We start from the raw sequence: 56856 nt of genomic DNA, 5'->3' as shown, positions 1-56856 counted from the left end.
CCGGGACAGTCTTACCCGGTGCCTGATTCTGCGGCGGCGCACCGCCTGGCATCCCGGGCGAACCGGGAGTCCCGGTAGGTGCTCCGGGCGAACCGGGCGCAGTGGTCGAGGAGGTTGTCCGCTGCGGATCGCCGGTCGGGGTGCCGGTAGTGGTACCCGGCTGTTGTGTGGTGGGATTCTCGGTGCTGCTCGCCGTAGTCGTCTGGGGCTCTTCCGCCGAACCGGGGGTCTCCTGCGGCTGCTCGCCGGTTTCGTTCTCTCCCGGATTCTCACCGTTCGGCGCCTGCGAACCGGGTCCGGAGGTAGTGCCACCGGGTCCGCTGGTAGTCGTCCCGCCTGGTCCTGCTGGACCGGGCTGATCCCCCGGCATCTGCACAGGGACGAATGTCGGCACCCCCTCACCCGCAGGCTGGTAGGTGGGCTTATAAGCCGTGTTCATCACCTCGACGGCGGCCAGCCGCTGATCTTCCTTGTATGCGTCGAACGCGGCTTGGGTCGCCGGATCGGTCGCGTTGACCACGGTCTGCGCAACCTGGGCAGGGTCGTTCACGGTTGTGGTCACGGCGGTACCCCCGGGGGCCGCCCCCGGGGTAGGCGGTGGCGGTACGGACTTCTTCACCACCTCCGCACCGTAGGCGGCCGCATGGATTCGCATACCAACGGCGTTGATGACCTCTTGCACGTCGGTTGCCTGGTCGAAGAAGGTTCGCGAAGCTTGGTTCGCCGCGTCCGCGAATTCGCCTGCCATACCGTCCGAGAGCTCACGCTGGATGGACAGCAAAGAGCCGAACAGTGCACCGCCCAGAGAATTCGCGATGGATTTATAGGCATCTGCGACACCGTGCATGACGCCGGGGGTCATCTCGCTGACCTTCGCATAGATCTCTTCGTGCTCGAGCCCTTCGAAAAGCTCCATCTGAGTGATATACGCGGGGTCCTGCCCATCATGGGACAGCTGCGAACCGAAATGTTGTGCACCGGAAAGACTTGTCTGGCTCGCGAGCCGATCCTCCACAGATCCGGGGTCGATACCCAGCCCCGGCCCGGTCGCCCCGATCCCGCCGGGGTAGTCTTCATCGCTCATCGATCAGTTCTCCTGCCCGATTTCGGGTTCCAGGGCTGTCGCGATCTCCAGAACGCCGTCGCAAAGCTGAAGTCCGGCCTCGGTCCCTTCGAAGGTTCGCGTCGAGCTGAACATGACCAGACCGACCTTGGTCCGCACGTGGATGCTGCAAACTCTGACCAGCTGCGGATCTTGCACCAGTCGTGCTTCCCGGCCGTTTACCGTCAGCGGTTCACTGTGTGCGCCGTTCTTCTGCTGATCCTCTTCCCAGGTCACATTGCCGGAACTGATCGAGAGATCGCGAAGTTCGCCATCGAAGTCGCAACTCAGAAAGGTGTACTCCGCCACGATGTCTACACCTCGGCGGCGGGTTGCCGGATCAAATCCTGCTCCGCTGACGGCCTCATCACTGACCCATGTGCACGGATCGAACACCACTTCGGGACGGCCCTGCGTCGTGTACTCGTTCTCCAACGGCGGAGGCTGCAATCGGGACTCGGTCAGCGTCGGCCGCGTCGAGCTCGTTTGCGAAGCCACAGGTGATGAAGACGTATCCGAAGCAGTTTCGTTCGGCTCATCTGGTGCCGAGCAAGCCACCAAACCTGCGAGAGCCCCTGCGGCGACAACAATTGCCAACAAGCTTCGAGAGTTCATTCCACAACCTCTCCTATGACACTCAGCGCACGACTATTCATCGCGTCCGCCTCTTCGAATGCGCCGCCGGCGTACAAGTAGGCTGCGGCCATTCGCAATGCGGCTTCTTTCATGCTCAGAAGCGCATCGGTCACCGATGCCCCTTTGGTCGCGAACCCTGTCTGAAGTTGCTGCGCCGACACGAATCCGCCGAATCCCGATAGCTGGTGAAGGCTTTCGGAGTCCGCGAGCTGCTGGTCCAGGCATGTATCCACCAACCTGGTGTACACCGCCGCGCATCGCTCCGCAGCTCCCCGCTCCATCCGGAAAGTCCCCGACACAGCCTGCTGATACAGCCCGTTCGCGGTCCCCTGCCCCACATCCATAGCGTTCAGCCCACCCTTCGTAAAACTTCACTCACCCTACTGGACGCACTCCATCCCGCCGGGGTTCCCTCGTCTGCCCTTCTGGACTCGATAGAACCCCGGTAAGTCGGCCATACCCGGCGCTTCGAACCGATCCGGGAGCCACGAGCCGAACGAGCCTCGTACCCCGCAGACGGTGTCCCGAGCACCCCGGTGGCGCGAGCGGGCGCGTCGATACGGCAGCGTTCGGCTCGCGGGCAAGCCCGGGTTCCGACCACCCACCGGCGACCGTTCGCGCCGCCGAACTTCCGACCTCCCATTCCACAGGAACCCCGTGCACCCCGTCCCCAAGCGCGGCATAGTGAGTTACATCACCACAGCAACCCGGCGCGTATCACTGCGTCCGAGTCGAACGAGGAGCTCCTCATGACCTACGCCAAGCCCGGTGCCGACGGCAGCATCGTCAGCTATGCGAATCGATACGACAATTTCATCGGTGGTGAATGGACCGCGCCTGTCGAAGGGAAATATTTCGACAATCCGTCGCCGGTCGACGGTGAAACCTTTTGTGAGGTAGCGCGTTCCACCGCGCCCGATGTCGAGTTGGCGCTGGATGCCGCGCATGCCGCCACCGACGGCTGGGGTGCGACGTCCACGACCGAGCGCGCGAATATCCTGAACAAGATCGCCGACCGGATCGAAGAGAATCTCGAGGCCCTCGCCGTCGCGGAGACCTGGGAGAACGGGAAACCGGTCCGTGAGACCAAGGCGGCCGATCTGCCGCTGGCGGTCGATCATTTCCGCTATTTCGCCGGGGTGATCCGGGCGCAGGAGGGCGGGATCAGCGAGATCGATGCCGATACGGTGGCGTATCACTTCCAGGAACCGCTCGGGGTGGTCGGGCAGATCATTCCGTGGAATTTCCCGATTCTGATGGCCACTTGGAAGCTGGCGCCCGCATTGGCGGCGGGGAACGCGGTGGTGCTGAAGCCGGCGGAGCAGACGCCTGCGTCGATTCTGAAGGTTGTCGAATTGATCGCCGATCTGCTGCCGCCGGGTGTGCTGAATGTGGTGAACGGGTTCGGCGTGGAGACCGGTAAGCCCCTGGCGTCGAGCCCGCGGGTGGCGAAGGTGGCGTTCACCGGGGAGACCACCACCGGCCGGTTGATCATGCAGTACGCCAGCGAGAACATCATTCCGGTGACCCTGGAACTCGGCGGTAAGAGCCCGAATATCTTCCTGCCGGATGTGATGGCCGCCGATGACGATTTCCTGGACAAGGCGGTCGAGGGGTTCGTGATGTTCGCGTTGAACCAGGGTGAGGTGTGCACTTGCCCGTCGCGTGCGCTCATCCATTCGTCGATCTACGACGAGTTCATGGCCCGGTGTGTGGAACGGACGAAGGCCATTGTGGGCGGCGATCCGCTCGACGACGCCACCATGATCGGCGCGCAGGCCAGTAACGATCAGTTCGAGAAGATCATGTCCTATATCGATATCGGCCGGAAGGAAGGCGCCGAGGTGCTGACCGGCGGTAACGCGCGCACGGTCGAGGGCTACCCGAACGGCTTCTACGTGGAGCCGACCATTTTCAAAGGCAGCAACGATATGCGGATCTTCCAGGAGGAGATCTTCGGCCCGGTCGTCTCGGTCACCACCTTCGATTCCACCGAGGAAGCCCTGAAACTCGCCAACGACACCCTGTACGGACTGGGTGCCGGGGTGTGGACCCGCGACGCCAACACCGCCTACCGTCTCGGCCGCGGTATCAAGGCGGGCAGGGTGTGGACGAACTGCTACCACGCGTATCCGGCGCACGCGGCGTTCGGCGGCTACAAGAAGTCCGGGATCGGCAGGGAGAACCACGCCCAGATGCTGGACCACTACCAGCAGACGAAGAACCTGCTGGTGAGCTACGCACCACAGAAGCTCGGATTCTTCTGATGCCGGAGCCGAACCGGGTGGAACTCACCGCGGCCGCGGCCCGCCTGCTGCACGAGTTGATCGAGCGGCACGGCCCGGTGATGTTCCACCAGTCCGGCGGCTGCTGCGACGGCAGTTCGCCCATGTGCTACCCGCGGGGCGAGTTCCGGGTCGGCGGGCAGGATGTGCTGCTCGGGGAGGTCGACGCGGATACGCCGTTCTGGATGAGCGCCGACCAGTACGAATATTGGAAACACACCCATCTGACCGTGGACGTGGTGCCCGGGCGCGGCAGCGGGTTCTCGCTGGAGGCGCCGGAAGGTGTGCGTTTCCTGATCCGCTCCCGGCTGCTCACCGACGCGGAATTCCTGCAATTGGAATCCGCGCCACCGCCGAGGACGGGCGCCGAGTAGAACGATGGGGTGCATGCACATGCACCCCATCGGAAAGTGCGTCGCCATCCAGATCGACGACGTACGGAAAGAAGTCCCCGATGCGATCACACGCCGAGCGGCATCGCGAGACCGATCGACTCGAGCCTGTTTACGGGCGCTGCTGGAGCGGGAGTTCCGAGCCGAACGCAACAGGCACCTGATCGAAAGCTCGGTGGGGCGCCGTAACCCGGTCATGGATGCCGAAGAAGCCTCCCGACCGGTTCAGGAATGTGCGCGCAGGTACTCCAGGTAGAACTCGCGCAGCGCCTCGGCGAGGTCGCCGTCACCGGCATGGATGTAATCGTCGAGCATGGGAACCACCCATTTGATATCGGCCTCGCTCTCCCCGGCCCGTCCCGCCGTGGCCTCCGCGGCGGGTATACGGGTGAGCAGCTGCCAGAGGAAACGGATATCGCCGTGCCGCACCGCGAGCTTGACCGCCCGGTCGTGCAGTTCCTTCGACGACAGGCCTTCCAACTCCTCGTTCGTGCCCATACGCCGACTCTAATCCCGCCCGTGGCCTCCGGTCGCGTTTCCGCCCGGGAGCTTCACCCCCGCGTGGCGCTACCGGGCCGGCCGGCACACGTGATGCGATGGCGTGATGACCGACGAGACCTTCGCCATCCCCAGCGGCTTCCAGGTCAAACGGGCCTACGAGGCCCCGGAACCGGATGACGGTTACCGGGTGCTGGTCGATCGGCTGTGGCCCCGCGGGGTGACCAAATCTGCCGCCCGTATCGACGAATGGGCCAAGGACCTCACGCCGTCGACCGAGCTGCGCCGCTGGTTCCACGAAGACCCGCAGAGCCGCCGCGACGATTTCGCGGACCGGTACCGGGAGGAACTCGCGGGCCGGGCGGCCCGGGAAAGCCTCATCCGGTTGCGCGGTCTGGCGCGGACCAATCCCCCGGTCACCCTCGTCACCGCGGTCAAAGACCCGGGTAACAGCCATATTCCCGTACTGATGCAGTCGCTGGGCGAATAGCCGGCAAGAGCGGCGAACACACAGAACGCATCGCCCGAGGCGAACACGGAGCGAACCCGGCCACCGGGCTCCCGGTGACGGCGATACCGCGACGACCTCCGAACGAACCCCCGAATACCCTGTCTGAACTGGGAGGATAGCCCGATTCCGGACCGCGTTCACACCGAATTCATCAAACCCTCCCGCATTTCTTCGAGCGCAAGAGGGCTGGTACGGGGTAGCTTCGGAGTGGCGGGTCACGCGTTGTGGCTCGCTCGGGAGGTCCTGACCGTGACTGAGCAACTCAGTACGAGGGGGCCGGCACCCGGCCCTCGTGGCCGCTGACGCACCCCGTCAGCCGCCATCCGGACCGACCGGCCCAGCGAGACTGTCTGTGTGGGTGCCGCGCAGATCTAGGAGCCTACCGTGACTGATAATCGCTCCGTATCCGCCCCCTCGGCGAATTCTCGCTTCATTGAGAAAGGTTTGAAGACCTTCGTCATCGACACCTCCGTGTTGCTGTCCGATCCCTGGGCGGTGACCCGGTTCGGTGAACATCAGGTGGTGTTACCGCTGGTCGTGATCAGCGAACTCGAAGGTAAACGGCACCACCACGAACTCGGCTGGTTCGCCCGCGAAGCCCTGCGCATGCTCGACGACCTGCGGGTGGCACACGACCGGCTGGACGAACCGTTGCCGATCGGCACCGAAGGCGGCACATTGCAGGTGGAACTGAACCACACCGACCCCACGGTGCTACCGGTCGGTTTCCGTACCGAGAGCAATGATTCCCGCATCCTGGCCTGCGCGTTGAACCTCGCCGCGGACGGCCGCCAGGTAGTGCTGGTATCCAAGGACATCCCGATGCGGGTGAAGGCCAGCGCGGTAGGTCTACGCGCGGAGGGATATCACGCTCAGGACGTGGTGACTTCCGGTTGGTCGGGCATGGTCGAAATCGACACCGCCTCCGAAATCGTCGACCAGCTCTACAGCGAATCGGTCGTCGATCTCGACGAGGCGCGCGAACTGCCCTGCCATACCGGAATCCGGCTGCTGGGCAGTAGTTCCAGTGCACTCGGCCGGGTCACCGCGGACAAACGCGTACAGCTGGTGCGGGAACGGGAGGCATTCGGGCTGCACGGCCGCTCCGCGGAACAGCGGGTGGCGCTGGATCTGCTGCTGGACGAAAGCGTCGGGATCGTCTCGCTGGGCGGCCGTGCGGGCACCGGCAAATCGGCGCTGGCACTCACCGCGGGCCTGGAAGCGGTGCTGGAGCGGCGCACTCAACGCAAGGTCGTGGTGTTCCGGCCCTTGTACGCGGTAGGCGGACAGGAACTCGGCTATCTCCCCGGTACCGAGAACGAGAAGATGGGCCCGTGGGCGCAGGCTGTTTTCGACACGCTCGACGGCCTGGCCAGCCGCGAGGTGATGGAGGAGGTCCTCAGTCGCGATATGCTCGAAGTTCTTCCGCTGACCCATATTCGCGGCAGGTCGCTGCACGATTCGTTCGTGATCGTGGACGAAGCCCAATCACTGGAACGTAATGTGCTGCTGACCGTTTTGAGCCGGTTGGGCAGCGGTTCCCGGGTGATACTCACCCACGATGTGGCGCAGCGCGACAACCTGCGGGTGGGCCGGCACGACGGCGTCGCGGCGGTGATCGAAAAACTCAAGGGCCACCCCTTGTTCGCGCATATCACCCTGACCCGCAGCGAGCGGTCGCCCATCGCCGCGCTGGTCACCGAGATGCTGGAGGAGTACGCGCCGAGCGCCTGATGCGCCGTAGAGAAACCAACTGACCAGGCCGTTCGAGGGTTGCCGGAGCGGGCGCCCTCGAACGGCCGCCATCAGCGGCCGAGTACGGCCCTGACGAGACCCACGGCGGTTCCGCGCAGGAAGTTCTCCCAGCTGAAGTGGTCGTGCCAGAGAATGATCCGGCCGTCCACCAGTTCGAAGGTGCCCATCACCCAGAACTCGATACCTATCGGTCCGAAGCGGAGGATATCGGTGCGGTCGGTGAGCACGATGGCGCCGTCGGCGGCGATATGGTGCATCCGCGCGGAGAACCCGAACTGCTCCCGGTCCAGTCCGCGCAGCAGTTTGCCGACCCGCCGCGCACCCCGGACATCCGGGAGTGAGGTGTTCTTCCAGACGATATCGGGATGTACCAGTTCCAGCGCTTCGCCGACCGCGCCGATTTCCAGCGCAGCAAAGAATTCGCGGACAGTGGTGACCGCGTCCTGGTTCAACTCGGTGTCCATCTCACGAGCCTAGAGCAGCACCGCCCCGCCCGCCGGTTCCACGACGCGGGCTGTCAGCCCAGCAGGTTCCAGTCCTCCAGGTCCTGGTACAGCGGGAAGTCCTGTGCCAGTTTCGTCACCCGGGCGCGCAGCGCATCCAGATCGGCGCCACCGGCGAGGGCGGTGCCGATGATATCGGCGACCTCGGCGAACTCGGTATCGCCGAAACCACGGGTGGCCAGGGCGGCGGTGCCGATGCGCAGGCCGGAGGTCACCATCGGGGGGCGCGGATCGAACGGGACCGCGTTCCGGTTCACCGTGATACCGATTTCGTGCAGCAGGTCTTCACCCTGCTGGCCGTCGATATCGGAGTTACGCAGGTCCACCAGCACCAGGTGCACATCCGTACCACCGGTGAGCACGCTGACCCCGTTGTTCGCGACATCGGCCGCGGTGAGCCGTTCGGCGAGGATCTTGGCGCCGGCGATCGTGCGCTGCTGCCGCTCCGCGAACTCCGACGTGCCCGCGATCTTGAAGGCCACGGCCTTGGCCGCGATCACGTGCATGAGCGGGCCGCCCTGCTGGCCGGGGAACACCGAACTGTTCAGCTTCTTGGCGTAATCCTGCTTCGCCAGGATCAGACCGGACCGCGGGCCACCGAGCGTCTTGTGCACGGTGGAGGAGACGACATCGGCGTAGGGCACCGGCGACGGATGCAGCCCGGCCGCGACCAGCCCGGCGAAATGCGCCATATCGACCCACAGGTAGGCGCCGACCTCATCGGCGATCTCCCGGAACGCCGCGAAATCCTGGTGCCGCGGATACGCCGACCAGCCGGCCACGATCACCTTCGGCCGCGATTCCCGGGCGATCTCCCGGACATTGTCCATATCCACGCGGTGGTCCTCTTTGGACACACCGTAGGAGTGGACCTCGTACAGCTTGCCGGAAAAGTTCAGCCGCATACCGTGCGTGAGATGACCGCCGTGCGCCAGGTCCAGGCCGAGCAACCGGTCGCCCGGATCCATCAGCGACATCAGCACCGCGGCATTGGCCTGCGCACCCGAATGCGGCTGCACATTCGCGAAATCCGCGCCGAACAGCGCCTTCGCACGCTCCCGGGCCAGGTTCTCCACCACATCGACATGCTCGCAACCGCCGTAGTAGCGGCGGCCGGGGTAACCCTCGGCGTACTTGTTGGTGAGCACACTGCCCTGCGCCTGCAGCACCGCGCGCGGCACGAAATTCTCCGACGCGATCATCTCCAGGGTGTCGCGCTCACGGGCGAGCTCACCTGCCATCGCGGCGGCGAGCTCCGGATCGAGCTCACCGAGAGACTGGGTATTGACAGAGGCGGTCGTCTGCGTCACGGCGCCAGTCTATGTTCATGGCGGGGCCTCCGGAGGCGCGGGGTCTGGGGGGTGTTGCCTCCTGCGCTCGCAGGTTGACACCGGCCTCTCGGTTGACAGCCGCTCTCGCAGGTCGGCGTTGGACTCGCAAGTTGACGTTGATCTCGCGGTAGACCGTCCGTGAAGGGGCGGGCTGTAATTTTGGAGCCGCTCCGCGGCTCGAGGGTGGGGCCCTATTAACCCCTGGTCTTCCCTCCTCCGCTCCTCCGCTTCGCTCCCCCGCTCCGTCAGTCCAGACCAGGGGCGGGCCCCACCCTGGGAAGGCAGACAGTTCGGGAGGCAGTGACGCACAGACTCGGTTCCCGCGATAGCTGACCGAGCCACAGATCGGATCAGCGCAGGGAGGACGGGATGAGGGGTTCGTCCAGTAGGCGACGGAACCTGTCGGCGCGGTCGTCCGCATCCGTAGCGCGGTCCAGCCAGCCGCCGAGCAGTTTGTAGCCCTCGACGTAGGTGCTGATGTAGGCGCGCCACAGGGGGGAGGACAGGAAACGCAGCGACTGGCGGGCGCGGTCGGGTGTCGTCAGCGACCAGCGCTCCAGGAACCCGGCCACCTCGTCGGCGTCCTTGCCTCGGTCGTGCAGCATGAGCGCCGCGTCCTGGCGGACACCGAGCAACTGCGCCGACGCCTCCGACAGCCGTTCGGCGCGTTCACCGTCGAACCGCAGACCCAGATCCGCGTAGATCTCCTGCGCCCATTTCCCCCAGCCGTGGCCGATGATCGAGTGCAGCGCCAGATCGGCGAGCCCCTCGGCCATCAGGCACTGTGGCGTGTTCACCAGAAAGATCGTCTGCTCGCCGTGCCCGGCGGCCACCAGCCCGGCTTCTTTGCGGCAGTGCTCCGTGTGATGCCCCGGGTACGCCTCGTGCGCGATGAGTTTGGGGAGTACCGCCATGTGCTGGGGCAGATCGGAGTTGATCGCGACCTTCGAGCGGTAGTTACCCAGGTAGTAGTTGAACCCGGACCACGGCTTGTCCCCCACCACCTCGTAGGTGACATGTTCGTGGTCGGGCAGCGGATACCGCGCACGCACGAGCTCGCGCAGCGCTCCGGAGAATGCGTGTACGCAGTCTTCGAGCCGGCCCGGTGGGATCTCGTCGGCCTTGCGGTGGGCGGCCATCCGTTCGGCTAGTGGCCCCTCACCATCCAGCACCTCATCGATCTTCTGGTGCGCCTCCCGGTATTCGGCCGGGTCGCCGAGTGCGATGTCCACATCGAAGTACCTGCCGACCTCGTCCACGAAGCCGATCTCGTCGCCCGCGAACTTGCGCGCGGAGCATTCCAGTGCCCGCAGGTGCGCGTCGAGGAACGCGGTGCGCCGCGGCCCGAGTCCGGCGGCCAACAATTCGGCGCGTAACCGCGTAGCGGTACGGGCCAGCTCACGGGGTTCTGGCCGGGGCCCGTTCTCGACATCGCGGCGCAACTGCGGGGCGCCGGTGTAGGCGTCGACGAATCCCTCTTCGAGCCGGTCGAATGCCAATCCGAGCCGCAGGTATTCCGTTACCACAGGATGGGCTTGCATCCATCCGACGATAGCCGCGAACGCGATCTCTCGCGGCCCGTCCCGGCGCGCACCTCGTCATCGGCTCGAATATCCCGGTGCGCTGTGGTTATACCGACTCGTAATGGACCCCCTCGTCGGTCCACTCGTACCCGAGGGGCAGAATTCAGCCATGAGGGCACAGCCAGAGCGCCGGACCGACCACATCAGAGGTCACCGAGAGCACGGCATCTCACAGGTACGGCACCGGGAATACGAGTGTCCGGCAGAGTGGAGCGCTGAGTAGATGGCCAAGGCGAGCGAGCCCAGTCCCTATGTGGAATTCGACCGGAAGCAGTGGCGCGAACTGCGCAAATCGACTCCGCTGGTACTCACCGAAGAAGAATTGATCGGGCTGCGGGGCCTGGGCGAGCAAATCGACCTGGAAGAGGTCGCGGAGGTCTACCTGCCGCTCGCGCGACTCATCCACCTGCAGGTCGCCGCGAAACAACGGCTGTTCGCCGCTACCGCCACCTTCCTCGGCGAAGCACACCCCGATAAACAGGTGCCGTTCGTAATCGGGGTAGCCGGCAGTGTCGCGGTCGGTAAATCCACCACCGCTCGTGTTCTCCAGGCGTTGCTGGCCCGATGGGATCACCATCCGCGGGTCGATCTGGTGACCACCGACGGTTTCCTCTATCCCACGGCCGAACTCACCCGCCGCGGCATCATGCACCGCAAAGGTTTTCCCGAGAGCTACGACCGGCGCAAACTGCTGCGCTTCGTCACCGAGGTGAAATCGGGCGCCGAAGAAGTATGCGCGCCGGTGTATTCACATATTTCCTACGATATCGTCCCCGGCGAATTCCACTGTGTACGCCAGCCGGACATCCTGATCGTCGAAGGCCTGAACGTCCTGCAAACGGGGCCGCGCCTGATGGTTTCGGATCTGTTCGATTTCTCGATCTATGTGGACGCCCGAATCGAGGATATCGAGAGCTGGTACGTGCGCCGGTTCCTGAGCCTGCGCGCCACCGGATTCGCCGATCCCAAGGCCCATTTCCACCACTACGCGAAATTCACCGATTCCGAGGCGACCGCCGCCGCCAAGGACATCTGGAATTCCACCAACCGCCCGAACCTGGTGGACAACATCCTGCCCACTCGTCCCCGCGCAACGCTGGTTCTGCGCAAGGATTCCGACCACAGCATCAACCGCCTCCGCCTCCGGAAGCTCTAGCTCGCCTCAGGTTCCATAACGGCGGTGGCGGGCGGCGTAATCACGGAGGGCACGCAGGAAATCCACGCGGCGGAATTCGGGCCAGTAGACCTCGGTGAACCAGATTTCGGAGTAGGCGCTCTGCCAGAGCAGGAAACCGGAGAGGCGCTGTTCGCCGGAGGTGCGGATCACCAGATCCGGGTCGGGTTGCCCGGAGGTGTAGAGGTGCTGACCGATGGCGTTGACCGTGATCGACTGGACCAGGTCCTCCCCGGTTTCCCCGGCAGCGATCTCCTGGCGGACCAGCTGACGTACCGCATCGGCGATCTCTTGGCGGCCGCCGTAGCCGATGGCGACGTTGACGTGGGTGCCGGTGCGTTCGCGGGTGCGTTCGGTGGCGGTGCGCATCCGTTTGGCGACCAGATCGGGCAGTCCGTCGAGGGAGCCGACGATTCGCACTCGCCAGTTCTGCTCGGGGGCGGCCAGTTCCTCGACCACATCGGTGATCACTTCGAACAGTGTTTCCAGTTCTTCTTGTCCGCGGCGCAGGTTCTCGGTGGAGAGCAGGTAGACGGTGACCAGCTCGATCCCCTCGGCCTCACACCAGCTGACCAGTTCGGCGACCTTGAGAGCCCCGACCCGGTGCCCGTGGGTGATATCGGTGAACCCGTTCTCCCGGGCCCAGCGGCGGTTGCCGTCGCACACCACGGCGACGTGGCGCGGATGCTGTTTATCCGCAAGCTTCTTGGCCAGACGGGCCTCGTAGATGCGATAGGGAAAGCCCCGCAGCCGACTCGGAAATTCCACGACGACCTACAGTACGCCTTTCCCGGGTTTCATCCGCATTCGCCGCCGAACGTGGGGTAGGACACAGTGGCCCGTGTTCGCGGCGAACCCGGTACAGTAACGATCGAAGCAACTTACGCTGCCGTAGGTTACTGGCGAGTCAAGGATTGACCGGTGGGCCGTAACGGCGAATCATCCGGGTCACCCGGACAGTCCGAGCCGTCGCCGCCACGCCCAGCCGCTCAGGAGGTTCCGTGTTCGACCCGGCAGACCCGAGATCCGGCACCGGCGAGCCGCCGGAAGATCCCGGCAACCGGCGGCGGTATACCCGCGCCGGCGAGAGCCGTGCTCCCGGCCTCGACACCGCGCGAAGCCCCGATGACGACGATCCGGTACCCAACCCCGCCGAATCCCTGGTCGCGCTTGTCAAACCCCGGATGCGTGGCTGGATCCACACCTGGGCCACCGGGATCGCAGCCGTCGCGGTGATCGCTCTGGTCGCCGCCGCCACGACCGTATCGACCACCGCTGTCGTCGCGACCGCTGTCTACGGGCTCACGATCTGCGCACTGTTCGGGATAAGTGCCACCTACCACCGGATCACCTGGACCACTGTGCGGGCCCGGGTCCGGATGAAACGCGCCGATCATTCGATGATCTTTCTCTTCATCGCCGGTACCTACACCCCGTTCGCTCTGCTCGGGCTGCCTGCCTCGACCGGCCGGATCTTGCTGGCGGTGGTGTGGGCCGGGGCCCTGGCCGGGGTCGCGCTGAAGATGCTGTGGCCGCATGCCCCGCCCTGGGTAGGAGTGCCCCTGTACCTGCTGCTCGGCTGGGCGGTCGTGCCGGTGGGCGGGGAACTCTACCGATCGGTGGGTCCGGTGGCGGTGCTGCTGCTCGTGGCCGGCGGTTTGGCCTACAGCATCGGCGCGGTGCTCTACGCGACCAAATGGCCGAACCCGTGGCCCACCACCTTCGGCCACCACGAGTTCTTCCACGCCGCCACCGTGTTCGCCGCACTGTGCCATTACGTGGCGATCTGGCTGGTTCTGCTGGATTGACCGGCCGCCGCACAATGGGCCGGATCGCATGCCGATAGTGGGCATATGCCCAGCTGTGTCGATTAGGCTGCTGACTCGTGTCCTTCGATACCGGCCGCTCCGGCGACCGCGGCCGCCGCGGGTAGTCCGGCGATGAGCGACGGCGGTACGGTCCGGCGCCGGCCCGGCGCGATCTCCCGGCTGATGCTGTGGAGCGTCCGTGCCCGCTGGGGCCTGTCGCTGATGGTGATCGCCGCGCATTTCGCCGGTCTGGCCGTGATCGTCACCGAACTCTGGCTCATCGGATTCCCGAGCCGGGTCGGCGCCGATCAATTGGGCGCGCTCGCCGCCGTCACCGTCTATCCGGCGCTGGCGATCCTGGCGGGGATCGGTTTGGCCGTCCGCGACCGGATGGCTTACTTCGGCTGGCTCGACCAGTCCCGCAAACCGACCCCGAACGAGGCGCGCCGCCTGCTCCACCTGCCCATCGCGGTATCTCTCCGGGCGATCGCCATGTGGACACCGGGGGTGGTGATCTCGGCGGGGCTGCTGGCCCGGCTCACCGCGGAGAACGATTTCGTCGTCCTGCTCGCCATGTTCACCATCGGCGGCCTGGAATCGGCCGGTCTGACCTATCTCGTCGTCGACCGGGTGATCCGGCCCGTGGTGCCGATCGTCGCCGGTGTCCTCGGCGCGACCATGCACTGGAGTTCCTCGGTGTTCGTGCGGGTCGGGCTGGCCTGGGCGGTATCCGGTGCGATGCCGCTGAGCGCGTTGATCGTGGTGCTGGCCGATCCGGCCGCCACCCAGGAGCACCGGATCCGCACCGGAATCTATCTCGCGGCGATCAGTCTGGTGGTCGGGGCGGCGGCCACCTGGGCTCTGGCCCGGGCAGTGGCCACCCCGTTACGCACCCTGCGGATCGCGGTGGACCGGATCACCCGGGGCGATCTGGACGTGCGAGTACCGGTGGGCAGTGCCAGCGAGATCGGCCGGCTGGAACATTCGGTGAACGAGATGTCGGCGAATCTGCGGGAGCGGCTACGGCTGCGCGATGTGTTCGGCCGGCATGTCGGCGAGGAGGTCGCCGAACGCGCCCTCGCGGGCGGGGTCGACCTGACCGGTGATGTGCGGGAAGTGACGGCCCTGTTCGTGGATGTCACCGGGTCGGTGGCGATATCCACCGGACTGCCGCCGCAGGAATTCGTCGCCAAACTCAACCGGCTGATGGCGACCGTGGTCGCGGCCACCGAGGACAACGACGGCCTGGTCAACAAGTTCGAAGGCGACGCGGCGCTGTGTATATTCGGCGCGCCGATCGCCCTGGCGGACAATGCGACCCCCGCACTGCGCGCGGCCCGCCGGATCCGGGACGAGATCGCGGCGGCCGGGGAGCTGGATATCGGTATCGGGGTGGCCCGGGGCCGGGTGTTCGCCGGCGATCTCGGGACCGACACCCGGCGCGAGTACACCGTGATCGGCGATGCGGTGAATGCCGCCGCCCGGCTCACCACCCGTGCCAAGGAGGTCCCGCGGCGCATCCTGGTGTCGCAGAGCGTTGTCGACGCGGCCGCGGCGGACGAGCGGGCGAACTGGGTGAAGTACGGCGCCGTAGCGCTACGCGGGATCAGCGAGCCCACGTCGTCGTGGACCGACTGGGAACCCGGGCCGACAGCGTAGGAAATCGGCACCCGGGCGGCTCCTCATCGTTTCACCGCGCCTCACCCCGATGCGGACTCCCTGGTCAGGGCAGCACGTAAATCATCCGGTGTGGTCACCGGGAGATCGCAGACTGTTCCGCGGCACACGTAGGCCGCGGCGGTGCCCTCGATCGCGGGGCGATCGGCGAGCAGCGGGACGGTATCCGCGGTCGCCCGCACGACGATCGCGCCGCCGGGCGCGTGGGTACGCGTGACCTCCAGCAACTCCACATCACCCACCGGCACGTAGCCGGTGGTGGAAATCGCGATCTGCAAGGGGCCCTGTAGCGCGGCCTCGGCGACCGTGAGCCACTGCCCGGCCGAACGCGGCGCCTTGGCGAGCACCACCGCACCTCGGGCCAGCGTCTGATCGGCCAGTTCGCGATAGCGGCCGGCGTGCTCGGGTTCCACCACGGCGGAGGCCGTCAGCAGCGCCTCGGCCAGCACGGACGCACCAGCCGGGGTGGCGCCGTCGATCGGGTCACGAGGTCGCGCGATCAACGTTTCCGCATCATCGGCGGTATCGAACCAGCTACCGGGTTCGTCCGGGTCGGCGAAATGGGTGATCGCCGAATCCAGGATCCGCTGGATATCGGGCAGCCATCCGGCCGACCCGGAGTACTGGTGCAATGCCAGCAGCGCGGTCGCCAGCCACGCATAGTCCTCGAGCACACCGGCCGAGGTTCCGGCGACTCCGCCCAGCGAGGCGCGCAGCACGCGGTCGCCGACCACGTGGATATCGAGTATCACCCTGGACAACTCGTAGGCGGCGTCGAACCAGTCGCGCCGGTCGAGTGCGTGGGCCGCCTCGCACAGCGCGGTGATCGCCATACAGTTCCAGGCGGTGACCATCTTGTCGTCGCGCTCGGGTTGCGGGCGGCGGTCCCGGGCGGCCCGCAAGGCGGTGCGTACCCGCTCGAATCGTTCGGTGTCCTCGGGGTCGTGGAGACGGGTGAGTACCGAGCTACCCTGCTCGAAGTTGCCGGCCGTGGTGACCCCGAAAACCTCGCCCGCCCAGGCCCCGTCGACCGGGCCGAGTTCGCCGGCCAGTTCGGCGGGGTTCCACACGTAGGTGGCGCCCTCGATCCCGGGCGCGCCCGGTTCGACCTGGGTGTCGGCGTCGAGGCCCGAGGCGAAACCGTTCGCGGTCGACAGATCGTCGAACAGGAAGCCGACCAGTTCCTCGGTGATCCGCCGGGGCAGCGGATCGTCCGGCGTACGCCGGGCCAGATGCGCGTAGAACCGCAGCAGCTGCGCGTTGTCGTAGAGCATTTTCTCGAAATGCGGGACCACCCACGCGGCGTCCACCGAATAGCGGGCGAACCCGCCACGCAACTGGTCGTAGATACCGCCGCGGGCCATGGCCTCGGCGGTACGGTCCACCACCTCGCGCACTTCGGGATCGCCGGTGCGTTCCCAGCTGCGCAGCAGCCCTTCCAACAGCGCGGCCGGCGGAAATTTCGGGGCGCCGCCGAAACCGCCGTGCACCTCGTCGAAATCGCGGACCGCCGCCGCGACGGCATGATCCAGTAGTTCCGGGGTTATCCGGAATTCGCTCTCCGGGAGCCCGCTCGCCTGCGCGCGCAGCGCATCGGCCACCTGGTCGGCCGCGGTATCGACGTCGGCGCGCCGGTTGCGCCAGGTATCGGTGATGGCGGTGAGCAGCTGCGTGAACGACGGCATCCCGCCGCGCGGCACCTTCGGGTAGTACGTCCCACAGTAGAACGGCTCGCCCGCCGGGGTCAGGAAACAGGTCATCGGCCACCCGCCCTGACCGGTCATGGCGACGGTGGCGTTCATGTACACCGCGTCGAGGTCGGGACGTTCCTCCCGGTCGACCTTGATACAGACGAACTCCGCGTTCATCTGCGCCGCCGTGCGCTCGTCCTCGAACGATTCGTGCGCCATCACATGGCACCAGTGGCAGGACGCGTACCCGATCGACAGGAGAATCGGCACGTCTCGGGCAGCAGCCTCCGCCAGCGCTTCGGAACCCCATTCCCGCCAGTCGACGGGGTTGTCGGCATGCTGACGCAGATAGGGCGAGGTCGCACCGGCCAGACGGTTCATACCTCCAGCCTTCCACAACCGTGCGAAACCGGCCCGAACCGCCGCTCGCCCGAATCCCGTGATCGGTTCACCGGCCGGCGCAGCCAGACCTTACAAGTGTTTGAGTCGTTTCGGCGGGTGGTCGATCACGAATCGCAACTACTGTTCGTCGGGTGAGTGAAGCACCGGGCTGGGCCGCTATCGATGCGGGCCTTCGACAGCTGTACGGGAATGCCGAGCCGTTTCATCTCGGGACGAAACAGCCTTGGGCGCTGGGGGGACCTGATCCGCTCGACGGAATAAGCATCTACCAGCACGACGGCCCGCTGCCACATTGGCATTACATCGGTTTCGGCATGTCCGAACTGTATGAAAAGAGTTCACCCGATCCCGAGATCTCCGGCTGGGGATTCGAATTCACCTTCCGACTGGTTCGTCGGCCGGATGAGTCGCAGCCACCTATGTGGCCCGCCGTACTTCTGCAAAAGCTCGGGCGCTACGTGTTCGACTCCGGCAATCGGTTCGAACCCGGCCACACCATGCGGGCCAGTGGTGCGCTGGCGGCCGACCGGCCCGACAGCGCGATCCGCGCCATGGCCTTCACCATCGACCCCGAACTCGGTGAAATGGCCACGCCGCACGGCATCCTGCGATTCCTTCAGATCGTCGGTCTCACCGAGGAGGAATATCGAACAGCCCGCGGCGGAAACAGTCCCGCGGTACTGAACCATCTCGCCGGTTACCTTCCCCTCCACGTCACCGACATCGATCGTGGACCGCTGATCGCCGGCTGAACCGATTTCGGCGAGTTGACAGGCGGGACCGGCGGCACCCGGCAATACTCCCGGTATCGCGGAAAACCCAGACGACACGAGAACAGATGGCCAATATCGTAGCGGCGGCACGTGACTTGATACAGGTCGTCGATGGAACCGATTGGGAGCCGGCGCGAGTTCGCGCGGCCCAGGACACCATGTATGCGGCTCTCGACGCACGGGACGGCGATATGGACGAGGCTTTCACAGTGTTGCTCGGCCGGCTGTCCCGTTCCCGGGTCGAAGACGGTGACGGCGTTGCCCATGTGGCGATCACCGCCGGCGCGCTGGTCGAGGCCGGCGCATCTGCCCACATGCTCGTCGATGCACTCCTGCCGAAGCTGGTGCCCGTGCTCCGGGCGGCTCGCCGTTACGCCGATCGGTGCCTGGACCAGCTCGAACCGCCTGTCGCCGGCGACAACGAGCAGGACAGGGAAGACCTCGGGGAGACGATGGCCGACGCCGCGCTGCGTGTGGACGGCCGACCCATCCCTCGTGATCTTTTCCGGGCGGGGATGGCGGACGACCGGCCGGGCGCGACGAGCCTCTACTGGCTCGGCCAGTGGGTACGTCCTGCCGTGGCGGCACTGACCCGTGATCGGGATTCGCTCCGGCGGGCAATCGCCGATCGGGAACTCGTCGCCACTACCCGTTCCGTCGCCGACGCCGGTGCGCACTGGCTGGATGTTCTGCTCGGCGTGGAGCTCGACCAGACGTGGTTGGTCCTGTGCCCGCTGGAGGGCCGGGGTTTTCGCGTCCAGGTCGATGGCATCGCCGACAACTTCACTCTCCATGTCCTGCTGGCCGATGCTCTGGGCCGGTGCGGCATCCCGACGGAGCACAACCCTCCTGAGCTCTTCGACCATCTGCGCGGCATCGTGGACGACTGTCCACGCAACCACATCGTGGGATCGTTCAACCTGTACGACTTCCGTGCGGCCGTATACGACGTCGCAGAGCCGAGTAACGTCGCGCAGGAGTGCTGGGTATGGGGCGAAGGGAATCCCCGCGACGTACCCCTTTTCGAGGGAGTCCGAACGCTGGTGGTCGGCCCGCCCTGGGCCAGGCGCATCATCGGCTCGGACCGCACATTCTGGTCTCTGCCCGCAGACGTGCAGGTCATGGACGAACTCGCGCCGGAAGAACTCCAAGCGGTCCTTGCCCGAGCCGCCGCCGGTTCGGATGTTGAGCAACTTCCCGGGTGAATGTTCCAGGTGCATCTACAGCACAACAGCTTTCACGCGAGCGAACGTGACCGTACGGCGTCGTCGCGAACAAATTGCCGGGTCGGGTGAAGAAGTCCTCGGACGTTGAGAGCCGCCCGAAAGGGCGGCCCGGTTCAACCGATCAACCGCATTCGTCGGGAGCGGGTTCTCCGCGCAGCCTGGCGTCGAGCCAGGCGAAGGAACCGGGGAAGCCGGTGCCGAGCCCGCTCACGTGTTCACCGGGTTCGCTGCGGAACACGGCGGGAACACCGCGTGCGCACTGCTGCCGGTAGAGTTCGCGCGCTCCTTCGATGGGGATCCACAGGTCGTGTGCCGCGTGGTAGATGTACAGCGGCGCCCCGGCGGTGCGGTCGCTCAGGTCCGTACGCGCGAAGATCTTTTCGGCGACATCGCTGTCGAGCGGATCGGCGACGTTCGCGGTGACATCGATCGGTATGCCGATCACGCCCATCGGGCCGGCGAGCTCCCCGCAGGCGTTCTTGAGGGGAGAGGTCGCGGCCCACTGCGCCAGGTTGTTCAGGTGCCCGAGGATTTCGGGGTGTTCACGCGCCATCGCGAGGACGACCACCAGCAGGACCCCGGAGGCGAAATTTCCGTTGAACCGGTCGGCGATATCGCGATTGTCCGTGACCAGTCCACCGGTGCTCACACCGGCGACGACGTCGGACAGGTCCGGGGCGTATTCGTCGAGCAGCATGGCCGTCGCGTAGGAGGCGATACCGCCGCCGGAGTAGCCGCCGACGGCGAAACGGCTGTCGCCGAATTCGGCATCGGGCAGCGACCGTACGGCGCGGATCCCGTCGAGTATGACCTGTCCGGCGACATTGGGTTCCGCGTAGGCCATCCAGGGACCTTCATGATCCGGGATCAGCACGGCGTAGCCCCGGTCCAGAGCCCAGGAGGCGGTCGGCGGGAACGCATCGGTGGCGCTGCTGCCGCTGACGTTGCCGCCGAGTCCGTGCGCCAGCGAGTAACCGGGAGTGCAACGCTTGCCCAGCGAGTTGATCGGCCGGGCGTCTACCAGGACCGGCCGGGTTCCGGGACCGGGCCATGCGGTGGGTGGGGTGACCACTGTCGCCGTGCCGTAGGAAGGTTCGCCGTTCGCGGAGGTCGAGCGGTATTTCAGCAACCGGGCGCGGCCGACGGGCGCGGTGATCACCTCGGCCGCCGTAGCCGTCACATCCCGCTGCTCGAGGATATCGCCGGGTTTCGAATCACCCAGCCGCTCCGGCCACGTATCGAAGATGGGATCGCCGGACGGCGAGGACTGCACCGCATGCCACAGTGCCGCGAGTTCGGGGGCGATATCGGCGTGCGGTGGTGCGGCTGCCGGTGGAATGGGTGGCGCGGGTATCACATCATCGATCTGTTCCTGCAGTTCCGACGGTGCCACCGGCTCGGCGCGCCCCTCGGCGGCGGCCCAGTGTTGTCCGGTCAGGAGCAGGCAGCCGATCGTGCTCGTGATCAGCAGCATGCGTAGCGACCGCCCGCGAAAGAGCCGCGCAGGTCGATCATTCATTACGTGTCCTTCAGCGATCGGTGAACAGGTCGGTGCCAACAGGCATCGTGGGCGCCTTGTTGATCGGATGCCGTCTCGTAGCCGAACGCTATGACGCACTGTGCGTTTCGAGCAGCGCAGTCATTCTACTGATCTTGATGCCCTCGGGACCGTGGCGAAAACCACAGGGCGACCACGTGATTCACTGTGAGATTGCACCGATCTCCTGCCTCGATTTGCGGCTCACCGCAGGCAGCCACCGATACTGGTGGGAGTGTGTGAACAGAGGGTGAGGTACGCGTGAAGCCGCTTCTGGCGATCATGGTTGCTGTGCTTGTCGGTTGTGCGTCGCTGGGCGGGCAGTTACCCCGTGCCTCCGCGGAACCAACGGCAGAGCCGGAAGTGTCGAATCCGTCACCCATGCAGGAGTGGATCGACAACACGATCCCGGCTCCATCACAATTCACAGGTAGCGAACCCGACGAGGCGCTGTGGCGCGGGGTACTGCCGTCGGCGGTCGGCGATCCGATCTTCGACACCTGGCCCGCCGACCTCGCGACGCTCGCCCCGGGCCAGATCATCGAAACACGTGACATCACCGCGACGGCCGCCGTGCGAATGGCGACCCCCATCGCGCGGGCGACATTGCTGAAGTACCGGTCCACATCGGCCACGGGTGGTCCGACATTCGGAACCGCGACGCTGATCGTGCCGGCGGCCGCATGGACCGGACCCGGGCCCCGCCCGGTGGAAGTGAACGCGATGCCGATCAATTCGCTCGGTACCCACTGCACCCCGGGCTTCCAGTTGTCGCACGACCTCCTGGACCGGCCCAACGGCGATTTCCCGGTCTTCCTGCCGTCGGTTTGGCTGGCGCTGAACAAGGGATACGCGGTCCTCATGCCGGACCACGAGGGCCCGCTGATGGCCTACGCAGAACCCAATATCGCCGGACACGTCATGCTCGATTCGATTCGCGCCGTCCGCGCCCACGCACCGGCCGAGTTCGGTGCCAGCCGATATGTGGCCGTCGGCTATTCCGGTGGTGCGATCGCCGCCTACGCGACAGCCATGCTGCTCGACGAGTACGCACCGGAACTGGCCGATTCGCTGGTGGGCGCGGCGGCAGGTGGCCTGGTCACCGACAATGCGAACGTGGCCCACCAGTTCAACGGCAATATCTCCTCCGGGATCCTGCTGACGGTGGCGCTGGCAGTATCGCGGGAACGTCCCGAGATCTTGCAGTACATGAATCATCTCGGGCAATGGGTGGCGACCTCACCGCTGCGCGATATCTGCGGCGACACTTCCGGGCCTCTCGGTGTGGTCGGCATTCCGATCGATGTCGCGGCGAATACCGCGGGCGCACTCGACACCCCGTTCGCCGCGAGGATATTCGAGCAGCTGGACCTGACCGGCCGGACATCGACCGTACCGCTGTTCATCTACCACGGCCTGCACGATCCGTGGATCCCGCTCGGCGATGCCCAGCGCATGTATCGGCAACAGTGCGACCGCGGTGTTCCCGGCGTCTTCCGCGTCGTCGGCGGCGAGCACCTGCTCGGTTACGTGAGCGGCTATCCCGAACTCAGCGGCTGGATCGATGCGCGCCTGCGCGGCGAACCCGCGCCGAACGAATGCTGACCGGCGACCACGCCGTCGTCAGGTAGTCGCGGCCTTCTACCGTGGTCGGGTGATCAGAACCGCCGCGCTGGCCCATATTCGTGACCGTCGACTGATCCAGACCCGTTCGGTCGGAAAGTCCGTCTTCTACATGGCGGGCGGGAAGATCGATACCGGGGAGACAGCGGTGCAGGCACTGCACCGGGAGATCCGCGAGGAGCTGGGGGTCGGGGTCACCGAGGTGAGTGAACTGGGTGTTTTCCGGGCCGCGGCCTACGGCCACGCGAGCGGAACCCAGCTGCATATGACCTGTTTCCTCGCCGAGGTCACCGACGAGCCGAGGCCCACCGGAGAGATCGCGGAATTCCGGTATTTCACCGGTGGTGAGTACGCGGCCATGCCCGAAGTCGCGCCCGGTTCACTGCTGGTTTTCCGGCATCTGCACCAGCTCGGCCTTCTCGACTGGTAGCCGGTACTCGCCGCGCCGGTCCGGCGCGGATCCGCCGAATCGGCACCCAGTGGCTAGGAAGACCGCTCGGAATCGCTCACCGCACCGTTCGAGGACTTTTCGGCCCGGCGGGCCACGCCGGGTTCGGTGCCCTCGTCGGCTGCCTGATCCGGCTCGGGATGTTCGGGTTCGAAGGTTTCCGGCAGGTTCTTCAGATGTTTGTTCATCGAGCGGACCAGCAAGAACGTCCCGGCGAGCAGGATCAGTACCACCGCCAGCCCGAGCGGGGAGGCCTTACCGAACTCCGGGCCGGTCGGGGTACCCGGAGTCTGCGCCAGCAGCCCGGAGGCGAATACGGAGAGTTGCGTCACGGTCATCAGCGGTACTCATCGGTGATGCCGGCGAACAGGTCGGTTTCCGGGATATCGGTGCGCACCCGGGTGCGGGCCAGTTCGAACTCCTCGGTCGGCCACAGCCGCTGCTGCATTTCCAGCGGAATGGCGAAGAAAGCGCCGTTGGGATCGACCTGGGTGGCGTGTGCGCGCAGGGCGTCGTCACGACGCGGGAAGTATTTACCGCATTCGACCTGAGTGGTCACCCGGGCCATGATGTCACCGCGTTCCACCGCGTACTTGCGGGAGCGGTCCAGCCATTCCTGCAGCGGGAACGGTTCACCCATCCGGGCGAACTCCTCGGCGAAAACCTCCATCCGCCGGATCGTGAACCCGTGGTCGTAGTACAGCTTCAGCGGTGTCCACGGCTCGCCTGCGTCCGGGAACTTCTCCGGATCACCCGCGGCTTCGAACGCCGCCACGGATACCTCGTGGCACCGGATGTGATCGGGGTGCGGGTAGCCACCCATCTCGTCGTAGGTGGTGATCACATGGGGTTTGAACTCGCGGACCACCCGGACCAGCGCCTCGGTGGCCACCTCGAGCGGCACCAGGGCGAACGAATCCTCGGGCAGCGGCGGCAAGGGGTCGCCCTCCGGGAGCCCGGAGTCGACGAAACCCAGCCATGTCTGCCGCACACCCAGCGCGGCGGCCGCGGCGGCCATCTCCTCGCGCCGGATCTCGGGCATACGCTCCAGCACCCCGGGGGTGTCCATGGCAGGGTTGAGGATGCTGCCGCGTTCGCCGCCGGTCAGCGTGACGACGAGGACGTCGTTGCCCTCGTCGGCATATCGGGCGGTGGTGGCACCGCCTTTACTGGATTCGTCGTCGGGGTGGGCGTGCACCGCCATGAGGCGAAGGCCACTCACTTCTCGTTCACCGTCGCTCTCGGTCGCGGGTGTTCGGACTTCATTACCTATAGTTCCATCCGGACCCATTCTGTTCCGAGCTACCCCCCGGGAGCACTTGATAATGACCGAGCCCACGTCCGACCCCGGGCGCACCGACGCGGCGGATCCCGCCGGCGCCTCCCGCGGGGAGACCGGCGCGGGCAGCCACGACCACTACACCGACCGCTACGGCCGCGGCCCCCGCCCGAAACGGTGGCGCCGGACGGGCGCGCTGCTCACCGGCGTGGTGGTGCTGGCCGGTATCGGGATCGCCTATGTGGGCTGGACGAAATTCGGTCCGAAGGACATCGAATCCGAACAGCTCGGCTATACCGTGCTCGACGATTCCTCGGTCGAACTGCGGATCCGGCTCACCCGGTCCGACCCCTCGGTGCCGGTGGTCTGTGTGGTCCGGGCCATGTCCCGCGACCTGACCGAGATCGGCCGCCGCGAGGTCGTGATCGCCCCCTCGGGCGACGAGGAGACGGTGCGGGTGAGCACGGTCATCGAGGCCAGTGAGCAGCCCGCTTCGGCCGCGATCTACACCTGCACCGACAGCGTGCCGGGGTACCTGCGCACCGAGTGAATTCGGCTCCCGTATTGCGGACCCGCCAGTAAAAACTCTCCGACCTGCATCTTTGTGATTCATGCTAAAATGGCTTCACACACGGTTCCGGGGCACGGAGCCGTGTTTGCTGCATTGGCGGCCGACGCGGTCGATGCCGGGTAGGCGAAAGGTCCGGCATCAGGCTGTCGGGGTATTCGAACTTCCCGCAGATCGCGATAGCCGTCGGCTGAAGCATGCCTGCCTGCGGGTGGGTCGTGCGGCAGTGATCAGGAATCCCGGCCTGCCGGGGACAACTACTAGGGAGTGATCGAGATGACTGAGACCCAAGTGACCTGGCTTACCCCGGAGTCGCACGACAGGCTCAAGAGCGAACTCGACGCGCTCATCGCCAACCGTCCGGTCATCGCCGCCGAGATCAACGAGCGCCGCGAAGAAGGCGATCTCAAGGAGAACGGCGGCTACCACGCGGCGCGCGAAGAACAGGGCCAGCAAGAGGCCCGGATCCGGCAGCTGCAGGAACTGCTGAACAATGCCAAGGTCGGCGTGGCGCCCACCAAGTCCGGTGTCGCCCTCCCGGGGTCGGTCGTGAAGGTCTACTACGACGGTGACGAAGACGACACCGAGACCTTCCTCATCGCGACCCGCGAGGAAGGCCTGGGCAATGCCGACCTGGAGACCTACTCCCCCAGTTCTCCGCTGGGCGGCGCGTTGATCGACGCGAAGGTCGGCGAAACCCGCGAATACACCCTGCCCAACGGCAACACCATGAAGGTGACGCTGGTCAGCGCGGAGCCCTACCACAGCTGATGTGACGGCCGCGGCGCAATGCGCCGTGGAGCCGGCCAACGACACGAGCGGCCGCATCCGGCTTCCCGGATACGGCCGCTCGTTCATATGTATCCCTGCCGGCCTATCGGCTCAGCGCCTGCTCGAGATCGGACAGCAGATCGCTGATGTCCTCGATACCCACCGAGAGGCGGACCAGATCGGCCGGAACCTCCAGATCAGACCCTTCTGTGGAGGCGTGGGTCATGGCGGCGGGATGTTCGATCAGCGATTCCACGCCGCCGAGCGATTCGGCGAGGGTGAACACCTCGGTTTGTGAGCACAACTTCCGGGCGGCCTCGAGGCCACCGGCCAGCCGCACCGAGATCATCCCGCCGAACCGCCGCATCTGCTTATCGGCGACGGCATGGCCGGGATGTTCCGGCATACCGGGGTAGATGACCTTGCTGATGGCCGGGCTCCGGGACAGGAACTCGGCGAGGGTTTCGGCGTTGTCGCAATGCCGGTCCATTCGCAGCGACAGCGTTTTCGTGCCACGCAGCGTGAGGAAGGCGTCGAACGGGCCGGGGACCGCGCCCGCACCGTTCTGCAGGAACGCGAAGGCGGCGTCGAGTTCGGCGTCGTCGGTGATCAGCGCGCCGCCGATCACATCGGAGTGGCCACCGAGATATTTCGTGGTCGAATGCACCACCACATCGGCGCCGAGCAGTAGCGGCTGCTGCAGATACGGGGTCGCGAAGGTGTTGTCGACCACCAGTTTGGCGCCGGAGGTGTGCGCGATATCGGCCAGCGCCGGAATATCGCCGATATTGAGCAGCGGATTGGTGGGCGTTTCCACCCAGATCAGCTTCGTTTCGGGCCGGATGGCGGCGCGCATCGCATCGATATCGGCGACGGCGGCCGCCGTATAGCTGATACCCCAGCCGGTGAAGACCTTGTCGATCAACCGGAACGTGCCGCCGTAGGCGTCGTCCGGGATGACGATATGGTCGCCGGGCCGCAGCATCGCTCGCAGCGCACAGTCGGTGGCCGCCATACCGGAGGCGTACGCCCGGCCGTACCGACCCGATTCGAGGGCGGCGAGGTTGGCCTCCAGCACCGTGCGGGTGGGGTTGCCGGTGCGGGCGTATTCGTACCCGTCGCGCAACCCGCCCACTCCGTCCTGGGCGAAGGTGGAGCTGGCGTACACGGGCACATTCACCGCGCCGGTGCGCGGATCGGGATCGTAACCGGCGTGTACAGCCCTGGTGGTGAATCCCAGTTCGCTCATTACCCCACCATAAACGTCGTGCTCCGGGGTGTTGCACGCCGGTCGGGTCTATTCGTGCCGCGCGTGTGCCGAGGGCGAAAACCGCAGCTCGGAGCGGTAGCGCGGGTCACCCCGCCCGGCCCGTTCGGCCCCGTCCTCGGCCACCCCGGAATCCGGGATCCGGCCCGGCGGCGCGAGTTTCTGGTGTCAGTTCTTCGATCGGCCGCCCCGCACCGAGCAAGCCCGCACCACTTACCATTTCGGCGCACTCCACCCACCGTTCGCGGCGAATACACTGCCTCACAACGCGTCCCGCCCGAGCGGAGCACATTGTTACCAACCGTCACCCTCGGGCCATCTTCGTGTCACCCGTTTGCCCGGCAGGCAGCGCACGCTGATATCGCACCCGCGGCGAGTCGGGAAACGCTCCGGGTGAAGTACACGGAGGTGCGTTATGAATTCGCAGTCGCCCGGACCGGGCAATCGGCGGCCGGCCACTACAGCCGAAGCCGCCCCGAATTCGGGGATCGCGCGGAATTCGCGTGAACGCCCCGCCGCCCTACGATTACCCGATCAGCGCGAACTCGTCGCCGCATTCACCGCCGCCGAATACGCACCGGCCGGGCAGCCACTGCTGACCTGGGCGAACGCCTTGGCGCATCTGCACCGGCGCCGGCACGGCGATCCGCTGTCGACAGCCGGGATAGATTGCCGCCGGTCCGAAGTGGTCGAGCTGATCGACCGCTGGGTCAGCGCGCAGGCCACCGCGGCCCGGCCCCGCCGGATACGTGCCGATTCGCCGGGGACGACGATCGACCGGATGGCTGCGGCGCATGTGCACGCGAACCACCTGCTGCATCATTGCGAACGTGTATCCGACGACCGAGTGCACGCGGCGTGGTACCGGCTGGCCCTGCTCGCCGACGAGTGGACCGATCTGGTGACCGGAGCCGAACCGGTACGGCGCCGCGATTGACCTGCTCACCCGCCGCCACCTGCAGAATTGCGCTGAATATCACAATTCGATAAATCGCGGCGTGTTGTTACGATCGAGCAATGTTCGCCCTGGGTCCCCGTTTGTTCGAAATTTCCGCCCGTCGTTTCCTGGAGGGTATCCACCGAACTCACGGGGCTCCGGCGCTCGCCGCCGCGGCGGCGCTGCCCGGCCTGTCCGCGGAGTTGGATCAGCACGCCGCCGCGGTACGCGACATCCTCGAGCTGGGCGTCGACTCGGCCGACCGGATCCCCACCACCGTCCTGCTGGCCGGTTACATCCGTGGGCTCCTGGCCGAGCTGACCGCCCCGATCACCGAACCCGCCGATTGGGCGACCGCCGAATGGCTGCATCTGCGCCTGGCCGGAGCCTGCCTGCACAGTGTCCATGGCGTCGCCGCCGGTGTCGCGGGGCCGGAGTCCTATTGACCCGGCCCTCCCCGCCGGTCGCTCCAGACCGGGGCGGATTCCGACCACAAGTGATTTCCAGGCCCTGATAAATCCTTCCGCCGTGTACCGGAACCGGCACACGGCGGAAGGATCGCTGGGGTGACTCGCTTACCGCAGGTGGCGCGGTTCACCACCACCGTAGGGCGGCTGACCGCCGTACGGGTTGCCGTACTGCTGCCGGTAGTCGTTACCCGGCATCTGCTGGCCGAACTCACCGGGTTCCCCACGGAATCCGCCCTGTGCGGGCTGCGGATGATCCCACTGCTCCGGGTTGCGCGGCCCCGGCGCCTGTCCCCGGGCAGACTGCTGAGCACCGGCCCGCTGCCGGGACGCGTCCTCGCGGCCGCGCTGGTAGGCCTCGGCATGCCCACGCACCGCGGGCAACTCCTCTTCCAGCCCGCCCAGCCAGTTCTCCCAGCGCTGCTGCATCGGCCGCACCAGACCACCGCCGATACCGACCACCAGGATGCCGCCGACCGTCGCCAGGACCGCGATCAAGATCGGCGTAGTGACCGCGGTGGCCACCCCGATCTGGTTCAGTGCGGCGATGATGCCGATACCCCAGATGAACACCGAGGCGATCCGCCCGATCATCGGGCCGTAGCTCAGACCGCCCAGTGCATTGCTCACCAGATCGCTCACCGCATGCGCGATCGCGCCCGCGATACAGACGATCAGGATCGCGACCGCCAGCCTGGGCAGCCAACTGACGATGCCGTCGATCACATCACTCACCGGATTCGGCCCGAAAACACCGAAACCCAGCTGCAATGCGATCAGCAGGATCGCGTAGTACGCCAATTTCGCCAGCAGATCCGAGGCATCGTATTTGCTGCGCGAGAGCATCCGCTCGATCCCGCCGCGCTCGACCAGACGATCGAATCCAACCCGCTCCAGCACCTTGTCGACGATCGTCGCGACAACTTTGGCGATGATCCAGCCGATCAGCAGGATGACCAGGAAGCCGGCGAGCTTGGGCACGAAGGTCGCGATCGAACTCCACGCGTCAGAGAAACCCTGCTGGAAATCGATTGCCAAACTCGAGGTTCGCACAAGCCCTTCCCTTCGCTCTCCGAACGAACGTGGCATTTGCCACGAACGGTACCGGACTGGTTATACCCCGGAAGAGCTGCTCGAACCTAAGATTGCGGAATAATTGCTAGTGCACGGTCCGTCCGGTGCTCACAAAGCCCAGCAGATCATGGCGGGTGATCACGCCGACCGGTTTACCGTCCTCGACGACCATGAGCGCATCGGTATCCGACAGCGCCTTGGTGGCCGCGGAAATCGGCTCGCCCGATCCGATCAGCGGGAAGGACGGGCTCATGTGCTGAGCCACCGAATCGGTGAGCTGCGCGCGACCGGAGAACACGGCCGAGAGCAGATCCCGCTCGGAGACGCTGCCGGCCACCTCGCCCGCCATCACCGGCGGTTCCGCACCGACGACCGGCATCTGCGACACCCCGTACTCGCGCAGGATCTCGATGGCGTCACGCAGCGTCTCCGACGGATGGGTGTGCACGAGATCGGGCAGCTCCCCCGATTTACCGCGCAGCACATCGCCGACGAGGGTTTCGGTGGTGGACCCGTCGAGCGGGGTGCGCAGGAACCCGTAGGAGCTCATCCACCGGTCGTTGAAGATTTTCGACATATAGCCGCGCCCGCCGTCGGGCAGCAGTACCACCACCACCGCCTCCGGATCACGCCGTGCGACCTCGAGCGCCGCCACCACCGCCATACCGCACGAACCGCCGACGAGCAGCCCCTCTTCGCGCGCCAGGCGGCGGGTCATATCGAACGAGTCCGCATCGGAAACGGCGATGATCTCGTCCGGGATCGCCGGATCGTAGGCCGTCGGCCAGAAATCCTCGCCGACGCCCTCCACCAGATAGGGCCGGCCGGTGCCGCCGGAATACACCGAACCCTCCGGATCGGCACCGATGATCTCGACCTTCCCGCCGGATACTTCCTTGAGGTAGCGCCCGGCGCCGGTGATCGTGCCGCCGGTGCCGACACCGGCGACGAAATGCGTCACCGTGCCCTCGGTATCGCGCCAGATCTCCGGGCCGGTGGTCTCGTAGTGGCTGTCCGGACCGTTCGGGTTGGAGTACTGATCCGGTTTCCAGGCGCCCTCGATCTCGCGCGTCAACCGATCGGACACGCTGTAGTAGCTGTCCGGGTGCTCCGGCGGTACCGCCGTCGGGCACACCACGACTTCGGCCCCGTAGGCCCGCAGCACATTGCGCTTGTCCTCGCTGACCTTGTCCGGGCAGACGAATACACAGTGGTAACCGCGCTGCTGCGCTACCAGCGCCAAACCGACACCGGTGTTACCCGAGGTGGGTTCGACAATGGTCCCGCCGGGCTGCAACTCGCCCGACTTCTCGGCAGCCTCGATCATCTTCACCGCGATGCGGTCCTTGGAGCTGCCGCCGGGGTTCAGGTACTCGATCTTGGCCGCCACCAGCCCGGCCCCCGCGGGAGCCACCGAGTTCAATCGGACCAGCGGGGTGTTGCCGATGAGGTCCACGACATGATCCGCGATGCGCATACCCCCATCGTTGCAGAGGCGTTGCCGGTGGCCTCGGCGTGGTCCGCCGCGGCACCGCGTCCACCGCCCGCAAATCCGGCGCCCCCGCGCCCGAGCCTTTAGGATCTGGGATTTATGAGGCTGCCGAAGTTCGCGCGCGCCACCGTGTTTCTGGCCGGATCGGCGACAGCACTGATCGCCGCGGCCGCAGCACCGGCCGGCGCCGCGACCCATCCCTTCCCCGATGTTCCCACCCTGGCCTACGGCGGGCTGTGCGGAACCAGCATCCGCACCTGGGCCGACACCAGTCAGCAATGGCCGGGCCGGGCGGTGATCAACGTCCGCGCCAACCCGGTCGTCGGCGTGGGCCCCGGCATCCACCCCTTCGCCCCGCTGTGCGAGGTTGCGACCACGGTGACCTGGCGCAATCTCGACACCGGCGCCACCGGCAGCTACGTCAACAATGTGGTGACCGGTATCTACGGCAGCATCCAGTACTCGCTGTTCCAGGACACCGGGCCGGGCCGGGTCGAGGTCGTGGTGACCACGAACCACGCGAGTATTCCGGCGCGCGGCAGCTTCGTGGTCCCGGCATAGCTGAACCCCGTCCACTACGAGACCTCGGGCGCCCTGCCGGTACGGGCGACCCGGCAGAGCGCACGCTCGCACGAGTTCCGGGGGCCTCGTAAAATCGCTGCACATGGGCGAGACTCGGATCGGATGGCGGACGGCCGCGATGGCCGGGGCCGCCACCGTTGCACTCGGTTCCGGGGCGGGGACCGCGTCATGGGCAGCGTATCGGCTGCTCACCACCCAGGCGGGTGCCGCCCGCGGCATGATCGGACGCGATACCTCCAAGCCGCCCGAAGCCGACGGTATCTACTCGCCGGACGGTTACGAACCCTGGCGCACCGGCAAGTACGCCGATCTGCACCTGATGATCTTCGGGGATTCGACCGCGGCCGGCCTGGGTTGCCGGACCGCCGCCGAAGTCCCCGGGGTCCGGCTGGCACACGGTTTGGCCGATGCCACCGGGCAGCGCATCCGGTTGAGCACCAAGGCGATATCCGGCGCCACCTCCAAGGGGCTGGCGGGGCAGGTCGACGCGATGTTCGTCGCCGGGCCGCCGCCGGACGCGGCGGTGATCCTGGTCGGGGCCAACGATGTCACCAAGAAACATTCCATCGGCCGCTCCGCGCAACGGCTCGGCGCGGCGGTGAGCCGGTTACACGGCGCGGGCAGCATCGTGGTGGTCGGCACCTGCCCGGATCTGGGCAGTGTCACCGCCATCCCGGAACCGCTGCGCACCGTGGTGCACCGCTGGAGCCTGCAACTGGCCCGGGCGCAGGCGGCGGCGACCCGGGCGGCCGGCGGTCGCATCGTGGCAATGGGCGACCTGCTGAGCAAGGATTTCCGGGCCGCGCCCGAACAGCTGTTCTCGGCCGACGGTTTCCACCCCTCGGCCGCGGGCTACGCGCTGGCCGCCACACATCTGCTACCGGAACTGCTGGTATCGCTCGGTCAGCGGGATATGGCCACCGCGGATATTTCCCCGCAGGCCGCCGCGACGTAGATTCGAAGGGATCGTACCCGCGAGTAGTGCGCGATCGGGCAGTTTCGGACCGCGCACGCTCCTCGACAAAGGAGTCCTCATGCCAGAGGCCGTCATCGTTTCCGTTGCTCGCTCCCCCATCGGACGCGCCAACAAGGGGTCGCTGGTGAGCATGCGGCCCGACGACCTCGCCGCACAGATGGTGCGCGCGGCGCTGGACAAGGTTCCCGCCCTGTCGCCTGCCGATATCGACGATCTGATGCTGGGCTGCGGCCAGCCGGCCGGTGAAGCCGGTTTCAACATTGCCAAGGTCGTCGCCACCCAGCTGGGTTACGACTACATGCCCGGAACCACCGTGAACCGCTACTGTTCCTCGTCGCTACAGACCACCCGGATGGCGTTCCACGCGATCAAGGCCGGTGAGGGTCACGCGTTCATCTCCGCCGGGGTGGAGACCGTGTCGCGCTTCCCGAAGGGCACCGCCGACGGCTGGCCCGATACCCACAACCCGCTGTACGAGGCCGCCGAGGAGCGCACCGCGACCCGGGCGCAGGGCGGCGCCGGCTGGCAGGATCCGCGGGAGAAAGGCGACCTGCCCGATATCTATATCGCCATGGGCCAGACCGCGGAGAACGTCGCCTCGTTCACCGGTATCTCCCGGGAAGATCAGGACCACTGGGGCGTGCGGTCGCAGAACCGCGCCGAGGAAGCCATCAAAGCCGGTTTCTTCGAACGCGAGATCACCCCGGTGACCCTGCCCGACGGCACCGTCGTCTCCACCGACGACGGCCCCCGCCCCGGCACCTCCTACGAGAAGATCTCGCAGCTCAAGCCGGTGTTCCGCCCCGACGGCACGGTAACCGCCGGTAACGCCTGCCCGCTCAACGACGGCGCCGCGGCGCTGGTGGTCATGAGCGATACCAAGGCCGAGGAACTGGGCCTGACCCCGCTCGCCCGCATCGTCTCCACCGGCGTCTCCGGCCTGTCGCCCGAGATCATGGGCCTGGGCCCGATCGAAGCGGTGCGCAAGGCGCTGAAGCTGGCCGGTAAGACCATCGGCGATATCGACCTGTACGAGATCAACGAGGCCTTCGCCGTGCAGGTCCTGGGTTCGGCCCGGGAACTCGGCATGGACCTGGACAAACTGAACGTCTCCGGCGGCGCCATCGCCCTCGGCCACCCGTTCGGTATGACCGGCGCCCGCATCACCGCCACGCTGATCAACAACCTGCAGACCCACGACAAGCAGTTCGGCCTGGAGACCATGTGCGTCGGCGGCGGTCAGGGCATGGCGATGATCATCGAACGCCTGAGCTGATTGCGCCGCTTCCGGCCGCACGCGCCGGGCAAGGCCCGGTACGGAACCTGATTTCGTACCGGGCCTTACTTGTGCACCCCAACAGGCCCGGCACCGGAAGCGAAGAACTGTCACCGCCGATCGGCGGTGCAGGGGACCCGGCAACCGATTGTCAGCGGAGACCGGCTCGATAGAGATCCCGTAGCAGCGCGATCTCTGCACCGTGGTGCAGCAGCTCCCGCTGCGTGTGGAGCACGATTCCCGCGGTCGACCAGTCGGCGAGCATGCTGCCCGACGGCCCCGCCGGTGCCGCCAGCCCGGTGACACCGAGACCGGCTACACCGCCGATCCACGCCTCGTAGGCAGTGTCGAGCTGCTCCAGCGCCGCCGCCGCTGTCCCGGCGTAGCGGAACGTGGCGAAATCGACGGGCGGATGACCGAACCGTTCCAGACCCGCCTCCAGCAGGACGATCACATGCCCGAGCCGCCACGCGATGGTGGTCACGGGAGCCGGCTCCGGCGGCGGTATCGCGAAGTCGCAGACGAACCCGCCCTCCGCCGGGCGAACCGACCACATACCCGGCACCGGCTCCCAGAAGTATTCCGCATCGGTGAGCCCGTCGAGCCGGGTGCGCAGCTGTCTGGCCCAATGCGCCTCCAGCTGGGCTCGTATCTCCGCATTCCAGTCCAAGTCCATGGCGTACACCCTGTGCATTCCTCCCGGAGTGGACAACCGGTTTTCGCAGGACCGAACCCCCGGGTGCACGGTCGACAACGAAGGAGCTCGTGCTCGGCTGTCCTCGCCCACCGCCGACTGAGTCCGGGCTCGTCACGTTCCGTTCTCCAGGGCACCGGTCGAAGTCACCAGATCCGCGATCCAGATGATCGCCTGCCACACCGGCGTTTCCCGGACCTCCCGTCCAGTCAGATACGGAATCAGCACTACCTCGGCGGCATGGTCTAGTGCGTGCTGGACGGCAATCCGCGCCGTCAGCTCGGGACCGGTATCCGTGTAGACCGTGTGCACCACGCGGAGGCCGTGGGCCTGCACAAGTTCCACGATCTCCCCACTGTCGCAACCGATCCGGCAGACCACGATCGCTCGCCGCAGTGTGGTCACCGGCGCGCCTGCGCCGCATACGCCGCCGCCACCGCATAACGCGGGCAGCGATGCGCGGCATGAACATCCATCACCTGATGGGCGTGCGCATACCCGCGAATCGGCTCCCGCGACAAGCAGTGCGGCGTGGGATGGCCGGCAGGTAGCGCCCGTAACCCGTCCGCGAGCCGGCGCAGCACCGCCGGGTCGTCGGCAACCCATTTCCGACCCGCCTGCCAGAGCCGCACTGCCGCAGCCATGGCGAGGTTGTTCGGGGCCCGAACGGGCAGGACCGGTATCTCGTGACGCATAGGGAACCTCGTGTCGTAGTCGTTGCGTGTTCACCGCGCCTGCTCTCGATAAAACCGATTCGGTTGGAGAGGCTGAACAACGGTAGGAATCCCGAAACCGCTGACGGGGTACGGTTTGTACCTCGGACCATTTACGCTGGGAGACAGGATCACCAGCGAAAGGGGCTGCGGTGGCGATCAATTCCGGTGACGAAGTACCTATCGGTGCTCGAATCAAGAAGCTTCGTGAGCGGGTGGGCATGTCCCGTCCCGTGCTGGCGGGTCTGGTGGGCCGGTCGGCCGAATGGCTCAAGGCCGTCGAGAACGGCCGTCTACAGCCACCACGGCTACCGATGCTGTTGCGTATCGCGCGGGCGCTGGAGCTGAAGGATCTCGCCGAACTCACCGGAAACGGATATGCGGTTCCGGTATCCGTATTTGCCGGTGAACAGCACGCCGCTTTGACCGATGTGCAAGCAGCGCTGACCGATTACCATCTCGCACCGCGGGGCTCACCTCCGAATATCCGGCATCTCGAAGTGCGACTGCGACAAGCATGGACAGTGCGCCACGCCAGCCCGGACCACCGCACTCAGCTCGGCGCGCTGCTGCCAGGGCTGATCAAAGACACACAGGGCGCAGTCCGGACAGGCGGCGACAGCCTTCGACAGGCAAGGCGCGTACTTGCTGGTGTCTACCAGCTGGCGGACTTCTACGTTGCGTACCAACCGGCCCCGGAATTGGTCTGGCTGGTGGCCGATCGCGCCCTCTCCGAAGGCTGCGCGGCCGACGACCCGTATGTGATCGCATGCGGGGCCTGGGCGATGACTCAGGCATTGCGGGATTCGGGACGCTGGGAAGAAGCGATAGCACTCGCCCGGACTGCCACCGAGCGGCTGACCCCTTACCTCGACCGCGACCGGACGCCGGATGATTGGCACGGAATCCACGGGGCGCTGCACGCGGAAGTCGCCTACGTCCATGCCCGCCGCGGACGGCACGGCGATGCCTGGGCGTACTGGGAGAAAGCGGATGAGATCGCGCAGGCGCTCGGTCCGGAGTATCGGCATGTGCAGACGTCGTTTTCCATCCCGGTGATGGCCGCGCACGCGACGACGCTGGGAGTCGAGCTACGCCGGTCGGGCGAAGCGATCCAGTCGGCGCGTTCGTTCGATGCCGACGCGATAGCCTCGCTCCCTCGCCGGAGCCGGCATTTCATCGAGGTCGCCCGCGCCTATTTCCAGCGCGGCGAATTCGTTGCCACTCTGGCACTCCTGGACAAGGCGGCGCGGACTGCCCCGGAAACGATCCGCTACAACGGGTATGCCCGGCAGATGCTGCACTCGCTGCGGGAGGAACCACCATCGGGAATGCGCACCGAGGTCGCCGAACTGTGCGAGCGAGCGGGGCTCACGCCGGCCGCCTGACTACCGGACACGCTCAGCCCACTGTTGCGCATACCGGTGCCGGGCGGCTACAGGCCGGCCGAGCCCAGGGCTTGGGCAACACCGCCGAGGAACTGAGTGATCGCGATATAGCCCGCAGCGAGTGCTACCAAGATGAATTCCATACCTGAAGTGTCGCCAGTGCGCGGCGCCGCGTTATCGCCCCTTACGGACGTACCGGCCTACCGCCCCAGTCCGGGCTGCTCTACAGAGCCTCAGCGCAGCAGGACGGCAAGCACTTCGGGGGCGGTGAAACGCCGGCCGTAGGAAGTTTCTCCGTGCTGGAGCAGGATGCCCATGTCGGCGAGCTGCCCGACAAGCCTGTTCGCTCTGTTGTAGGTCACGCCGAGATGCCGTTGCACGTTGCGGACGGTGAAAATCGGCTGCTCGAGTGCGTAATCGATCAATCGCATGGCGTTCTCCGCCCGGAAACCGGCTGCGCGCAGTCGGCACTTCAAGTCGTGTTGGACCCGGATCAGATCTGTGAGCTGGGCGGCGGTGGTGTTCGCCGCCGCCGCGACACCCTCGGCGAAGAACCGGATCCAGCCGTCCCAAGCGCCTTCTGCACTTACTGCAAGGAGCTTGTCGGTAATACTCGGCCCGCCTGGCCTCGAACCACGGCGACACCGTGAGGGTCGGTTCCGATAGAACTCCGGACCGGTGCAGCTGGAGAACGATGAGCAGTCGTCCGATCCGGCCGTTGCCGTCGTTGAACGGATGCAGGGTCTCGAACTGGTAGTGCGCCATTCCTGCCATGACCAGCGGGTCGATGTCGTCGTTGGGGCGCATCACCCAATCGACCAAGTCGCGAACCTGTGCTTCCAGATCGATTCCGGGCGGCGGGGGGATGAAGCGGGCGTCGTGCACGCGTGCGCCACGATGGCTTCCGATGACCACCTGGGAGGTTCGGATCCGGCCGGCTTGGCCGGTGTCGGCAGATGTCCCCTCCACCAAGGTGCCTTGGAGTGATTCGAGCATCCCCACGGTGAGCGCCCGGCCTTCACCGATCCACTGAAAAGCTTGATCAGCGGCGATGACGTAGTTGAACACCTCGCGCATAGCTGCATCAGCGGGTTGCTCGTCGGTATCCACTCCGAGAACTTCCTCCAGCGGCGCATAGGTTCCTTCCAGCGCGGAGGTGCTCTGCGCCTCTTGCCGCAGCGTCGGCTGCCGCAGCAGAGCCGGGTTGGGGAGCTGACGCGCCGAGGCGTCGAGCGCGGCGAGCGCGGCCCGGGCGTTGGCGACAGCATTGAATGTCCGAACGCCGAGTGTGGGAGTTCGGTCCGGGAGCGGGTTCGGCACGTAGGCAACATGCGACCACTCGCCCCATCGCGGATCCATTCCGCTGATCGGAACAAGCACACTCGAAGGGCTGTTTGTGAACATTTCGAGCCGCACAATCTCACTCTACTGGCACTTCAGTTGCATTCTGAGTGGATTTAGCGGCCGAAATGCAACTGATCCTTCAAGAAACGCGAAGATGGCCCACACAGAACCACGGATTCCAGGGGCAGTCTTCAGACGAAGTTGCCACCTTTGGGTGGATCACATCTCCACGCGGCACCGTGCCCGAGCTTTTGCCAGCGGTGGCGATTGTCTGTGTTGACGGATACTCTTCGGCTGCTTCGCAACTCGTTCGAAAGGCGAACAATGATCTCGAAGAAAGTCCTCAGAACCGTCGTGGTCTCGGCGCTGCCGCTGATCGCCACCACCGTCGTCGCCGGAGGCGCCTCCGCTGACGCCGGGTCGACGGCCGAAACGCGCGCTACGCCGGTCGCCGGTCTTCCGCTGGAGGAGCCGCAGGACGTCACAACCAACCCGGGCGCCCAGTACCCCGATCCAGTGTTGAACGGCGCTGCGCTGGGAGCCGGGATCGGCTCGGCGGTCGGATCGGCCACCGGTTCCGGTGGGCCGATTCTCGGTGGGCTGATCGGCGCGCTGGTCGGTGCGGTGAATCCCGACGTCGTTCCCCAGGTTCTTCCCTGAACCGACTCGGGTAGCCGCTCCCGTCCAGGTGAGACGACCGAAAGAAGGCGGCCCCGCGAGGGACCGCCTTCTTTTGTGTCCTGACCGCACTGAAGCGGTCGGGTTCACTAGTCGCTCTGGAAGTAGCTCAGCAGGCGCAGGATCTCGACGTAGAGCCAGACCAGGGTGACCGTGAGTCCGAGCGCCACGCCCCAGGCGGCCTTGGGCGGGGCCTGGGCGCGGATGAGCTGATCGGCGGCATCGAAGTCGAGCAGGAAGCTGAACGCGGCGATGGCGATGACGACCAGGCTGAAGATGATCGCGACCGGGCCACCGTCACGCAGGCCGAAACCACCGTCGGTGAAGAAGCTCGCGATCAGGTTGCCGACGACCAGGACCAGGATGCCGATCATGGCGCCGATGAGCATGCGGGTGAACCGCGGAGTGACCCGGATGGCGCCGGTCTTGTAGACGACGAGCATGCCCGCGAACACACCGAAGGTGCCCAGCACGGCCTGCCCGATCATGCCCGCGCCGCCCGCGCCACCGAAGGTGATATCGGTGAACATGAACGACAGGGCGCCGACGAACACACCCTCGGCGACCGCGTAGGAGAGCACGATCGCGGGGTTGTCCATCTTGCGACCGAAGGTGGCGACCAGGACGAGCACCAGGCCGATGATGCCGCCGCCGATGACGAACATCGGGGCGAGCGCGGTATTGGCGCTGGTCAGAATGTAGGTGACCAGCGCGGACAGCGCGAGTACACCCAGCGTGATCCCGGTTTTGGTGACCACATCGTCGATGGTCAGCGACCGGGTCGGCGCCTGCGGCGGGTAGGGCTGCTGCTGGTACTGCGGGGGATACTGCTGGTTGCCGTACTGGTAACCCAGCTGTCCCGCGCCGGCAGCAGCCGAGCCGAAGCTCGCGTAGCCGGTTTCCTGCTTCGGCAGATTCTTGAATACCGGATTGCTTGTGGCGCGCACCGCAAATCCCTTTCTCGGAGTTCGTTGGCCATACCGGAGCACGACCGTCGGCTCGAGCTGTTACTCGATATCCAACTGTCCATCCAACGATCACCACCCCTGGCGGAGTTCCCGGGGCGCGCCGAAAAGACAGACAAACCGGACCTTACCGCCGGAGAGCCCGCTATGGGTCACGGACCGGTCCACGAAACGGATCCGGTTGTCCGCGCCCGACCTCGACGGACCCGGGATATCCACTCGGCACATAGTGGCGAATCCGATAATGCGAGGCCGCTGCCTATCACCGCGGCAAGCGCCGCTCCGTCACATCACCATCATGAGGATCACGATGATGATGACCAGCCCGATCAGCAGTCCGATGGTGACGGCCACGGTGGGGCTGGGCGACTGCCCGGAACTCCCGCGGCCGATCTGCTGCACGGGAGCCGGGGCAGGGTTCACGGGCTGCGGCTGGGCGCGGCGGGGCAGCGGGCCGGAGCGGGGGCTGCGCAGCCCGGCGGCGGAGTTACGGGCCGCCCAGGCCGGAATGGTGCCGTCCTCGGTGCGCACCGGGGCGCCGAGGATGTTGTCGGCGGCGCCGGGGCCGAAGGCCGCGGCCAGGATCTCGTCCCGTGCCTGCGCCATGCTGGGGCGGCGCTGCGGGGCGGGTTCCATCATGTGCAGCAGCACGCGGGTGAGCACCCCGCTGCGCGTGGGTGGGTTGATCTGCGCCATGGCGGCACGTTCCACGATGGCGTCGCTGTTGTCGTCCATACCGAACGGCGGCTGACCTTCGATGGCGGTGTAGAGGGTGGCACCGAGGGAGAACACATCGCTGGCGGCGGTGGGCTGGGCGCCGCGGGCGACTTCGGGCGGCAGGTAGGCCGGGGTGCCGGTGATCATGCCGTCGGGTTCGTCGGAGGCTTCGGTGACGTTGCGGGAGATACCGAAATCGCTGAGCTTCGCCATCCCGACCGCCGGCCCCCGGTCGGCGACGAGGATATTGCCGGGTTTGATATCGCGGTGCACGATCCCGACGGTGTGCGCGGCGGCGAGCGCGTCGGCGACCTGCGCCCCGATCTGCGCGACCTCGATCACCGGCAGCGCGTTCACCAGCCCGAGTGCCCGGGCGACACTGCGCGAGGGCAGATGCTCCATCACCAGCCAGGGTTCACCGGCCTCGAGCACCACGTCGTAGACGGCGATGGCGTGTTCGTGGGAGAGCTTGGCGGCGACCCGCCCCTCGTGCACGATGTGATCGCGGATCTTGCGGGCTTCCGCCTCGTCCAGGCCCGCCGTGGACAGCACCTGCTTGATGGCGACGTCACGATCGAGCAGCCGATCGTGCGCCAGCCATACCGCACCCATACCGCCACCGCCCAGTTTCGACTGCAGGCGGTACCGGCCGGCCACCAGATAATCGGGGCCGACGATGGGACGGGGGCGATCGATCATGCTGTGAGACTAGTCGAATTCGGTGGTAGCTGGCCGGTTTCGGAGACGGCGACGGCCGACACGTGACGGCATTCACTACAGCGGGTCGTAGTTGTTCGGGGAGGCTTCCGGGCTCGGGTCTTCCAGCGATAAGGTATCGAATGTATGTTCGAAACAGGAAGTAGCCGGGGCGGCGCCCGACCACCTCGGTGACGCCACCCGGCCCTCCGGCATCGGCGCGGAAAGTGGGTGATGAGTGATGACGGCACGGCCGCCGAAGGCGAGCGGGGCGCGACTGCGCGAACTGGCCGAACTGCGCCGGGCGCGGGCGAGCAGCGGATGCGCCCGCGGGCCCGGTCCCGTACCCCGCAGTACGACCGGTACCCGGGCACCGGTCGCCCCGGCCTCGACCGTCGGTCGCGAAGTACTTCCCGTGCCGGCCGCCCTCGCCCCGTTGTTACCCGACCGCGGTCTCGTCAAGGGATCGGTGGTCTCCTACAGCGGCGCCGGAACGCTGCTGGCCGGGTTGTTCGCCGCAGTCACCGGGGCGGGTGGGCACGCGGCCGCGGTCGGCCTGCCCCGGCTCGGTCTGCTCGCCGCCGCGGAAATGGGCGCCCGGCTGGACCGGCTCGCGATGATCCCCGATGCCGGCCAGGACCCGATGGAGGTGGCGGCGGTTCTGCTGGACGGTATGGACCTGGTGGTACTCGGTCTCGGCGAGGCCGTGATCCCGCCCGCTCGCGCCCGGGTGCTCGCCGCGAAAGCTCGCGGAAAAGGAGCCACTTTGCTTGTCACCGGCGGTAACTGGCCCGCGCCGGACCTGAGCCTGGAAAGCCGCGTGGCCGGCTACACCGGGCTCGGTACGGGCAGCGGGCGGATCCGTTCCATAAGCCTCGATATCGAAGTTCACACCAGAGCCGGGACCCCGCGCCGCGGCCGGGTTGCCGCACGCCCCCTCGGCGGCCGGGTGGAATGGATCGCCCTCGACGAGACCACCACCGCGCAGCAGCCGGAAATATCAGGCCAGGAGGACTCCGTTGCTTCCTGACCCGATCCCGCCCCGTATCCTCCGCCAACCCCTCTGCCGCGACTTTCCTCCGTCCGGTGCCGAGCCCCCTCGGTCGACCGGACCGGCAGACAACGCATTCGCTCGGTCGTGCCGGCCGGATTACCGCCCGCCCCGGACAGCCGGACCGGGCGCAGGCGAACTCGCTCAGGCGTCCCGATCGCCCGACGACGAACCCATCCGGACACCCGGAACCGTCATTGGCGATTCCCACCGGACCACACGGCGGACCGGAGCCGAATTCCACCGGGCGTTCCGGCCGGCCGGAGACGAACACCCGGGGCGCCGCCGCCCGAACAGCGGTGCCGTGTACCGGTATTCCGCCGGCGCTCCCCGGAACACTCGAGAATCATTTCCCTTCCGGAGCGGAACGGTGGACCGATGAGCCCGCGCCCCGCCGCACGGGTGCTGGCGGTCTGGTGCCCCGACTGGCCCGCGGTCGCGGCGGCGGCCGGGGCGGGACTGCCCGCGGAACAGCCGGTGGCGGTTTTGCACGCGAACCGGGTCGTCACCTGTTCGGCCACCGCCCGCGAGGCGGGAGTGCGCCGCGGTATGCGTAAACGCGAGGCACAGAGCCGCTGTCCGGAACTCCATATCGCACAGCCCGATCTGGACCGCGACGCGCGACTGTTCGAACCGGTCGCCGCGGCCGTCGACAGTCTCGCCTCCGGAATCGAGATACTGCGCCCCGGGCTGCTCGTCCTGCCCGCGCGAGGAGTGATCAGGTACTTCGGATCGGCCGAAGCGGCCGTACGGCAACTGCTCGCCACGCTGGCGACCGCCGGAGTGGAGGCCCGGATCGGGATCGCCGACGAACTCCCGACCGCGATCGTCGCCGCCCGGCACAGCACCCTCGTACCGCCCGGCCGGGATGCCCAGTTCCTGGCACCGCTGCCGATCACCGAACTCGCGGCCGAATCCGGCCCCGCGGAAAAGGAACGCGCCGCACTGCTGGATCTGCTGCACCGGCTGGGGCTGCGCCGCATCGGGGATTTCGCCGCCCTCACAACCGCGCAGGTCACCTCACGGTTCGGTGCGGACGCGATCGTGGCCCACCGGCTCGCCCGCGCTCTGCCGGATCGTCCACCGGCGGCCCGGAGCCTGCCCCCGGAGGTGGCGGTCCGGCTGCCGTGCGAACCACCGATCGACCGGGTCGACGCCGCGGCCTTCACCGGCCGGCTACTCGCGACCCGGCTCACCGCGAACCTGTCGGCGGCATCCCTGGCCTGCACCCGGCTGGAGATCCGCGCGGAAACCGAGGCCGGAGAAGAACTGTCGCGGGTCTGGCGCTGCGCCGAACCGCTGACCGCGGACGGTGTGGCCGACCGAGTGCGCTGGCAACTGGACGGCTGGCTCACCCGGCCACCCGGTGATCGCCCCACCGCCGCGATCACCGGGCTGCACCTGATACCGGTGGAGGTGGCACCGGCCGCCGCCCTGCAGCTCGGCCTGTGGGGCGATACGGGGTCCGGGGACGAACGTGCCATGCGCGCCCTGGTCCGCGTCCAGGGTCTGCTCGGCGGGGACGCGGTGCGGGTGGGGGTACTCAGCGGCGGCCGCGGCCCCGCGGAACGGGTCACCATGGTCACGTTCGGCGACGAACCGGCGCCGGATACCGATCCGGCGCCGCCCTGGCCGGGCCGGATGCCGGAACCGGCCCCCGCCGTCCTCATGCTCGACCGCCCACGCGTCGCGCTCGAGGCAGCAGACGGGACTCCCGTCCGGATCACCGCACGCGGCCTGTTCAGCGGCCCGCCCGCACGGTTGCGCTGGGGGCGGTCCAGCTGGCGGCTCACCGCGTGGGCCGGGCCCTGGCTGCTCGACGAGCTCTGGTGGGCACCCGGCACGTCCCCCGCCGCCCGCGCCCAGGTGGAACTACCGGGACCGCACAGCCTGCTGCTGCTCGCCCGGGACGATCGATGGTGCGTCGAAGGTCTCTACGATTGACCCGGCTCAGTACGGTTCGCAGGCGTCGAAGGCCGCGTCCTTGTCCCCGTTGAACGAATCGATCTGACCGTTGATCTCGTCCACCGAAGCATTGCGCTCGAGGAGGTCGGCCAGGGTTTTCAGATTGTCGCGGTAGGTGCGCATCGGCGCCGAGACGTCGTTGGGAACATCGGGGCTGAGTTGCTCGTCGATCTTGCCGGCGGTATCGCGCAACGCGGTGATCGCGGCGCCCTTCTTCGCCTCGACATCCGGCGCCTTGTTGTCACTGGCGTCGATATAGGCGTTGAACGCGTCGACCGCCGGGTTGTTGTGATCACGCAGCGCCTCGCACACATCGGTCGCGGCTGCCTCGGCAGCGGCCGCCCGCGACGACGACGCCGCGGCCGAGGAGGATTTGACCTCCGATGTGTACAGCTGCAATTCGCTCTGGTTCACTTCCGCGGTACCGGTCACCGTGTTGGAGCAGGCGGCGAGGAACCCGCCGGCGATCAGCGCGGTCAGTGCGGCGGCGAGCCCGGCTCGTTCGAATCGTCGCATCGATCTGAAACTCCCCTCGGATGCCCACGACCCCGTATTCTCGCCCCGGCGCGCCGGACATCTGAGCCACCGGTGCTGACAACCGTACTGTGTCGAGACGATTCTCCGCTGCCCAGGCCCGCATTGTCGATCAACCGATACCCGCGCCCGGAGTCACCGACCCGTGGCGATGTCGACGACCAGCCGGTTCGGCATGGTGGCCGCCGAAACGGTGAAGCCCGGTTCGTCGCCGGCGACTCCGATGAACGACTGGGTGATCCCCTCGAACACCGTTGTCCGATACACCCCGGCGATACCGGGAACCGCCGGGTCGGTGGCCGGGTCCGGGCCGGCATAGGGTGCGACCCCGCTGTCGAACGGATAGGCCGAACCGGTGATCCGGACCTCGAGCACCGAATCCCCCGCCACCTCGAGCTCCCGGCCGCTGCCGTCCTGCACGGCACGGCCGGTGTACCACACACTCCACCCGGGAGTGCCCGGTCCGCCCAGGTAGTACTCGACCCGGTCGAAACCCGCATGGCGACTCAACCGGATATCGGTCACGGTGAGCATGGCGCCCGGTGCGGCCTCCGCCTGCTTCGGCACCGTATCGTCGGGTGCGGGCGCCGACTCCCCGGGCAGCGGCACCGGCGGTACGGGCAGGCCCGGGGTGGCCACTTCCGAACTGGGTACCGCGGGACTCCTGGGCGAAGAGCTAACCGGCGGTGTCGACCCCGAATCGGCGCACCCGGCGAGAGCCGCCAGCATCACCGCCACCACCAGTAATCGCCCGGTACGCATATCGCCGATGCTAACGGCAGCCGCCGCTGTCCTGCGATAACGCCAGCTCTCACGGTGTGGCCCGAGTACCGGCAGCCGACCGCGCGCGGCCCTCGCACCATGCCGCGCGAAGCGTATCCACCGGGCCGCGCGGCGACGCCCGGCAACGATCTAGCACACTTGTCATGTGCGAGACGTGGAGGACCTACTAGGACGGTTGCGCCGCTACCCGGATGTGGAAGCCGCCAACCTGTACGCCGTCGACGCCGCGGACCGTCTCATCCTCGACGTGGCCGCGGACACCCTCGCCACCACCGAGCCCGGGAAAGTGGTGGTGATCGGCGACAACTACGGCGCACTCACCCTCGGCGCCGCCGCCACCCACGATCTGCACCGGATCCGCGTCCACCAGGACCTACTGACCGGCGAACTCGCACTCGCCGCCAATGCCCGCGCATTCGGACTCGGCGACCGCTACACCGCACACGCCCTCGACGAAAACCTGCTGCGCGATGCGACCGTCGTCCTGCTGCGACTACCGCGGGTACTGGCCGGACTCGCCGAGATCGCCGATGCCATCGCCCGTTACGCCCGTCCCGAAGTCCAGGTATTCGCCGGCGGCCGGGACAAGTACCTCACCAAGGCGATGAACGATGTACTGGGCGAATCCTTCACCGAAGTACGGGCCAGCCGCGGCCGCCAGAAATCACGTACTCTGCTGGTGCGCGGGCCGAAACCGGTGGGCGATCCACGGTTTCCGCTGCGTGAGCACATCGGCGAATTCGGTATCGACGTGGTCGCGCACGGGGCCGCCTTCTCCGGGCCGCGCCTGGATATCGGCACCCGGTTCCTCCTGGAGCATCTGCGCGCCATGAAACCCGATGCCCGCGACGCCATCGACCTCGGCTGTGGCACCGGGATACTGGCCGTCGCGCTCGCCCGGTCCCGCCCGGGAATCACGGTGGTGGGCACCGACCAATCGGCCGCGGCGGTGGCCTCGGCGACGGCGACCGCCGCGGCCAACGCGGTCACCGACCAGGTCACCGTGGTACGGGACGACGCCATGTCCGCCGCCGCCGACAACAGCGCCGACCTCGTGGTGTGCAATCCCCCGTTCCATGTGGGCGCCGCCGTGCACACCGGTTCGGCGATCAAGATGTTCGCCCGCACCGGCAAGGTCCTGCGTCCGGGTGGGGAACTGTGGACGGTCTACAACAATCACCTCAACCACCGCACGGTGGTGGAGCGAATGGTGGGCCGCACAGAGGTGGTGAGCCGGAACCGGAAATTCACGGTCACTCGTTCCGTGCGCGGGTTACATGGTTTCGACGGGGCCGCACCGGGGGTGGCGGGGGCGCGGTTCTGCTGATCCTTTTGTCGGAGTAGGCCATCCGTATAGGGCGGAGGTGCTCAGTCGATTCGGCGGCGGTGGGCCCAGCGGGTGAGTGCGTTGCGGTTGGACTGCTGGGTTTTGCGGAGCACGTTCGATGCGTGGGTTTCCACGGTCTTCACCGAGATGAACAGTTTCTCGGCGATCTCGCGATAGGTGTAACCACGGGCCAGGAGTCGCAGTACCTCCAATTCACGGGGGGTCAGCGAATCGAGTTCGGGGTCCAGGGGCGGCTCGGGTACCGGTGATTTCCCGGTGAACGAATCCAGTACGAAACCGGCCAGCCGCGGACTGAACACGGCATCCCCACCGGCCACACGGCGGATCCCGTCGGCCAGTTCGGCCCCGGAAATCGTCTTCGTCACATAGCCGCGGGCGCCGGCCCGGATCACCGCGATCACGTCTTCGGCGGCGTCGGAAACACTCAACGCCAGACACACCGGGCCACTGTCGATCCCGTTCAACACCGCCACCCCGCCCCCGGCGGGCATATGGACATCGAGCAGCACCACATCGGGTTTCGCGGCATTGATACCCGCCACCGCCTCGGCCACGCCCCCGGCCTCTCCGACCACTTCCATATCGGTTTCCCGGCTCAACTCGGCCCGCACACCGGACCGGAACACCGCATGATCGTCGACGAGAAAAACCCGCACACCCAGCCTCTCTTCATTCATGGCGCCGCCTCGGCTTCCTCACGGAGACTACCCATGCACAGTGGGCACGTCCGGGTGATACGGCCGTAGCCGATGAGCGCCTCGGGGTTCCCCCACAGCGCGATCCCGCTGTGGCCGCAGCCCGTTTCGTACATCCGCTTCGATACGCCGCTACCGGGGCCGCATTGCCATCGACCTCGGTCAACGAATTTCCTGGTGGCGCACGTGCGGTGCGCGAACAGGCTCGGCCTGCGGACCGGCGATATCGGCGGGCCCGGATGTCTCCGCGGATTCGGGGGACGCGGGTTCGAAGGCACCATCGGTGGAAACGAAACCCGCGGACCGGTCGCCTTCACCCACGCCGGCTGCATCGTCGGTGCCGGAATCGGTTCGTGGCAGAAAGACCCGTACCTCCGTGCCGCGTCCGGGCGCCGAGACGATCTCCACCGTTCCGCCGCGCCGCTCCACACGTGCCCGGATGGAGCGGGCGAGGCCGTGCCGGTCCGCGGGAACCGAATCGGGATCGAAACCGATCCCGCGGTCGCGAACGAACACGCTGACCTGGTGTGGTTCCGTCTCGGCGAACAGGTCGATATCGGTTACGCCGGCGTGTTTGGCGGCGTTCACCAGTGCTTCCCGGGTGGCACCCAGAACGGCGGTGAAATGTTCCTTCGGCAGGCCGGATCCGCTGTCCTCGCCGTCCATCGCCACATCTCCCACGGTCACCGGGGTGACCTTCACGCCGTGCTGATCCTCCACTTCACCGGCGATGGTGCGCAGGGCGACGGCGAGACTCGATTCGGCGGGGCCGGCGTCGGCGAACAGCCAGCGCCGCAATTCGCGTTCCTGACTACGCGCCAGGCGCAGCACCTCCTGTTGATCGCCCGCTTGGCGCTGGATCAGCGCCAGCGTCTGCAGCACCGAATCGTGGAGGTGGGAGGCGATCTCCTCGCGCTCCTCGTTACGGATACGGGCCGCGCGTTCGGCATTGAGCGAATGCATCATCCGCAGACCGAGCGGGACGGTCAGCAGGCCGACCCCGATCAGGGTCGCCGCCACCGCCAGCAGCGCCGAACCGAGCGAACCCCAGTCGACCTGCGACAGCACCACCACCGCCAGACCCACCACCACAAGGGTCACCCCGGCGATGATCCGCGACCAGGTGACCACCGACGGTTTCGCCGGTATCCCGACCAGCGACCGTGGGCCGTCGGCGTCGTATTCCCGCCACACCAGCGCGGCGCCCACCGCGATCACCAGCAGCGGCGCGATCACGCGGGCGACCGTTCCGCTGAATGCCCACGAAACGGCTACGGACAGGCCCAAGCCGAGCAGTGCCAGCCCGATCGCCTGGCGGCGTTCCGTTCCGGAGGGCCGGGCGTCGTCGCCACCACCGGGCGTGAAGATCCACAGCAGGCCGTAGGCGACTATCCCGGCCCCGGCGAGCGCCGAGAGCAGGACGAAAGCCATCCGCACCTTGAGTACGTCGATCCCGAGATGGTCGGCCACGCCACCGGCGACCCCGCCGACGATCCGGCCACCGGACCGGCGTACCAGCCGCCCGCCCGCGGTATCCGGTTCGGCCACGGGACGGTCGGCACCCGGGGCGTAGAAGGCAGGTCCGAACGGGCACATACTCTCGATACTGGCACGTCCACAACCTGCCCGGCCATGGGGAAACACCCTGATCTGTGCTCATGGCGCCGGCTTCGACGCCGCGGGGTTCAGGACGCTCGGCTGTTCTCCTCCGCTGCGTTCTGGCGCCGTCCGGGGCAGCCGCACGGTTGCCGGATGGTTCGAACGGGAGAACCGGAGCCGAACTGCTGACCTGAGGGCCGACCGGGCCGAACATCGAGGCCGGTCAGGCGGCGGTCGGGGAGTTTTTCGGGACCAACTTCAGGGTTCCCCCCGATGTGAGAGAGCCCGCAGGAAGCGGAGCATGGGTTTCATGACGAGAACCAGCTTCGGTGATCAGCTCCACCAGATGTGGCAGACCCGGCCGACCCGCCTGCCCCGGCGCGGGCCGATCGCCGGGGTCGCGGCCGGGGTCGGGCACCGCTACGGCATAGACCCGGTGCTGGTGCGGGTGGCGTTCGTGGTGTCGACCCTCTTCGGCGGGGCGGGAATCGTGCTCTACCTGTTCGGGTGGCTGATGTTCCCGGAAGCCGGCGAAAGTACGTCGATGGCGGAATCGCTGACCCGTAAACGGCAGGATTCGCAGAGCCAGACCAAGACGATCGTGTTGATCGTGGCGCTGGCGATCGCGGTGAGCACCATGGGACCGGTGGGTGTGGGGCTCGGCGGGTCGGGGGTGATCGCGCTGGCGCTCATGCTGGCCGGCTGGTGGATGCTGTACCTACGGGCGCCGCAACCGCCGCCGCTGCCCGCGGGGGCGGCCGCTCCGGAGTCGCTGGCGGGTCCGGGTACGACCGGATACCCCGGCGCCACGTTCCCGCAGGGCGGCGCAGATCCCTATATTTCCCGATACACCGGAATATATACCCCCTATACCAAGCTGCCGGATCAATATGTCCCGGACAATCCGGCCGCGGACCCGCCACAGGCCGACGTCGCCACCGGCAGCGCCGCTTCCGAAGCGGCCGGCACCAGCGGCCCGAACCTCACGAAGGGCGCGGCCTCCGAACCTTCCTCCGATCCGCCGGCCGAAGCCGTACCGACCGACGATCCGACCCCGGGCGCGTCCGATACCACCGCGGCCGAGAAACCGGGCCACCCTGCTCCCCCGGTCGCGCCGGACTCGGCACGGGATACCGGTTCGGACCAGTCGCACACCCCGCGGCCCACCATCGCCAGGAGTAAATCCACGGGCCTCACCGACCGCACGCCACCCTCCTGGGACCCGCTGGGTGTCGCGCCGCTCGCCTGGGACCTGCCCGACCCCACCCCGGCGCAGCCGGTGTCGGTGCTCACCGAGAAGCGCCCCCGGTCACGTTTCACCGCGGTCGTGCTCGGCCTGGCCATCCTCGCCGCGGCAGGCGCCGGTGCGGCAGCCGTGGCGGGAGCCGAATGGATGACGCCGGGCCGCATCGCCGCGATCGCACTCGCGGTGGTCGGGCTCGGATTGATGCTCGGCGCCTTCCGGCGTCGCGGTCACGGACTGCTGCTGGTCACCGCCCCGCTGGCGGCCTTAGTCATTCTGGCCGCCGCGGTAGGGCCGGTGGATTTCCAGAGCAGCACCATGGGCGAACGCACCTGGGCCCCCGCCGCGGCCGCCGATATGCGACCGGAATACACGGTGACCATGGGGTCCGGCACGCTGGATCTGCGCGGTATCGAACTGACCGCGGATCGCACGGTCGACCTTTCCGTGCAGATGGGTCAGGCGGTGGTCCTGGTACCCGACAACATGAATGTGCGCACTGATTGCACCGTCCGGATGGGCGAGGCGAACTGCCCGGACGGGCTCACCGGTCCCGGTGGGGATGCGCCGGTGCTGAATTTGAACGTGCAGGTCCGGATGGGTGAAGCGGAGGTGCGTCGTGGCTGAGCAGGAAACGAAATCGCACGCGGACATATCGGGCGACTGCGGACCGGCCGGGCAGGCCCGCCGCGGAGGGTTCTCCGCCGGATTGTTCGTCACCGGTCTGCTGGCGCTGCTGGTGAGTATCTGGGCACTGGCCGGACCGGAGCAGTGGAACGTCACCTCCATGATCCCGGTCGGCTGGATCGTCGTCGCGGCCGCGATCGTGGTGGGCGTGGTACTGGTGATCTCCCCGAGAATGCGCCGGTAACCCGGCCGCCGACGCCGGTTCTCGTCGAACGGCGCCCTACCGAACGGAACGCCCGGATCCCTACGAGGTCCGGGCGTTCCGCTGTCGGTTCACTCCCACTCGATGGTGCCCGGCGGTTTGCTCGTCACATCCAGTACCACGCGGTTGACCTCGTTCACCTCGTTGGTGATCCGGGTCGAGATCCGCTCCAGCACCTCGTAGGGCAGCCGGGTCCAGTCCGCGGTCATCGCATCCTCGCTGGACACCGGGCGCAGCACGATCGGATGCCCGTAGGTACGGCCGTCGCCCTGGACCCCGACACTGCGCACATCCGCGAGCAGCACCACCGGGCACTGCCAGATCTGCCTGTCCAGCCCCGCCGCGGTGAGTTCTTCCCGGGCGATGGCATCGGCCTGCCGCAGCGTCCGCAACCGGTCCTCGGTGACCTCACCGATGATCCGGATCGCCAGGCCGGGGCCGGGGAACGGCTGCCGGGCGACGATCTCCTCGGGCAGGCCGAGCTCCCGGCCGACGGCCCGGACCTCGTCCTTGAACAGCAGCCGCAGCGGTTCGACCAGTTCGAATTCCAGATCGTCGGGCAGACCGCCCACGTTGTGATGCGATTTGATGTTCGCGGTACCGCTACCGCCGCCGGATTCCACCACATCCGGGTACAGCGTGCCCTGCACCAGGTATTCGACCGCCGGTACGTCCTGGCCCGCGGACTGCTCACCCACGACCTCGCCCACCGCGTCCTCGAAGGACCGGATGAACTCTCGCCCGATGATCTTGCGCTTCTCCTCGGGGTCGGTGACGCCCTTCAGTTCACCCAGGAACTTGTCGACCGCGTCCACGGTGACCAGCCGGGCCCCGGTAGCCGCCACGAAATCCCGTTGCACCTGTTCGCGCTCACCGGCCCGCAGCAATCCGTGATCGACGAAAACACAGGTCAGCTTGTCCCCGATGGCACGCTGCACCAGGGCGCCCGCCACCGCGCTGTCGACCCCGCCGGACAGAGCGCAGATCGCATGCCCGTCGCCGATCTGTTCGCGTACCCGCTCGATCATCGCGTCGGCGATATTGGCCGGCGTCCAGTCCGGCTTGATCCCCGCCATCTCGTGCAGGAACCGGCTCAGCACCTGCTGCCCATGTGGCGAATGCAGCACCTCGGGGTGGTATTGCACACCGGCCAGCCGCCGGGCCCGGTTCTCGAACGCCGCGACCGGCGCACCCACCGTCGTACCGGTGACCTCGAAACCCTCCGGAGCGTCGGTGACCGCGTCCCCATGGCTCATCCATACCGGTTGCAGCCGGGGCAGCCCCTCGTGCAGCAGTCCACCGTCGATATCGAGTTCGGTGCGGCCGTATTCGCGAGTGCCCGTATTCGTCACGGTGCCGCCCAGCGCCTGTGCCATCGCCTGGAAGCCGTAGCAGATACCGAAAACCGGAACATCCAAGTCGAAAAGGCGCGGATCGAGGGTCGGTGCATCCTCCGCGTACACGCTGGCCGGGCCACCGGACAGGATCACCGCCAGCGGTTTCTTCTCGGCGATCTCCGCCACGGTGGCGGTATGCGAGACCACCTCCGAGTAGACACTCGCCTCCCGGACCCGGCGGGCAATCAACTGCGCGTACTGCGCACCGAAGTCGACAACAAGAACGGGCCTCTGGGAATGTGTCACCCGCAAGAGTCTAGTGAGCCCCGGATAGCGCCTCGCACGCCCATACCCTCGGACTCAGGCACGGACACTGAGGCCGACCTTCTGGAATTCCTTGAGGTCGGAGTATCCGGCCTTGGCCATCGAGCGGCGCAGGCCGCCGACGAGGTTCAGGGATCCGAACGGATCGTCGGAAGGACCGGTCAGCAGCTGTTCCAGGCTGGGGCGCACCGGGGCCGGCGGCGTCTGCCCGAGCAGTTCTTCGGCGAGATCCCACGGCTCGTCCAGCGAGAGCAGCGATCCCCGCGGCACCGAGGGGTGGGCGGCGGCCGAGGGCCAGTACCAGCCGCGGCCAGGGGCTTCGGCCGCAATCGCGAGCGGCGCACCCAGCATGGCTGCGTCCGCGCCGCAGGCGATGGCCTTGGCGAGCTGACCGGAGGTGTTGATATCGCCGTCGGCGATCACATGCACGTAGCGGCCACCGGTTTCGTCCAGGTAGTCACGGCGGGCCGCGGCAGCGTCGGCGATCGCGGTCGCCATCGGTACCCCGATACCGAGAACTTCGCCGGTGGTGGTGGCGCCCGGCTGCGAACCGTAACCCACGATCACCCCGGCGGCACCGGTACGCATCAGATGCAGTGCGGTGCGATGATCACTGACCCCGCCGGCGACGACCGGCACGTCCAGTTCCGCGATGAAAGTCTTGAGGTTCAGCGGTTCGCCCGCGCCCACATGCTCGGCCGAAATGATCGTGCCCTGCACCACCAGCAGATCGATCCCGGCCTGCAGCAGACCGGGCGTGAGAGCTTGGGCGTTCTGCGGGCTCACCCGCACCGCGACGGTGACCCCGCCGGCCCGCACCTGGGCGACCGCCGCGGCCAGCAGATCGGGCTGCATGGGCGCGGCGTGCAATTCCTGCAGGAAGGCGGTCGCCCGCTGGTAGCTGCCCTTGTCGGCGAGCTCGAGCAGCTGGTCGATCTTGGCGGAGACATCCGCGTGGCGGGCCCACAACCCCTCACCGTTGATCACGCCGAGTCCGCCGCGGCGGCCGATCTCGATGGCGAATTCCGGCGAGACCAGCGCATCGGTCGGGTGGGTGAGGAAGGGGATATCGAACCGGTAGGCGTCCAGCTGCCACGCCAGCGATACCTGGCTCGCCGAACGGGTCCGGCGCGAGGGAACGATATCGACATCGTCCAGCTCGTAGGTCCGGCGAGCCGTCCTACCCATCCCGATCTCGACCATATCGCGCACAAATAGCTCCTGTGTTTTGGCGCCGCCTCCGACGGCGCAGGGGTCGCGACCCCTCCGCGTCACCTGTCGGTCCTCGAGGCCGGCGCCCGCCGGCACATACCCTCCGAGGGCCGAAACGACCGTTACCCTCTGCGGGCCTCGTAGGACTCGGCACCGATGTCCCTGCGTTTCACCTGGTGAACTCGCATATTGCGACTAAACCTTACACACCCCGGTCAGCCGCGGCTCAGACGGTTGGGGGTCGGTGCGCCGACCGACCAGGGCCGGTGCACTACCGGTCCGCAGTAGTCACTGTGTTTCCGGTTCGACGACGCACGGATCCTGCCCTCGGACAGACTCGGCACACCGATCTCTGAACCCGTGTTCAGCGCGAGCCCGCCGGGTCCGAGCACGTCCGACGACAATGTATCCAGCGGTGGCTACACCCCGGCGAGACTCCTCCAGGAGCCGAACTCCAGGTTCGCCGGCGTCCTCGGAAAACGCCACGGCACGTGCCCAGCCGTGCTGCCGAGTTCAGCGAGGCCCTGAGAGGTTTTGGACCTCAGGGGCCCGAAACCCGGGGCGCCGCCGAAAGACACAGATCACCGTCCGGTGTAGTTCGGTGCCTCCACGGTCATCGTGATGTCGTGCGGGTGGCTCTCCTTGAGACCCGCCGCGGTGATCTGGACGAACTGGGCTTCCTGCAGAGCGGCGATATTCTGCGCGCCGGTGTAGCCCATGGCCGCGCGGAGGCCGCCGACCAGTTGGTGGATCACCTGGTTCACCGGACCCCGGAACGGCACCCGGCCCTCGATCCCTTCCGGGACGAGCTTGTCCTCGGCCAGCACGTCGTCCTGGAAATACCGGTCCTTGGAGAACGATTTCGCCTGGCCGCGTCCCTGCATGGCGCCCAGCGACCCCATGCCGCGGTAGCTCTTGAACTGTTTGCCGCCCACGAGGATCAGCTCGCCGGGCGATTCGGCGGTTCCGGCCAGTACCGAGCCGAGCATCACCGTGGAGGCGCCGGCGGCGATGGCCTTCGCGATATCGCCGGAGAACTGGATCCCGCCGTCGGCGACCACCGGCACACCCGCGGGCGCGCAGACGGCGACCGCTTCCAGGATCGCGGTGATCTGCGGCGCACCGACACCGGCCACCACGCGGGTGGTGCAGATGGAGCCGGGCCCGACACCCACTTTCACCGCGTCGGCCCCGGCCTCGACCAGCGCCGCGGCCCCGGCCCGGGTGGCGATATTGCCGCCGATGACCTGGATACGGTCACCGACCTCGGCCTTGACCTTGCTGACCATGCTGAGCACCTGCCGCTGATGCCCGTGCGCGGTATCCACCACGAGGACATCGGCGCCGGCGTCGGCCAGGGTCATGGCTCGCGACCAGGCGTCGTCGCCGACACCCACCGCGGCCCCGACCAGCAGCCGGCCGTCCCGGTCCTTGGTGGCGTCGGGATACTGATCGGTTTTCACGAAGTCTTTGACGGTGATGAGCCCGCGCAGTCTGCCCTCACCGTCGACGATGGGGAGCTTTTCCACCTTGTGGCGGCGCAGCAGCCCGAGCGCGGCCTCCGCGGTGACGCCCTCCTGGGCGGTGATCAGCGGCGCCGGGGTCATCACATCGGCGACGCGGCGGTTCTGATCGACCTCGAAACGCATATCGCGATTGGTGATGATGCCGACCAGCGCACCCGTTTCGTCGACCACCGGCAGACCGGAGATCCGGAACCGGGCACACATGGCGTCGACCTCGGCCAGCGTATCGGTGGGGCGGCAGGTCACGGGATCGGTGACCATCCCGGCCTCGGATCGTTTGACCGTCTCCACCTGGCCCGCCTGATCGGCCACCGAGAGGTTGCGGTGCAGCACACCCATACCGCCGGCGCGGGCCATGGCGATCGCCATCCGGGCCTCGGTGACGGTATCCATCGCGGAACTGACCAGCGGGGTCCGCAACCGGATCTCCCTGGTCAGCTGACTCGACGTCTCCACCGTGCTGGGGATGAGGTCGGACGCGGCGGGCAGCAGCAGCACATCGTCGAAGGTGAGGCCGAGCATGGCGATCTTGTTCGGATCGTCACCACCCGTAGGAGGGCGGACAATCGTGCGCTCGCCCGGTACGGGATTACTCATTCGGATCGACCCCTCCTGGACGTCGGCTGAGCTATCGAGATGTGACGGCCCGATAGCAAACTGTAACTGGGAACAAACGTGCGGCGCCGGATCGTTTATTCCGGCGGCAGTGCCGGGTGAACTGGTGCTCGTCGGCGCTCGACACCATGGTATCGGTCCGGTTGTACCCCGGATCAACTGAGGGCTGTGCCGGTCCACCGGAGGCAACGGCGAAACTGACGGCGCGGACGGCTGGCGCAGACCACCCTGTTCTGCGTACCGTGGGGATGTGCGTGACCATCTACCACCTGGCTTGCCGCCGGATCCGTTCGCCGGAGACCCCGCCGACCCGTCCGCCGCGCTCGATGCCATCGAGCCGGGGGAACCGCTGGATCCTCATGAGCGCCTTGCGGTCGAAGAGGATCTCGCCGATCTCGCAGTCTACGAGGCGCTACTGGCCCACCGCGGTATCCGCGGGTTGGTGGTGAGCTGCGAGGACTGTCGGCAGGATCACTATCACGACTGGGACATGCTGCGCGCCAATTTGTTACAGCTCCTGGTCGACGGCACGGTCCGGCCGCATGAGCCTGCCTACGATCCGACTCCGGAAGCCTACGTCACCTGGGATTACTGTCGCGGCTACGCCGATGCCTCCATGAATGAGGCGTTCCACGGCGACGGGTTCGACGCTTTCGACAGCTGAGTCCTTCGACGCCCGGTCGGAGCCGCCGGTCGAATCCGGCATGATCGACCGCCATACGACGGCCGATCGTTTTCGCATGTCCGCACCAGGGTCTGAACGCACAGCCCGCCGCATCACGCGGAAAACCCGTGTGGCCCGCCACCACGGGGGGGACGGCCCCCCCGGGGTTTAAGGTGACCCACCCCCCCCCCCATAGGGGGGCGGGGCCCCGGTTAGTTGGGGGGGGGGGCGG

54 protein-coding genes and 1 pseudogene (1 of these 55 only partly in view) are annotated in these 56856 nt (G+C 67.1%); 26 read left to right on the top strand and 29 right to left on the bottom strand.

All coding sequences use genetic code 11. The features are described from left to right. The 3 genes in view from QH195_RS29970 to QH195_RS29960 are tightly spaced (at most 3 nt apart) and all read right to left on the bottom strand, a layout consistent with a single transcriptional unit that may run on beyond the window. Positions 1 to 1084, bottom strand: the 5' portion of a protein-coding gene (locus tag QH195_RS29970; RefSeq protein WP_280437846.1) for a hypothetical protein. Its footprint begins 278 nt before the window's first position; 1084 of the gene's 1362 nt are visible here — the first part of the coding sequence; its start codon is at positions 1082 to 1084; its stop codon lies off the left edge, out of view. A gap of 3 nt (positions 1085 to 1087) precedes the next feature. After that, positions 1088 to 1717, bottom strand: coding sequence for a DUF3558 domain-containing protein (locus QH195_RS29965; RefSeq protein WP_280437845.1), 630 nt, complete (start codon positions 1715 to 1717; stop codon positions 1088 to 1090). After that, positions 1714 to 2082 carry a hypothetical protein gene (locus tag QH195_RS29960; RefSeq protein WP_280437844.1) on the bottom strand — a complete coding sequence of 123 codons (369 nt, stop codon included), beginning with the start codon at positions 2080 to 2082 and terminating at the stop codon, positions 1714 to 1716. The genes QH195_RS29965 and QH195_RS29960 overlap by 4 nt, the downstream gene beginning before the upstream one ends. A gap of 405 nt (positions 2083 to 2487) precedes the next feature. On the opposite strand from QH195_RS29960, the gene adh reads away from it, so the two are divergent. Both adh and QH195_RS29950 read left to right on the top strand, forming a co-directional pair. Then, entirely contained in the window at positions 2488 to 4005 is a 1518-nt protein-coding gene (gene adh / locus QH195_RS29955) for an aldehyde dehydrogenase (RefSeq protein ID WP_280437843.1), read from the top strand. Further along, on the top strand, positions 4005 to 4397 hold the full coding sequence (locus QH195_RS29950) for a DUF779 domain-containing protein (RefSeq protein ID WP_280437842.1): 393 nt from the start codon (positions 4005 to 4007) through the stop codon (positions 4395 to 4397). Before adh ends, QH195_RS29950 begins: the two co-directional genes overlap by 1 nt. Positions 4398 to 4640: 243 nt before the next feature. Here the strand turns inward: QH195_RS29950 and QH195_RS29945 are convergent, their stop codons facing one another. After that, complete coding sequence (locus QH195_RS29945; RefSeq protein ID WP_280426757.1) at positions 4641 to 4913, bottom strand: hypothetical protein; 273 nt, start codon at positions 4911 to 4913, stop codon at positions 4641 to 4643. 106 nt (positions 4914 to 5019) lie between these two features. On the opposite strand from QH195_RS29945, the gene QH195_RS29940 reads away from it, so the two are divergent. Further along, positions 5020 to 5403 (top strand): DUF488 domain-containing protein, encoded by a 384-nt coding sequence (locus QH195_RS29940; RefSeq protein ID WP_280426756.1) that lies wholly within the window; start codon positions 5020 to 5022, stop codon positions 5401 to 5403. Between the two features lie 405 nt (positions 5404 to 5808). Beyond that, a complete protein-coding gene (locus tag QH195_RS29935; RefSeq protein ID WP_280426755.1) occupies positions 5809 to 7158 on the top strand; it encodes a PhoH family protein in 1350 nt (449 codons plus the stop codon). Positions 7159 to 7229: 71 nt separating this feature from the next. Here QH195_RS29935 and QH195_RS29930 read toward each other — a convergent pair whose 3' ends face one another. From QH195_RS29930 to QH195_RS29920, 3 genes are all read right to left on the bottom strand, one after another. Beyond that, positions 7230 to 7643 (bottom strand): limonene-1,2-epoxide hydrolase family protein, encoded by a 414-nt coding sequence (locus tag QH195_RS29930; protein WP_280426754.1) that lies wholly within the window; start codon positions 7641 to 7643, stop codon positions 7230 to 7232. A gap of 53 nt (positions 7644 to 7696) precedes the next feature. Further along, positions 7697 to 8992 (bottom strand): serine hydroxymethyltransferase, encoded by a 1296-nt coding sequence (glyA, locus tag QH195_RS29925; RefSeq protein WP_280426753.1) that lies wholly within the window; start codon positions 8990 to 8992, stop codon positions 7697 to 7699. Between the two features lie 371 nt (positions 8993 to 9363). Continuing rightward, entirely contained in the window at positions 9364 to 10554 is a 1191-nt protein-coding gene (locus QH195_RS29920) for a DUF885 domain-containing protein (RefSeq protein WP_280437841.1), read from the bottom strand. A gap of 265 nt (positions 10555 to 10819) precedes the next feature. On the opposite strand from QH195_RS29920, the gene coaA reads away from it, so the two are divergent. Continuing rightward, entirely contained in the window at positions 10820 to 11752 is a 933-nt protein-coding gene (gene coaA / locus QH195_RS29915; RefSeq protein ID WP_280426751.1) for a type I pantothenate kinase, read from the top strand. A gap of 6 nt (positions 11753 to 11758) precedes the next feature. Here coaA and QH195_RS29910 read toward each other — a convergent pair whose 3' ends face one another. Beyond that, positions 11759 to 12538 carry an isoprenyl transferase gene (locus QH195_RS29910; protein WP_280426750.1) on the bottom strand — a complete coding sequence of 260 codons (780 nt, stop codon included), beginning with the start codon at positions 12536 to 12538 and terminating at the stop codon, positions 11759 to 11761. 416 nt (positions 12539 to 12954) lie between these two features. Here QH195_RS29910 and trhA point away from each other — a divergent pair, with 416 nt between their 5' ends. Both trhA and QH195_RS29900 read left to right on the top strand, forming a co-directional pair. Beyond that, a complete protein-coding gene (trhA, locus tag QH195_RS29905) occupies positions 12955 to 13578 on the top strand; it encodes a PAQR family membrane homeostasis protein TrhA (RefSeq protein ID WP_280426772.1) in 624 nt (207 codons plus the stop codon). A gap of 132 nt (positions 13579 to 13710) precedes the next feature. Further along, positions 13711 to 15237, top strand: coding sequence for an adenylate/guanylate cyclase domain-containing protein (locus QH195_RS29900; protein WP_280437840.1), 1527 nt, complete (start codon positions 13711 to 13713; stop codon positions 15235 to 15237). A 41-nt stretch (positions 15238 to 15278) separates the two neighbouring features. Here the strand turns inward: QH195_RS29900 and QH195_RS29895 are convergent, their stop codons facing one another. Continuing rightward, complete coding sequence (locus QH195_RS29895) at positions 15279 to 17327, bottom strand: thioredoxin domain-containing protein (protein WP_280437839.1); 2049 nt, start codon at positions 17325 to 17327, stop codon at positions 15279 to 15281. A gap of 152 nt (positions 17328 to 17479) precedes the next feature. Between QH195_RS29895 and QH195_RS29890 the strand changes: the two genes are divergently transcribed. Together QH195_RS29890 and QH195_RS29885 are read left to right on the top strand one after the other, a co-directional pair. Continuing rightward, positions 17480 to 18100, top strand: a complete 621-nt coding sequence (locus QH195_RS29890) for a suppressor of fused domain protein (RefSeq protein ID WP_280437838.1) — start codon at positions 17480 to 17482, stop codon at positions 18098 to 18100. 86 nt (positions 18101 to 18186) lie between these two features. After that, positions 18187 to 19326: a hypothetical protein gene (locus tag QH195_RS29885; RefSeq protein WP_280437837.1), complete on the top strand. Its 1140-nt coding sequence runs from the start codon at positions 18187 to 18189 to the stop codon at positions 19324 to 19326. Positions 19327 to 19468: 142 nt separating this feature from the next. Here the strand turns inward: QH195_RS29885 and QH195_RS29880 are convergent, their stop codons facing one another. Then, entirely contained in the window at positions 19469 to 20866 is a 1398-nt protein-coding gene (locus tag QH195_RS29880; protein ID WP_280437836.1) for a lipase family protein, read from the bottom strand. Between the two features lie 399 nt (positions 20867 to 21265). Here QH195_RS29880 and QH195_RS29875 point away from each other — a divergent pair, with 399 nt between their 5' ends. Further along, positions 21266 to 22489 (top strand): lipase family protein, encoded by a 1224-nt coding sequence (locus QH195_RS29875; RefSeq protein ID WP_280437835.1) that lies wholly within the window; start codon positions 21266 to 21268, stop codon positions 22487 to 22489. Between the two features lie 49 nt (positions 22490 to 22538). Then, positions 22539 to 22937, top strand: a complete 399-nt coding sequence (locus QH195_RS29870; RefSeq protein WP_280437834.1) for an NUDIX hydrolase — start codon at positions 22539 to 22541, stop codon at positions 22935 to 22937. A gap of 53 nt (positions 22938 to 22990) precedes the next feature. Here QH195_RS29870 and QH195_RS29865 read toward each other — a convergent pair whose 3' ends face one another. Both QH195_RS29865 and mca read right to left on the bottom strand, forming a co-directional pair. Continuing rightward, positions 22991 to 23293 carry a hypothetical protein gene (locus QH195_RS29865; protein WP_280437833.1) on the bottom strand — a complete coding sequence of 101 codons (303 nt, stop codon included), beginning with the start codon at positions 23291 to 23293 and terminating at the stop codon, positions 22991 to 22993. Further along, entirely contained in the window at positions 23293 to 24159 is an 867-nt protein-coding gene (mca, locus tag QH195_RS29860) for a mycothiol conjugate amidase Mca (RefSeq protein WP_280437856.1), read from the bottom strand. Before mca ends, QH195_RS29865 begins: the two co-directional genes overlap by 1 nt. Positions 24160 to 24280: 121 nt before the next feature. Here mca and QH195_RS29855 point away from each other — a divergent pair, with 121 nt between their 5' ends. Together QH195_RS29855 and greA are read left to right on the top strand one after the other, a co-directional pair. Further along, positions 24281 to 24784, top strand: coding sequence for a DUF4307 domain-containing protein (locus QH195_RS29855; RefSeq protein ID WP_280437832.1), 504 nt, complete (start codon positions 24281 to 24283; stop codon positions 24782 to 24784). A 294-nt stretch (positions 24785 to 25078) separates the two neighbouring features. Further along, on the top strand, positions 25079 to 25573 hold the full coding sequence (gene greA / locus QH195_RS29850) for a transcription elongation factor GreA (RefSeq protein WP_280426740.1): 495 nt from the start codon (positions 25079 to 25081) through the stop codon (positions 25571 to 25573). 103 nt (positions 25574 to 25676) lie between these two features. Here the strand turns inward: greA and QH195_RS29845 are convergent, their stop codons facing one another. Next, complete coding sequence (locus QH195_RS29845) at positions 25677 to 26822, bottom strand: cystathionine gamma-synthase (RefSeq protein ID WP_280437831.1); 1146 nt, start codon at positions 26820 to 26822, stop codon at positions 25677 to 25679. A gap of 433 nt (positions 26823 to 27255) precedes the next feature. Here QH195_RS29845 and QH195_RS29840 point away from each other — a divergent pair, with 433 nt between their 5' ends. Continuing rightward, a complete protein-coding gene (locus tag QH195_RS29840) occupies positions 27256 to 27777 on the top strand; it encodes a DUF4254 domain-containing protein (protein ID WP_280426738.1) in 522 nt (173 codons plus the stop codon). Positions 27778 to 27857: 80 nt separating this feature from the next. Further along, positions 27858 to 28223 carry a DUF6401 family natural product biosynthesis protein gene (locus QH195_RS29835; RefSeq protein WP_280426737.1) on the top strand — a complete coding sequence of 122 codons (366 nt, stop codon included), beginning with the start codon at positions 27858 to 27860 and terminating at the stop codon, positions 28221 to 28223. Positions 28224 to 28352: 129 nt separating this feature from the next. Here QH195_RS29835 and QH195_RS29830 read toward each other — a convergent pair whose 3' ends face one another. Both QH195_RS29830 and QH195_RS29825 read right to left on the bottom strand, forming a co-directional pair. Beyond that, entirely contained in the window at positions 28353 to 29297 is a 945-nt protein-coding gene (locus QH195_RS29830) for a mechanosensitive ion channel family protein (RefSeq protein ID WP_280437830.1), read from the bottom strand. Between the two features lie 106 nt (positions 29298 to 29403). Continuing rightward, positions 29404 to 30795: a cystathionine beta-synthase gene (locus QH195_RS29825; RefSeq protein WP_280437829.1), complete on the bottom strand. Its 1392-nt coding sequence runs from the start codon at positions 30793 to 30795 to the stop codon at positions 29404 to 29406. 114 nt (positions 30796 to 30909) lie between these two features. Here QH195_RS29825 and QH195_RS29820 point away from each other — a divergent pair, with 114 nt between their 5' ends. From QH195_RS29820 to QH195_RS29810, 3 genes are all read left to right on the top strand, one after another. Next, positions 30910 to 31371 carry a hypothetical protein gene (locus tag QH195_RS29820; RefSeq protein WP_280437828.1) on the top strand — a complete coding sequence of 154 codons (462 nt, stop codon included), beginning with the start codon at positions 30910 to 30912 and terminating at the stop codon, positions 31369 to 31371. Between the two features lie 103 nt (positions 31372 to 31474). Then, on the top strand, positions 31475 to 32347 hold the full coding sequence (locus QH195_RS29815) for an SGNH/GDSL hydrolase family protein (RefSeq protein WP_280437827.1): 873 nt from the start codon (positions 31475 to 31477) through the stop codon (positions 32345 to 32347). Between the two features lie 79 nt (positions 32348 to 32426). Beyond that, entirely contained in the window at positions 32427 to 33644 is a 1218-nt protein-coding gene (locus QH195_RS29810; RefSeq protein WP_280426732.1) for an acetyl-CoA C-acetyltransferase, read from the top strand. 151 nt (positions 33645 to 33795) lie between these two features. On the opposite strand, the gene QH195_RS29805 is transcribed toward QH195_RS29810, so the two are convergent. The 3 genes from QH195_RS29805 to QH195_RS29795 form a co-directional block, all read right to left on the bottom strand. Continuing rightward, entirely contained in the window at positions 33796 to 34320 is a 525-nt protein-coding gene (locus QH195_RS29805; RefSeq protein ID WP_280437826.1) for a DinB family protein, read from the bottom strand. Positions 34321 to 34452: 132 nt separating this feature from the next. Continuing rightward, entirely contained in the window at positions 34453 to 34743 is a 291-nt protein-coding gene (locus QH195_RS29800) for a hypothetical protein (protein WP_280426730.1), read from the bottom strand. Beyond that, a complete protein-coding gene (locus QH195_RS29795; RefSeq protein ID WP_280437825.1) occupies positions 34740 to 34982 on the bottom strand; it encodes a hypothetical protein in 243 nt (80 codons plus the stop codon). The genes QH195_RS29800 and QH195_RS29795 overlap by 4 nt, the downstream gene beginning before the upstream one ends. 221 nt (positions 34983 to 35203) lie before the next feature. On the opposite strand from QH195_RS29795, the gene QH195_RS29790 reads away from it, so the two are divergent. After that, positions 35204 to 36439, top strand: a complete 1236-nt coding sequence (locus QH195_RS29790) for a helix-turn-helix domain-containing protein (protein ID WP_280437824.1) — start codon at positions 35204 to 35206, stop codon at positions 36437 to 36439. A 233-nt stretch (positions 36440 to 36672) separates the two neighbouring features. On the opposite strand, the gene QH195_RS29785 is transcribed toward QH195_RS29790, so the two are convergent. Both QH195_RS29785 and QH195_RS35305 read right to left on the bottom strand, forming a co-directional pair. Beyond that, positions 36673 to 36870 (bottom strand): hypothetical protein, encoded by a 198-nt coding sequence (locus QH195_RS29785; RefSeq protein WP_280437823.1) that lies wholly within the window; start codon positions 36868 to 36870, stop codon positions 36673 to 36675. A 310-nt stretch (positions 36871 to 37180) separates the two neighbouring features. After that, positions 37181 to 37798, bottom strand: a pseudogene (locus QH195_RS35305) (Fic family protein); the annotation flags it as partial. Positions 37799 to 38107: 309 nt separating this feature from the next. Between QH195_RS35305 and QH195_RS29775 the strand changes: the two are divergent. Then, on the top strand, positions 38108 to 38443 hold the full coding sequence (locus QH195_RS29775; protein ID WP_280426726.1) for a hypothetical protein: 336 nt from the start codon (positions 38108 to 38110) through the stop codon (positions 38441 to 38443). A gap of 107 nt (positions 38444 to 38550) precedes the next feature. On the opposite strand, the gene QH195_RS29770 is transcribed toward QH195_RS29775, so the two are convergent. Both QH195_RS29770 and QH195_RS29765 read right to left on the bottom strand, forming a co-directional pair. Then, positions 38551 to 39408, bottom strand: coding sequence for a Bax inhibitor-1/YccA family protein (locus QH195_RS29770; RefSeq protein WP_195056507.1), 858 nt, complete (start codon positions 39406 to 39408; stop codon positions 38551 to 38553). 303 nt (positions 39409 to 39711) lie between these two features. Continuing rightward, entirely contained in the window at positions 39712 to 40842 is a 1131-nt protein-coding gene (locus tag QH195_RS29765; protein WP_280426725.1) for a serine/threonine-protein kinase, read from the bottom strand. A gap of 238 nt (positions 40843 to 41080) precedes the next feature. On the opposite strand from QH195_RS29765, the gene QH195_RS29760 reads away from it, so the two are divergent. Together QH195_RS29760 and QH195_RS29755 are read left to right on the top strand one after the other, a co-directional pair. Beyond that, a complete protein-coding gene (locus QH195_RS29760) occupies positions 41081 to 41869 on the top strand; it encodes a hypothetical protein (protein WP_280437821.1) in 789 nt (262 codons plus the stop codon). Positions 41870 to 42268: 399 nt separating this feature from the next. Continuing rightward, complete coding sequence (locus QH195_RS29755) at positions 42269 to 43834, top strand: DNA polymerase Y family protein (protein ID WP_280437820.1); 1566 nt, start codon at positions 42269 to 42271, stop codon at positions 43832 to 43834. Between the two features lie 6 nt (positions 43835 to 43840). Here QH195_RS29755 and QH195_RS29750 read toward each other — a convergent pair whose 3' ends face one another. Both QH195_RS29750 and QH195_RS29745 read right to left on the bottom strand, forming a co-directional pair. After that, positions 43841 to 44371 carry a hypothetical protein gene (locus tag QH195_RS29750; protein WP_280426722.1) on the bottom strand — a complete coding sequence of 177 codons (531 nt, stop codon included), beginning with the start codon at positions 44369 to 44371 and terminating at the stop codon, positions 43841 to 43843. A 153-nt stretch (positions 44372 to 44524) separates the two neighbouring features. Next, complete coding sequence (locus QH195_RS29745; protein ID WP_280437819.1) at positions 44525 to 45151, bottom strand: AMIN-like domain-containing (lipo)protein; 627 nt, start codon at positions 45149 to 45151, stop codon at positions 44525 to 44527. A 166-nt stretch (positions 45152 to 45317) separates the two neighbouring features. On the opposite strand from QH195_RS29745, the gene QH195_RS29740 reads away from it, so the two are divergent. Then, entirely contained in the window at positions 45318 to 46499 is a 1182-nt protein-coding gene (locus tag QH195_RS29740) for a class I SAM-dependent methyltransferase (protein ID WP_280437818.1), read from the top strand. Between the two features lie 41 nt (positions 46500 to 46540). Here the strand turns inward: QH195_RS29740 and QH195_RS29735 are convergent, their stop codons facing one another. After that, complete coding sequence (locus tag QH195_RS29735) at positions 46541 to 47197, bottom strand: response regulator transcription factor (protein WP_280426719.1); 657 nt, start codon at positions 47195 to 47197, stop codon at positions 46541 to 46543. A gap of 180 nt (positions 47198 to 47377) precedes the next feature. Beyond that, positions 47378 to 48811, bottom strand: a complete 1434-nt coding sequence (locus QH195_RS29730; protein WP_280437817.1) for an ATP-binding protein — start codon at positions 48809 to 48811, stop codon at positions 47378 to 47380. A 313-nt stretch (positions 48812 to 49124) separates the two neighbouring features. Between QH195_RS29730 and QH195_RS29725 the strand changes: the two genes are divergently transcribed. After that, positions 49125 to 50684 (top strand): PspC domain-containing protein, encoded by a 1560-nt coding sequence (locus tag QH195_RS29725; RefSeq protein WP_280437816.1) that lies wholly within the window; start codon positions 49125 to 49127, stop codon positions 50682 to 50684. After that, the gene (locus QH195_RS29720; RefSeq protein ID WP_280426716.1) at positions 50677 to 50928 is read left to right on the top strand and encodes a hypothetical protein; all 252 of its coding nucleotides are present in this window, start codon (positions 50677 to 50679) and stop codon (positions 50926 to 50928) included. Before QH195_RS29725 ends, QH195_RS29720 begins: the two co-directional genes overlap by 8 nt. An 89-nt stretch (positions 50929 to 51017) precedes the next feature. Here QH195_RS29720 and guaA read toward each other — a convergent pair whose 3' ends face one another. From guaA to guaB, 3 genes are all read right to left on the bottom strand, one after another. Beyond that, positions 51018 to 52589: a glutamine-hydrolyzing GMP synthase gene (guaA, locus tag QH195_RS29715; RefSeq protein WP_280437815.1), complete on the bottom strand. Its 1572-nt coding sequence runs from the start codon at positions 52587 to 52589 to the stop codon at positions 51018 to 51020. 54 nt (positions 52590 to 52643) lie between these two features. After that, the gene (locus QH195_RS29710; protein WP_280426714.1) at positions 52644 to 53819 is read right to left on the bottom strand and encodes a GuaB3 family IMP dehydrogenase-related protein; all 1176 of its coding nucleotides are present in this window, start codon (positions 53817 to 53819) and stop codon (positions 52644 to 52646) included. A gap of 581 nt (positions 53820 to 54400) precedes the next feature. Beyond that, positions 54401 to 55942, bottom strand: coding sequence for an IMP dehydrogenase (guaB, locus tag QH195_RS29705; protein ID WP_280426713.1), 1542 nt, complete (start codon positions 55940 to 55942; stop codon positions 54401 to 54403). A 268-nt stretch (positions 55943 to 56210) separates the two neighbouring features. On the opposite strand from guaB, the gene QH195_RS29700 reads away from it, so the two are divergent. Next, entirely contained in the window at positions 56211 to 56624 is a 414-nt protein-coding gene (locus tag QH195_RS29700; RefSeq protein ID WP_030522220.1) for a DUF5319 domain-containing protein, read from the top strand. The last annotated feature ends 232 nt before the right edge of the window (positions 56625 to 56856 follow it).

It is taken from the genome of Nocardia carnea (genome assembly GCF_029868855.1).
GTDB lineage: Bacteria > Actinomycetota > Actinomycetes > Mycobacteriales > Mycobacteriaceae > Nocardia > Nocardia carnea_A.
This window is presented reverse-complemented; position numbering and strand designations above follow the sequence as displayed.

Excerpts from the sequence above, each read along its gene's own strand:
- QH195_RS29965 (WP_280437845.1), bottom strand. The coding sequence starts at position 1,717 with ATGAACTCTCGAAGCTTGTTGGCAATTGTTGTCGCCGCAGGGGCTCTC.
- QH195_RS29960 (WP_280437844.1), bottom strand. The coding sequence starts at position 2,082 with ATGGATGTGGGGCAGGGGACCGCGAACGGGCTGTATCAGCAGGCTGTG.
- adh (WP_280437843.1), top strand. The coding sequence starts at position 2,488 with ATGACCTACGCCAAGCCCGGTGCCGACGGCAGCATCGTCAGCTATGCG.
- QH195_RS29950 (WP_280437842.1), top strand. The coding sequence starts at position 4,005 with ATGCCGGAGCCGAACCGGGTGGAACTCACCGCGGCCGCGGCCCGCCTG.
- QH195_RS29945 (WP_280426757.1), bottom strand. The coding sequence starts at position 4,913 with ATGGGCACGAACGAGGAGTTGGAAGGCCTGTCGTCGAAGGAACTGCAC.
- QH195_RS29940 (WP_280426756.1), top strand. The coding sequence starts at position 5,020 with ATGACCGACGAGACCTTCGCCATCCCCAGCGGCTTCCAGGTCAAACGG.
- QH195_RS29930 (WP_280426754.1), bottom strand. The coding sequence starts at position 7,643 with ATGGACACCGAGTTGAACCAGGACGCGGTCACCACTGTCCGCGAATTC.
- QH195_RS29920 (WP_280437841.1), bottom strand. The coding sequence starts at position 10,554 with ATGCAAGCCCATCCTGTGGTAACGGAATACCTGCGGCTCGGATTGGCA.
- coaA (WP_280426751.1), top strand. The coding sequence starts at position 10,820 with ATGGCCAAGGCGAGCGAGCCCAGTCCCTATGTGGAATTCGACCGGAAG.
- trhA (WP_280426772.1), top strand. The coding sequence starts at position 12,955 with ATGCGTGGCTGGATCCACACCTGGGCCACCGGGATCGCAGCCGTCGCG.
- QH195_RS29900 (WP_280437840.1), top strand. The coding sequence starts at position 13,711 with ATGAGCGACGGCGGTACGGTCCGGCGCCGGCCCGGCGCGATCTCCCGG.
- QH195_RS29895 (WP_280437839.1), bottom strand. The coding sequence starts at position 17,327 with ATGAACCGTCTGGCCGGTGCGACCTCGCCCTATCTGCGTCAGCATGCC.
- QH195_RS29885 (WP_280437837.1), top strand. The coding sequence starts at position 18,187 with ATGGCCAATATCGTAGCGGCGGCACGTGACTTGATACAGGTCGTCGAT.
- QH195_RS29880 (WP_280437836.1), bottom strand. The coding sequence starts at position 20,866 with ATGAATGATCGACCTGCGCGGCTCTTTCGCGGGCGGTCGCTACGCATG.
- QH195_RS29875 (WP_280437835.1), top strand. The coding sequence starts at position 21,266 with ATGCAGGAGTGGATCGACAACACGATCCCGGCTCCATCACAATTCACA.
- QH195_RS29865 (WP_280437833.1), bottom strand. The coding sequence starts at position 23,293 with ATGACCGTGACGCAACTCTCCGTATTCGCCTCCGGGCTGCTGGCGCAG.
- mca (WP_280437856.1), bottom strand. The coding sequence starts at position 24,159 with ATGGCGGTGCACGCCCACCCCGACGACGAATCCAGTAAAGGCGGTGCC.
- QH195_RS29855 (WP_280437832.1), top strand. The coding sequence starts at position 24,281 with ATGACCGAGCCCACGTCCGACCCCGGGCGCACCGACGCGGCGGATCCC.
- greA (WP_280426740.1), top strand. The coding sequence starts at position 25,079 with ATGACTGAGACCCAAGTGACCTGGCTTACCCCGGAGTCGCACGACAGG.
- QH195_RS29845 (WP_280437831.1), bottom strand. The coding sequence starts at position 26,822 with ATGAGCGAACTGGGATTCACCACCAGGGCTGTACACGCCGGTTACGAT.
- QH195_RS29840 (WP_280426738.1), top strand. The coding sequence starts at position 27,256 with ATGAATTCGCAGTCGCCCGGACCGGGCAATCGGCGGCCGGCCACTACA.
- QH195_RS29835 (WP_280426737.1), top strand. The coding sequence starts at position 27,858 with ATGTTCGCCCTGGGTCCCCGTTTGTTCGAAATTTCCGCCCGTCGTTTC.
- QH195_RS29825 (WP_280437829.1), bottom strand. The coding sequence starts at position 30,795 with ATGCGCATCGCGGATCATGTCGTGGACCTCATCGGCAACACCCCGCTG.
- QH195_RS29820 (WP_280437828.1), top strand. The coding sequence starts at position 30,910 with ATGAGGCTGCCGAAGTTCGCGCGCGCCACCGTGTTTCTGGCCGGATCG.
- QH195_RS29815 (WP_280437827.1), top strand. The coding sequence starts at position 31,475 with ATGGGCGAGACTCGGATCGGATGGCGGACGGCCGCGATGGCCGGGGCC.
- QH195_RS29810 (WP_280426732.1), top strand. The coding sequence starts at position 32,427 with ATGCCAGAGGCCGTCATCGTTTCCGTTGCTCGCTCCCCCATCGGACGC.
- QH195_RS29805 (WP_280437826.1), bottom strand. The coding sequence starts at position 34,320 with ATGGACTTGGACTGGAATGCGGAGATACGAGCCCAGCTGGAGGCGCAT.
- QH195_RS29795 (WP_280437825.1), bottom strand. The coding sequence starts at position 34,982 with ATGGCTGCGGCAGTGCGGCTCTGGCAGGCGGGTCGGAAATGGGTTGCC.
- QH195_RS29785 (WP_280437823.1), bottom strand. The coding sequence starts at position 36,870 with ATGCGATTGATCGATTACGCACTCGAGCAGCCGATTTTCACCGTCCGC.
- QH195_RS29775 (WP_280426726.1), top strand. The coding sequence starts at position 38,108 with ATGATCTCGAAGAAAGTCCTCAGAACCGTCGTGGTCTCGGCGCTGCCG.
- QH195_RS29765 (WP_280426725.1), bottom strand. The coding sequence starts at position 40,842 with ATGATCGATCGCCCCCGTCCCATCGTCGGCCCCGATTATCTGGTGGCC.
- QH195_RS29760 (WP_280437821.1), top strand. The coding sequence starts at position 41,081 with ATGACGGCACGGCCGCCGAAGGCGAGCGGGGCGCGACTGCGCGAACTG.
- QH195_RS29755 (WP_280437820.1), top strand. The coding sequence starts at position 42,269 with ATGAGCCCGCGCCCCGCCGCACGGGTGCTGGCGGTCTGGTGCCCCGAC.
- QH195_RS29750 (WP_280426722.1), bottom strand. The coding sequence starts at position 44,371 with ATGCGACGATTCGAACGAGCCGGGCTCGCCGCCGCACTGACCGCGCTG.
- QH195_RS29745 (WP_280437819.1), bottom strand. The coding sequence starts at position 45,151 with ATGCGTACCGGGCGATTACTGGTGGTGGCGGTGATGCTGGCGGCTCTC.
- QH195_RS29735 (WP_280426719.1), bottom strand. The coding sequence starts at position 47,197 with ATGAATGAAGAGAGGCTGGGTGTGCGGGTTTTTCTCGTCGACGATCAT.
- QH195_RS29730 (WP_280437817.1), bottom strand. The coding sequence starts at position 48,811 with ATGTGCCCGTTCGGACCTGCCTTCTACGCCCCGGGTGCCGACCGTCCC.
- QH195_RS29725 (WP_280437816.1), top strand. The coding sequence starts at position 49,125 with ATGACGAGAACCAGCTTCGGTGATCAGCTCCACCAGATGTGGCAGACC.
- guaB (WP_280426713.1), bottom strand. The coding sequence starts at position 55,942 with ATGAGTAATCCCGTACCGGGCGAGCGCACGATTGTCCGCCCTCCTACG.